This is a genomic window from Ruegeria sp. BC7 (assembly GCF_056539165.1).
This window is the reverse complement of sequence record NZ_JBQFUL010000002.1, coordinates 339,411-393,724: the sequence shown is the minus strand read 5'-3', so window position 1 is coordinate 393,724 and position 54,314 is coordinate 339,411. Positions and strand designations below refer to the sequence as shown.

The 54,314-nt window shown below is 57.9% G+C and carries 59 protein-coding genes, 1 tRNA gene and 1 riboswitch (2 of these 61 cut by a window edge); of the genes, 28 read left to right on the top strand and 32 right to left on the bottom strand.

Annotated features, from left to right (window positions below; translation table 11 throughout):
• The 4 genes from ACR0KS_RS06980 to ACR0KS_RS06965 all read right to left on the bottom strand — a co-directional run.
• A protein-coding gene (locus ACR0KS_RS06980) for an alpha/beta fold hydrolase (protein ID WP_170565169.1) crosses the window boundary here: on the bottom strand, positions 1-386 show its 5' portion. Its footprint begins 331 nt before the window's first position; the window shows 386 of its 717 coding nt (coding positions 1-386); the start codon lies at positions 384-386; the stop codon falls past the left edge of the window.
• An 81-nt stretch (positions 387-467) separates the two neighbouring features.
• Positions 468-1,082: a hypothetical protein gene (locus ACR0KS_RS06975; RefSeq protein ID WP_170565949.1), complete on the bottom strand. Its 615-nt coding sequence runs from the start codon at positions 1,080-1,082 to the stop codon at positions 468-470.
• A gap of 33 nt (positions 1,083-1,115) precedes the next feature.
• The gene (locus tag ACR0KS_RS06970; RefSeq protein ID WP_170565171.1) at positions 1,116-2,096 is read right to left on the bottom strand and encodes an alpha/beta fold hydrolase; all 981 of its coding nucleotides are present in this window, start codon (positions 2,094-2,096) and stop codon (positions 1,116-1,118) included.
• Positions 2,096-2,845: an alpha/beta fold hydrolase gene (locus ACR0KS_RS06965; protein WP_170565173.1), complete on the bottom strand. Its 750-nt coding sequence runs from the start codon at positions 2,843-2,845 to the stop codon at positions 2,096-2,098. The genes ACR0KS_RS06970 and ACR0KS_RS06965 overlap by 1 nt, the downstream gene beginning before the upstream one ends.
• 218 nt (positions 2,846-3,063) lie before the next feature.
• Between ACR0KS_RS06965 and thrS the strand changes: the two genes are divergently transcribed.
• From thrS to ACR0KS_RS06940, 5 genes are all read left to right on the top strand, one after another.
• On the top strand, positions 3,064-5,022 hold the full coding sequence (gene thrS / locus ACR0KS_RS06960) for a threonine--tRNA ligase (RefSeq protein WP_170565175.1): 1,959 nt from the start codon (positions 3,064-3,066) through the stop codon (positions 5,020-5,022).
• Positions 5,023-5,243: 221 nt separating this feature from the next.
• Entirely contained in the window at positions 5,244-5,546 is a 303-nt protein-coding gene (locus ACR0KS_RS06955; protein WP_170382535.1) for a BufA1 family periplasmic bufferin-type metallophore, read from the top strand.
• A gap of 70 nt (positions 5,547-5,616) precedes the next feature.
• Entirely contained in the window at positions 5,617-6,474 is an 858-nt protein-coding gene (gene bufB / locus ACR0KS_RS06950) for an MNIO family bufferin maturase (RefSeq protein ID WP_170565178.1), read from the top strand.
• Complete coding sequence (locus ACR0KS_RS06945; RefSeq protein WP_170565181.1) at positions 6,471-7,232, top strand: HvfC/BufC N-terminal domain-containing protein; 762 nt, start codon at positions 6,471-6,473, stop codon at positions 7,230-7,232. The genes bufB and ACR0KS_RS06945 overlap by 4 nt, the downstream gene beginning before the upstream one ends.
• Positions 7,229-7,747 carry a DoxX family membrane protein gene (locus ACR0KS_RS06940; protein ID WP_170480926.1) on the top strand — a complete coding sequence of 173 codons (519 nt, stop codon included), beginning with the start codon at positions 7,229-7,231 and terminating at the stop codon, positions 7,745-7,747. Before ACR0KS_RS06945 ends, ACR0KS_RS06940 begins: the two co-directional genes overlap by 4 nt.
• Before the next feature lies 1 nt (position 7,748).
• On the opposite strand, the gene ACR0KS_RS06935 is transcribed toward ACR0KS_RS06940, so the two are convergent.
• Together ACR0KS_RS06935 and ACR0KS_RS06930 are read right to left on the bottom strand one after the other, a co-directional pair.
• Positions 7,749-8,117, bottom strand: coding sequence for a hypothetical protein (locus ACR0KS_RS06935; protein WP_170382527.1), 369 nt, complete (start codon positions 8,115-8,117; stop codon positions 7,749-7,751).
• Between the two features lie 41 nt (positions 8,118-8,158).
• Positions 8,159-8,476, bottom strand: a complete 318-nt coding sequence (locus tag ACR0KS_RS06930; protein WP_170415444.1) for an ArsC/Spx/MgsR family protein — start codon at positions 8,474-8,476, stop codon at positions 8,159-8,161.
• 215 nt (positions 8,477-8,691) lie between these two features.
• Here ACR0KS_RS06930 and ACR0KS_RS06925 point away from each other — a divergent pair, with 215 nt between their 5' ends.
• Positions 8,692-8,898, top strand: a complete 207-nt coding sequence (locus ACR0KS_RS06925; protein ID WP_170382500.1) for a cold-shock protein — start codon at positions 8,692-8,694, stop codon at positions 8,896-8,898.
• 80 nt (positions 8,899-8,978) lie between these two features.
• Here ACR0KS_RS06925 and ACR0KS_RS06920 read toward each other — a convergent pair whose 3' ends face one another.
• Both ACR0KS_RS06920 and thyX read right to left on the bottom strand, forming a co-directional pair.
• A complete protein-coding gene (locus tag ACR0KS_RS06920; protein WP_170565184.1) occupies positions 8,979-9,287 on the bottom strand; it encodes a hypothetical protein in 309 nt (102 codons plus the stop codon).
• A 61-nt stretch (positions 9,288-9,348) separates the two neighbouring features.
• Positions 9,349-10,260: an FAD-dependent thymidylate synthase gene (gene thyX / locus ACR0KS_RS06915; RefSeq protein WP_170565187.1), complete on the bottom strand. Its 912-nt coding sequence runs from the start codon at positions 10,258-10,260 to the stop codon at positions 9,349-9,351.
• Between the two features lie 175 nt (positions 10,261-10,435).
• Between thyX and ACR0KS_RS06910 the strand changes: the two genes are divergently transcribed.
• From ACR0KS_RS06910 to ACR0KS_RS06900, 3 genes are read left to right on the top strand one after another with little or no spacing between them, the layout of a single operon-like run.
• Positions 10,436-10,864, top strand: a complete 429-nt coding sequence (locus tag ACR0KS_RS06910) for a VOC family protein (RefSeq protein ID WP_170382494.1) — start codon at positions 10,436-10,438, stop codon at positions 10,862-10,864.
• A complete protein-coding gene (locus tag ACR0KS_RS06905; RefSeq protein WP_480693156.1) occupies positions 10,861-11,565 on the top strand; it encodes a DUF1194 domain-containing protein in 705 nt (234 codons plus the stop codon). Before ACR0KS_RS06910 ends, ACR0KS_RS06905 begins: the two co-directional genes overlap by 4 nt.
• Positions 11,562-12,284, top strand: a complete 723-nt coding sequence (locus ACR0KS_RS06900) for a DUF1194 domain-containing protein (protein WP_170565190.1) — start codon at positions 11,562-11,564, stop codon at positions 12,282-12,284. Before ACR0KS_RS06905 ends, ACR0KS_RS06900 begins: the two co-directional genes overlap by 4 nt.
• On the opposite strand, the gene ACR0KS_RS06895 is transcribed toward ACR0KS_RS06900, so the two are convergent.
• The 3 genes from ACR0KS_RS06895 to ACR0KS_RS06885 form a co-directional block, all read right to left on the bottom strand.
• A complete protein-coding gene (locus ACR0KS_RS06895) occupies positions 12,285-12,779 on the bottom strand; it encodes a winged helix DNA-binding protein (RefSeq protein ID WP_170565193.1) in 495 nt (164 codons plus the stop codon).
• 77 nt (positions 12,780-12,856) lie between these two features.
• Positions 12,857-13,114 (bottom strand): succinate dehydrogenase assembly factor 2, encoded by a 258-nt coding sequence (locus tag ACR0KS_RS06890; protein WP_170480916.1) that lies wholly within the window; start codon positions 13,112-13,114, stop codon positions 12,857-12,859.
• Positions 13,111-13,503, bottom strand: coding sequence for a helix-turn-helix domain-containing protein (locus ACR0KS_RS06885; RefSeq protein ID WP_170415450.1), 393 nt, complete (start codon positions 13,501-13,503; stop codon positions 13,111-13,113). Before ACR0KS_RS06885 ends, ACR0KS_RS06890 begins: the two co-directional genes overlap by 4 nt.
• 91 nt (positions 13,504-13,594) lie before the next feature.
• On the opposite strand from ACR0KS_RS06885, the gene ACR0KS_RS06880 reads away from it, so the two are divergent.
• Positions 13,595-14,797, top strand: a complete 1,203-nt coding sequence (locus ACR0KS_RS06880) for a pyridoxal phosphate-dependent aminotransferase (RefSeq protein ID WP_170565197.1) — start codon at positions 13,595-13,597, stop codon at positions 14,795-14,797.
• Positions 14,798-14,808: 11 nt separating this feature from the next.
• Positions 14,809-15,210, top strand: coding sequence for a hypothetical protein (locus ACR0KS_RS06875; RefSeq protein ID WP_170480910.1), 402 nt, complete (start codon positions 14,809-14,811; stop codon positions 15,208-15,210).
• Here ACR0KS_RS06875 and ACR0KS_RS06870 read toward each other — a convergent pair whose 3' ends face one another.
• Positions 15,211-16,584, bottom strand: a complete 1,374-nt coding sequence (locus ACR0KS_RS06870; RefSeq protein WP_170565200.1) for an MATE family efflux transporter — start codon at positions 16,582-16,584, stop codon at positions 15,211-15,213.
• Between the two features lie 105 nt (positions 16,585-16,689).
• Complete coding sequence (ppk2, locus tag ACR0KS_RS06865; protein ID WP_170565203.1) at positions 16,690-17,613, bottom strand: polyphosphate kinase 2; 924 nt, start codon at positions 17,611-17,613, stop codon at positions 16,690-16,692.
• Between the two features lie 125 nt (positions 17,614-17,738).
• Between ppk2 and ACR0KS_RS06860 the strand changes: the two genes are divergently transcribed.
• Entirely contained in the window at positions 17,739-18,614 is an 876-nt protein-coding gene (locus ACR0KS_RS06860; protein WP_170565954.1) for an alpha/beta fold hydrolase, read from the top strand.
• Between the two features lie 4 nt (positions 18,615-18,618).
• Here ACR0KS_RS06860 and ACR0KS_RS06855 read toward each other — a convergent pair whose 3' ends face one another.
• On the bottom strand, positions 18,619-19,227 hold the full coding sequence (locus tag ACR0KS_RS06855; protein WP_170565205.1) for a peroxidase-related enzyme: 609 nt from the start codon (positions 19,225-19,227) through the stop codon (positions 18,619-18,621).
• A gap of 182 nt (positions 19,228-19,409) precedes the next feature.
• Here ACR0KS_RS06855 and ACR0KS_RS06850 point away from each other — a divergent pair, with 182 nt between their 5' ends.
• From ACR0KS_RS06850 to ACR0KS_RS06840, 3 genes are all read left to right on the top strand, one after another.
• A complete protein-coding gene (locus ACR0KS_RS06850; protein WP_170565208.1) occupies positions 19,410-20,249 on the top strand; it encodes a class I SAM-dependent methyltransferase in 840 nt (279 codons plus the stop codon).
• A 138-nt stretch (positions 20,250-20,387) separates the two neighbouring features.
• A complete protein-coding gene (parE, locus tag ACR0KS_RS06845) occupies positions 20,388-22,346 on the top strand; it encodes a DNA topoisomerase IV subunit B (protein WP_170382471.1) in 1,959 nt (652 codons plus the stop codon).
• 427 nt (positions 22,347-22,773) lie between these two features.
• Complete coding sequence (locus ACR0KS_RS06840; RefSeq protein WP_170486402.1) at positions 22,774-23,055, top strand: hypothetical protein; 282 nt, start codon at positions 22,774-22,776, stop codon at positions 23,053-23,055.
• Here ACR0KS_RS06840 and ACR0KS_RS06835 read toward each other — a convergent pair.
• From ACR0KS_RS06835 to ACR0KS_RS06800, 8 genes are all read right to left on the bottom strand, one after another.
• Positions 23,045-23,824, bottom strand: coding sequence for an alpha/beta fold hydrolase (locus ACR0KS_RS06835; protein WP_170565211.1), 780 nt, complete (start codon positions 23,822-23,824; stop codon positions 23,045-23,047). The two genes, ACR0KS_RS06840 and ACR0KS_RS06835, sit on opposite strands and share 11 nt — an antisense overlap.
• Positions 23,825-23,882: 58 nt before the next feature.
• Positions 23,883-25,028, bottom strand: coding sequence for an iron-containing alcohol dehydrogenase (locus ACR0KS_RS06830; RefSeq protein WP_170565214.1), 1,146 nt, complete (start codon positions 25,026-25,028; stop codon positions 23,883-23,885).
• A complete protein-coding gene (locus tag ACR0KS_RS06825) occupies positions 25,025-26,407 on the bottom strand; it encodes an aldehyde dehydrogenase family protein (RefSeq protein ID WP_170565217.1) in 1,383 nt (460 codons plus the stop codon). The genes ACR0KS_RS06830 and ACR0KS_RS06825 overlap by 4 nt, the downstream gene beginning before the upstream one ends.
• Positions 26,408-26,502: 95 nt before the next feature.
• On the bottom strand, positions 26,503-27,852 hold the full coding sequence (locus ACR0KS_RS06820; protein WP_170565221.1) for a glutamine synthetase family protein: 1,350 nt from the start codon (positions 27,850-27,852) through the stop codon (positions 26,503-26,505).
• A 54-nt stretch (positions 27,853-27,906) separates the two neighbouring features.
• Complete coding sequence (locus ACR0KS_RS06815; RefSeq protein WP_170382457.1) at positions 27,907-28,941, bottom strand: TRAP transporter substrate-binding protein; 1,035 nt, start codon at positions 28,939-28,941, stop codon at positions 27,907-27,909.
• A 51-nt stretch (positions 28,942-28,992) separates the two neighbouring features.
• Positions 28,993-30,312 (bottom strand): TRAP transporter large permease subunit, encoded by a 1,320-nt coding sequence (locus ACR0KS_RS06810; protein WP_170382455.1) that lies wholly within the window; start codon positions 30,310-30,312, stop codon positions 28,993-28,995.
• Positions 30,309-30,881: a TRAP transporter small permease subunit gene (locus ACR0KS_RS06805; protein WP_170415477.1), complete on the bottom strand. Its 573-nt coding sequence runs from the start codon at positions 30,879-30,881 to the stop codon at positions 30,309-30,311. The genes ACR0KS_RS06810 and ACR0KS_RS06805 overlap by 4 nt, the downstream gene beginning before the upstream one ends.
• Positions 30,882-30,889: 8 nt before the next feature.
• Complete coding sequence (locus ACR0KS_RS06800) at positions 30,890-31,645, bottom strand: N-formylglutamate amidohydrolase (RefSeq protein WP_480693155.1); 756 nt, start codon at positions 31,643-31,645, stop codon at positions 30,890-30,892.
• 155 nt (positions 31,646-31,800) lie between these two features.
• On the opposite strand from ACR0KS_RS06800, the gene ACR0KS_RS06795 reads away from it, so the two are divergent.
• Positions 31,801-32,670 (top strand): MurR/RpiR family transcriptional regulator, encoded by an 870-nt coding sequence (locus tag ACR0KS_RS06795; RefSeq protein ID WP_480693154.1) that lies wholly within the window; start codon positions 31,801-31,803, stop codon positions 32,668-32,670.
• An 838-nt stretch (positions 32,671-33,508) separates the two neighbouring features.
• On the opposite strand, the gene ACR0KS_RS06790 is transcribed toward ACR0KS_RS06795, so the two are convergent.
• Positions 33,509-34,183 carry a TIGR04283 family arsenosugar biosynthesis glycosyltransferase gene (locus ACR0KS_RS06790; RefSeq protein ID WP_170565230.1) on the bottom strand — a complete coding sequence of 225 codons (675 nt, stop codon included), beginning with the start codon at positions 34,181-34,183 and terminating at the stop codon, positions 33,509-33,511.
• A gap of 72 nt (positions 34,184-34,255) precedes the next feature.
• Between ACR0KS_RS06790 and ygfZ the strand changes: the two genes are divergently transcribed.
• Both ygfZ and ACR0KS_RS06780 read left to right on the top strand, forming a co-directional pair.
• Positions 34,256-34,993: a CAF17-like 4Fe-4S cluster assembly/insertion protein YgfZ gene (gene ygfZ, locus ACR0KS_RS06785; protein ID WP_170565233.1), complete on the top strand. Its 738-nt coding sequence runs from the start codon at positions 34,256-34,258 to the stop codon at positions 34,991-34,993.
• Between the two features lie 104 nt (positions 34,994-35,097).
• Positions 35,098-36,042: an ABC transporter transmembrane domain-containing protein gene (locus tag ACR0KS_RS06780; RefSeq protein ID WP_170486393.1), complete on the top strand. Its 945-nt coding sequence runs from the start codon at positions 35,098-35,100 to the stop codon at positions 36,040-36,042.
• A 56-nt stretch (positions 36,043-36,098) separates the two neighbouring features.
• Here ACR0KS_RS06780 and efp read toward each other — a convergent pair whose 3' ends face one another.
• Positions 36,099-36,662 carry an elongation factor P gene (gene efp / locus ACR0KS_RS06775; protein WP_170325421.1) on the bottom strand — a complete coding sequence of 188 codons (564 nt, stop codon included), beginning with the start codon at positions 36,660-36,662 and terminating at the stop codon, positions 36,099-36,101.
• A 218-nt stretch (positions 36,663-36,880) separates the two neighbouring features.
• Between efp and ACR0KS_RS06770 the strand changes: the two genes are divergently transcribed.
• A complete protein-coding gene (locus ACR0KS_RS06770; RefSeq protein ID WP_037310273.1) occupies positions 36,881-37,201 on the top strand; it encodes a DUF6280 family protein in 321 nt (106 codons plus the stop codon).
• A gap of 182 nt (positions 37,202-37,383) precedes the next feature.
• Positions 37,384-38,841 (top strand): cobyric acid synthase, encoded by a 1,458-nt coding sequence (locus ACR0KS_RS06765; RefSeq protein ID WP_170565236.1) that lies wholly within the window; start codon positions 37,384-37,386, stop codon positions 38,839-38,841.
• A gap of 3 nt (positions 38,842-38,844) precedes the next feature.
• On the opposite strand, the gene ACR0KS_RS06760 is transcribed toward ACR0KS_RS06765, so the two are convergent.
• The 3 genes from ACR0KS_RS06760 to ACR0KS_RS06750 form a co-directional block, all read right to left on the bottom strand.
• Entirely contained in the window at positions 38,845-39,573 is a 729-nt protein-coding gene (locus ACR0KS_RS06760; protein ID WP_170565239.1) for a hypothetical protein, read from the bottom strand.
• 74 nt (positions 39,574-39,647) lie between these two features.
• Positions 39,648-41,066 carry a TolC family outer membrane protein gene (locus tag ACR0KS_RS06755; protein WP_170382435.1) on the bottom strand — a complete coding sequence of 473 codons (1,419 nt, stop codon included), beginning with the start codon at positions 41,064-41,066 and terminating at the stop codon, positions 39,648-39,650.
• A gap of 95 nt (positions 41,067-41,161) precedes the next feature.
• Positions 41,162-41,815, bottom strand: a complete 654-nt coding sequence (locus ACR0KS_RS06750) for a protein-L-isoaspartate O-methyltransferase family protein (protein WP_170486390.1) — start codon at positions 41,813-41,815, stop codon at positions 41,162-41,164.
• A gap of 227 nt (positions 41,816-42,042) precedes the next feature.
• Here ACR0KS_RS06750 and ACR0KS_RS06745 point away from each other — a divergent pair.
• Positions 42,043-42,116, top strand: a tRNA-Cys gene (locus ACR0KS_RS06745).
• Between the two features lie 426 nt (positions 42,117-42,542).
• Here the strand turns inward: ACR0KS_RS06745 and ACR0KS_RS06740 are convergent.
• Together ACR0KS_RS06740 and ACR0KS_RS06735 are read right to left on the bottom strand one after the other, a co-directional pair.
• Complete coding sequence (locus ACR0KS_RS06740) at positions 42,543-43,085, bottom strand: P-loop NTPase fold protein (protein WP_170565242.1); 543 nt, start codon at positions 43,083-43,085, stop codon at positions 42,543-42,545.
• A 151-nt stretch (positions 43,086-43,236) separates the two neighbouring features.
• On the bottom strand, positions 43,237-43,629 hold the full coding sequence (locus ACR0KS_RS06735) for a hypothetical protein (protein WP_170565245.1): 393 nt from the start codon (positions 43,627-43,629) through the stop codon (positions 43,237-43,239).
• 121 nt (positions 43,630-43,750) lie between these two features.
• Here ACR0KS_RS06735 and ACR0KS_RS06730 point away from each other — a divergent pair, with 121 nt between their 5' ends.
• Positions 43,751-44,416 carry a YrbL family protein gene (locus tag ACR0KS_RS06730; RefSeq protein WP_170565247.1) on the top strand — a complete coding sequence of 222 codons (666 nt, stop codon included), beginning with the start codon at positions 43,751-43,753 and terminating at the stop codon, positions 44,414-44,416.
• A gap of 842 nt (positions 44,417-45,258) precedes the next feature.
• Here ACR0KS_RS06730 and ACR0KS_RS06725 read toward each other — a convergent pair.
• Both ACR0KS_RS06725 and ACR0KS_RS06720 read right to left on the bottom strand, forming a co-directional pair.
• A complete protein-coding gene (locus tag ACR0KS_RS06725; RefSeq protein ID WP_170565250.1) occupies positions 45,259-46,185 on the bottom strand; it encodes a hypothetical protein in 927 nt (308 codons plus the stop codon).
• A gap of 301 nt (positions 46,186-46,486) precedes the next feature.
• Entirely contained in the window at positions 46,487-46,966 is a 480-nt protein-coding gene (locus tag ACR0KS_RS06720) for a hypothetical protein (protein WP_170565253.1), read from the bottom strand.
• Positions 46,967-47,117: 151 nt separating this feature from the next.
• Between ACR0KS_RS06720 and ACR0KS_RS06715 the strand changes: the two genes are divergently transcribed.
• Both ACR0KS_RS06715 and ACR0KS_RS06710 read left to right on the top strand, forming a co-directional pair.
• Positions 47,118-47,309 carry a hypothetical protein gene (locus ACR0KS_RS06715; RefSeq protein WP_170565255.1) on the top strand — a complete coding sequence of 64 codons (192 nt, stop codon included), beginning with the start codon at positions 47,118-47,120 and terminating at the stop codon, positions 47,307-47,309.
• The gene (locus tag ACR0KS_RS06710; RefSeq protein WP_170565258.1) at positions 47,297-47,842 is read left to right on the top strand and encodes a hypothetical protein; all 546 of its coding nucleotides are present in this window, start codon (positions 47,297-47,299) and stop codon (positions 47,840-47,842) included. The genes ACR0KS_RS06715 and ACR0KS_RS06710 overlap by 13 nt, the downstream gene beginning before the upstream one ends.
• A gap of 31 nt (positions 47,843-47,873) precedes the next feature.
• Here the strand turns inward: ACR0KS_RS06710 and ACR0KS_RS06705 are convergent, their stop codons facing one another.
• On the bottom strand, positions 47,874-48,830 hold the full coding sequence (locus ACR0KS_RS06705; RefSeq protein ID WP_170565261.1) for an NAD(P)-dependent oxidoreductase: 957 nt from the start codon (positions 48,828-48,830) through the stop codon (positions 47,874-47,876).
• Positions 48,831-48,930: 100 nt separating this feature from the next.
• Here ACR0KS_RS06705 and ACR0KS_RS06700 point away from each other — a divergent pair, with 100 nt between their 5' ends.
• From ACR0KS_RS06700 to cobN, 4 genes are all read left to right on the top strand, one after another.
• Positions 48,931-49,815, top strand: a complete 885-nt coding sequence (locus tag ACR0KS_RS06700; RefSeq protein ID WP_170565263.1) for a LysR substrate-binding domain-containing protein — start codon at positions 48,931-48,933, stop codon at positions 49,813-49,815.
• 72 nt (positions 49,816-49,887) lie between these two features.
• Positions 49,888-50,094, top strand: a riboswitch (cobalamin riboswitch).
• Between the two features lie 94 nt (positions 50,095-50,188).
• Positions 50,189-50,569 carry a DUF1636 domain-containing protein gene (locus ACR0KS_RS06695; protein WP_170382407.1) on the top strand — a complete coding sequence of 127 codons (381 nt, stop codon included), beginning with the start codon at positions 50,189-50,191 and terminating at the stop codon, positions 50,567-50,569.
• Complete coding sequence (gene cobW, locus ACR0KS_RS06690) at positions 50,566-51,621, top strand: cobalamin biosynthesis protein CobW (protein ID WP_170565266.1); 1,056 nt, start codon at positions 50,566-50,568, stop codon at positions 51,619-51,621. The genes ACR0KS_RS06695 and cobW overlap by 4 nt, the downstream gene beginning before the upstream one ends.
• A 14-nt stretch (positions 51,622-51,635) precedes the next feature.
• Positions 51,636-54,314 carry the 5' portion of a cobaltochelatase subunit CobN gene (cobN, locus tag ACR0KS_RS06685; protein WP_170565270.1) on the top strand. The gene runs 615 nt beyond the window's last position, so only the first 2,679 of its 3,294 coding nucleotides appear in the window; the start codon lies at positions 51,636-51,638; its stop codon lies off the right edge, out of view.

Genomic DNA, 54,314 nt, shown 5'->3' with positions numbered 1-54,314 from the left:
CCAGGGGCCAGTGTTTCTGAACCGATTAGCCTGCTCATCACATCCTCAAGACGGCCCGATTTCGCACCTACGATCAGCTCCTCTCGGTCCGCGGCAATCTGAGGGGTGTCAGCCTGGGCATCTGTCGACATCAGACACAGACGCGACACACGCTGCGGCGCACGACGAATGATCTCAAGCGCGACCACCCCTCCCATGCTAAGCCCGCCCAGCGCAAACCGATGCGGCAACTGATCCAGCAAGCCCGAAGCGATTTCTTCTATACGGTCACCCGCTGACACCGGGGCAACTGTCACTGCGCGGCGGTTCGACAAATACAATATTTGCGCCCCGAACAACCGTGCATCGCACATGAACCCGGGTAACAATACCAACGGTTCGACCACGCTGGGCCTCCTTGAGTTCGTCCACCTCGGCGTTTCTTCTCCGCAGGATGAGCGGTTTTTCTGATGCCGGCAAGAAAAAGTTCAGGGGTAGTTCAAGCCCCTGAAGCGCGGAAAATCCGCGTACCGCGCCTTTCGAGCCTCGAGGCATTCGGCAGGCTCGGCCCCGGCGCGCACTAAACAACCACGTGGGGAAATATAGCTGTCGATACGGCGATGGGGGATCGGTCTCCAGACCAGATTGAAGGCACATAGTTTGGGGAAAAACCAAATCTCGGAATAGTCCAGATGATCGTGCATCCACCACGCCAGATCGCGCCAGTCGCGGCCGTCTTGATAACGGTCCGCGAACCATGGAATCACGATCGAAGCGCCGGCGATCCGGTCATCCCCCTCCGCGCGGTCCCAGATATGGCACTCAAGAGGATTGTCGTTGCGGGCGCAATTCAGACGGTTTTCATTTCCAAACCGGTTCAACGAAGGTGAGCGGTATCCGGACCGAACCCCGATCCGACCAAAAGTTTCTTCCAGCGGGTCCAGAAGGGTCTCGCACAGCGCGCGCCCGGTTTGGATTGCCAAATCGGGATTCTCGGGAATGTTCTGTTTTTCGTGAAAATTCCCGATTTCCGAATACAGAAAATCACGCATGAAAAAATGCCGGGACAGGCGCACTCGGCCAAGCGTTTCAAGGCTCCACATGCTTCCCGGTCTACGCATATCCCTATCCTTGCGCTACTTGATCCCCAAAGTTTCAAGCCAAGCCAAAATGCCCTCAACGGTCGCTTCGGTTTGCCCCGGCGACATCAAACGACCCGCCACAACATGCGAAGAAGGGTCGTCGTCTGGCCCCATGGTCACCAGTTCTACAACGGCTGGCGCGCCCCAGGCCTCGGCAACCTTGTGCGTCCGGTCCGGCCGAACCACCTGATCGTCGTCTGAAAACCAGAACAGCGCTGGCACCTTCGCGCCAGAAAAATCAAGCGCAAACACCACGTCCACCAATACTGTCATCGGCACGACCGCTTCCCAAGGGTATATCGCCGACCAATACCTGTTCTTCTCCGGGTCCGGGCCAGAGACGTCTCGGTTCTCTCCCATCAGCACAGGCAGCCAGTCCCGCGCCCAAGGTAACCCGGGTATCCAGGCACCGGGCGTGTTCACACCGAAATTGGGTGAGATAAAGACGATGCCTGCCAGATCCCGGCTCAGGTCATCGTCCATCGCAGCCGCAGCCGCCAGCGTCCCGCCAGTCGACGTTGAAATCACTACGACCTGATCACCAACCGCACGCGCCGCAGCCAGCCCCTCGGCCATGTCCTGCATCCACCCCGAAGCTGTTCCTTCGGCCATGGCCTCGCCGCTGCGCCCGTGCCCTTGCAACCGCGTATAGACCAGATTGGCCCCCAGCGCGTCCGCGACCCTATCGGGGACCGGGCGAATTTCCTCGGACGTCGCAGAAAACCCGTGAAGATAGAGGATGGAAACCGGCGTCCTACGCTCTTTGAAACCGTCCTGCCAGATCACACGCTTCTCGACACCGGGAACGATATCGTCAAAGGCTGACTCGACGCTTTCAAAATAGACCTGCACACCCTCCCCGAACTTTCGGGGCTCGAACCGAGGGTGAAGGTCCACTTCTTCGCGCGGACCAAACCAGTAAATCAGCGCCCCAACCGCAACAAGAGCCAGACACAGGCGACCAATCAGTCGCATTATGACACGTTCATAACATCTAGAACGGCTTGCTCGATCAAACCAAGGCAAGGACCGTCCGAGAACCGATGATCGGCGTCTTTGACAAGCAACAGACTCATGTCGGGTCCGGACGCATGTTCAAGCAGCCTGACCGCAGTAGCCGTCGAAACAGCTGTGTCCTCGGTGCCCTGCAAAAAGCGCACCGGAAACGGCAGCTCCAACGGGTCACGCAGGACAAGCCGGGTACGGCCATCTTCTATCATCCGCTTTGTAATGATGTACGGCTCCATATAATCCGACGGCAGTTCTACATGCCCGACTTCCTCCAGTGCCTTCTTCTGAGCGTCCGTGAACGAGGCCCAGTACCCGTCTGCGGTAAAATCCGGCGCCGCCGCGATTGTGACCATCCCCGCAATCCGCTCCGGCATAGCCTTGGCCAGCAACAGGGCCTGCCACCCGCCCATCGAAGACCCCACGACAATCAACGGCCCCTCAGTTAACTCGGAAACCGCGGCCACAGTATCCTCATGCCAATCGCCAATGCACCCATCTTCAAAAGCGCCGTCGCTTTCACCGTGACCCGAATAATCGAACCGCAAAAACGCCTGCCCGCGCGCCCGCGCCCAGGCCTCTAGATGCACCGCCTTGGTGCCCTCCATATCCGACTTGAGGCCGCCCAGAAATACTAGGGTCGGCCCAGACCCCTCGCTTTTGTGATACGCCAACCGCCGCCCCTGCGCGGTGTCCAGAAAATCCGTCGCTGCCATAAAACCCTCTCTGCTTTCCCTGCATCATGCACGTCCCGCCCCCAACCGCAATTCCCCGATCCGCCCTTCATCTGGCTAAAAATATCCCGGGGAGCGCGAGGGGCAGCGCCCCTCGCTCCAGCACTTGACACAATCCCCCCCACCTGCCAAAGCAGCCAAACGCAAATAACCCGCAACCGGGCGTTCAGTGGGCGCCAAACCGACGAGGAGAGCCAACCATGGCCCTGGATTCAAAATCCGTCTCTCTCACCTTTCCCGATGGCAATGCACGCAGCTATGACGCTGGCGTCACACCCGCGCAGGTGGCAGCCGATATTTCAACTTCGCTGGCGAAAAAAGCGATCTCGGCCACGGTAAACGGCCAGCACTGGGACCTTCAGTGGCCCATCGAAGCCGACGCGCAAATCGCCATCCACACCATGAAGGATGAAGCGCAGGCCAATGAGCTGATCCGCCACGATCTGGCCCATGTCATGGCCCGCGCCGTGCAGGAAATCTGGCCCGCCACCAAAGTCACCATCGGCCCAGTCATCGACAACGGCTGGTATTACGACTTCGACCGCGAGGAACCCTTCACCCCCGAAGATCTCGGCCTCATCGAGAAAAAGATGAAAGAGATCATCAACAAGCGCGACCCCGTCACCACCGAGGTCTGGGACCGTGACCGCGCGATCGAGTTCTACAAGGCCAATAATGAGCCCTACAAGGTCGAACTGATCGAAGCCATTCCGGGGGATGAGCCGCTGCGCATGTATTGGCACGGCCACTGGCAGGACCTGTGCCGCGGTCCACACCTGCAGCACACCGGCCAACTGCCCGGCGACGCGTTCAAACTGATGTCCATCGCCGGTGCCTATTGGCGCGGCGACAGCGACCGCGCCATGCTTCAACGCATCTACGGTGTGGCCTTCACCGGCAAGGAAAAGCTGAAAGCCCACCTGCACATGCTGGAAGAAGCAGCCAAGCGCGACCACCGCAAGCTGGGCCGCGAGATGGACCTGTTCCACATGCAGGAAGAAGCTCCGGGGCAGATCTTCTGGCACCCCAACGGCTGGACCATCTACACGACGCTTCAGGACTATATGCGCCGCGCTCAGCATCGCGGGGGGTATGTCGAAGTCAACACGCCGCAGGTCGTTGACCGCAAGCTGTGGGAGCGTTCGGGACACTGGGACAAGTATCAGGAAAACATGTTCATCGTCGAAGTTGATGAGGAACATGCCCGTGAAAAGGCGGTCAATGCGCTAAAGCCGATGAACTGTCCCTGCCATGTCGAGATTTTCAAGCAGGGCTTGAAATCCTATCGCGACCTGCCTCTGCGTATGGCCGAGTTCGGCTCTTGCGCGCGATACGAACCGTCGGGAGCCCTGCACGGAATCATGCGTGTTCGCGGGTTTGCCCAAGACGACGCGCATATCTTCTCAACCGAGGATCAGATCGGTGACGAATGTGCGCGTTTCATCGGGTTTCTGACGGATGTCTACAAAGACCTCGGGTTTGAAGGCTTCAAGGTGAAGTTCTCGGACCGGCCCGAACAGCGTTCCGGCTCGGATGAGGTGTGGGACAAGGCAGAAGAGGCCCTGCTCACCGCGACCCGCGCAGCAGGTGTCGAGCCTGAACTGAATCCCGGCGAAGGCGCGTTTTATGGGCCTAAGCTGGAATTCGTGCTGACCGACGCAATCGGGCGCGACTGGCAATGCGGAACCTTCCAGGTGGACTTCGTCCTGCCCGAGCGGTTGGACGCCACCTATATCGGGGCCGATGGCGCGAAACACCGCCCCGTCATGCTGCACCGCGCCTGCCTTGGCTCGTTTGAACGCTTCATCGGCATCCTGATCGAAGAACACGCCGGTAAGCTTCCGTTCTGGCTGGCTCCGCGTCAGGTCGTTGTTGCGTCGATTACATCCGAAGCCGATGAGTATGTCCTGGAGGTTGTCGAAACCCTCAAGGCGGCTGGCGTTCGGGCCGAAGCCGATATTCGCAACGAAAAGATCAACTACAAGGTCCGCGAACACTCGGTCGGAAAAGTGCCCGTCATTCTGGCCGTCGGTCACCGCGAAGTTGATGAGCGCACGGTCAGCGTCCGTCGTCTTGGCGAGAAACAAACGCAGGTACAGTCACTTGAAACTGTAACAAATGAACTGTCCAAAGCTGCGACACCACCAGATCTGCTGTAACAAAACACGGCAAATCGACTGAAATCCGGCCCTCTCATCAGGGCCGGATTGAAACAATTTACATTTTCGATTTCAAAAACAATATGTTAACCTGCAAGGACGCATGACGATCTTTGACGGGGTTGTGAGACACGGGCTCGTGAATTCAACTAGGGCACCCAAGCGATTACCTTTGTCATTGTCAAAAGCAGACATACGCAGTCATCAAAAGGATTACCGAGATGTCGAACACCGCAAAATCCCTTGTAATCGCAAGCGCCGTTGCAGCCGCTGTATCGGGCATGGCCACCACAGCAAGCGCGCAAGCAAAAGAAAAGTGCTATGGCATTTCCAAAGCTGGCGAGAACGATTGCGCCGCAGGTCCGGGCACCACATGCGCGGGGACCTCGACCGTTGACTATCAGGGCAACGCCTGGACGTTGGTTGACGCCGGAAAATGCACCGAGATCGAACTGCCCAAGGCGGCTGACGGCTCGGATCGCAAAGGTTCACTGAAACCGCTAGAGCGTGACCTGCCCGCATAAGCCTGAGCCAAGATGAATTCGAGGGGCGGGCCAAAACGCCCGCCTCTTTTTCGTGACCGGGGGAATTCACATGCTGGACAACGCAATCCGATCCAACAGGCTGCCTGCTGCGCCCGGCGTCGGCTACAAGCCCCAGCATTTTCCCCAGATTCTGGAAGACGCAAGCCCCGTCGCATGGCTTGAGATTCACGCCGAAAATTACATGGGCGACGGCGGTCGTCCCCTTGCGCAGCTCCGCCACCTTTCGGAAAAATTCCCCATTTCAGTTCATGGTGTCGGTCTGTCGATCGGCGGCGAAGGGGCGTTGGACCCCGACCATCTCGCCCGGTTGAAGCATCTCGTAGGATGGCTCAACCCCGCAAGTTTTTCCGAGCATTTGGCGTGGTCTACTCATGACAGCCATTTTCTGAACGACCTTCTGCCCCTGCCATATACCGACGCGACGTTGACCCGCGTGTGCGAACATATCGATCAGGTGCAGCATGTTGTCGGGCGGCAAATGTTGCTGGAAAACCCGTCAAGCTATCTGGCTTTCGGGGAAAGCACTTGGTCCGAGCCTGAATTTCTACGCGAAATTGCCCGCCGCACCGGGTGTGGTCTGTTGTTGGACGTGAACAACGTTTTCGTCTCAGCGACCAATCTGGATTTTTCTCCGCAAGGTTATATCGACGCCTACCCTCTGGACAAAGTAGGAGAGGTTCACCTTGGCGGACATGATGAGGACGAAGATGATTTTGGCCACCCTCTGCTGATCGACAGTCACGGGCGCGAAGTTGTCGATCCGGTGTGGGCGTTGCTCGACTACGTGCTAGAGCGATCCGGCCACAAACCCGTTTTGATCGAATGGGACACAGACGTACCTGACTGGCCCGTTCTCCGGGCCGAGGCAGTGCGGGCACAAGCGGCATTGGACCGCATACCGGCATGAGCGTCTCGCAGACAGCATTTCGCGCGGCCCTTCTGGATCCGTCCGCGCCGGTCCCTGACGGGCTGACAGACGCGGCAGAACGCGCGGCGGGTCGCCGGTTCAGTGTCTATCGCAACAATGTCGCCGTTTCACTGACCGAAGCCATGCATCAGGCGTTTCCGGTGATCACCAGCCTGCTGGGTACTCAGAACATGGACGGTTTGTCGGGGCTGTTCCTGCGCAAGCACCCTCCTTCGACACCGATGATGATGTTCTACGGCGAGGCGTTTCCTCAGTTCCTAGCCGAAATGGAGCAGTTGTCTCATCTTGGCTACCTTGCGGATGTCGCCCGGTTAGAGTTGGCGCTGCGCAGCTCATACCACGCGGCCGACAGCAATGCAGTCGACGCCGAGGCGCTGTCTGTTTCGCCTGAAGAAGTCATGCGGGCGAAACTGGGTTTTGCGCCGTCGATGAAAGTTATCCGATCCGATTGGCCGATTTTCTCGATCTGGCGCTTCAACACGCAAGACAACGCCCCGAAACCTCAGGCCGTTGGCGAAGACGTTTTGGTCACACGGCCGGAATTCGATCCCGCGCCACATTTATTACCTGTCGGCGGCGCGGATTGGATTGCGGGTATGATGGCCGGTTTGACGATTGGCCAGGCGTTTGAAAACACCTCTGCAACCACCCCCGAGTTTGACCTCGGGACCACTCTGGCGCTGCTGCTGCAAGGTGGCGCTGTTACTTCTGTGACTATCGAAAGGCTGGCACAATGACTGCCCTGATCTCTTTTCACAACAACGTTCTGGGACGGCTGGACAGTTCAGCCAACTGGCTGACCCCGACGCTTGCCCGGTTGGTTTTTGTTGCTGTCTTGTTTGTCTACTACTGGAATTCGGCAACCCTGAAAATCGACGGGTCGATCTTTACACCATCGGCCGGAGCCTTCGGCCAAATATTCCCCAAGGCGGCCGAAGCGGTGCTGTATGACGTCACCCAGATGACCTTTTTCCAGCGCATTGTGATCTTCCTGGGAACGGTTGCCGAGTTTGTTCTGCCCGTTCTGCTGCTGATAGGTCTGCTGACGCGGGTCGCCGCACTCGCCATGATCGGGTTTGTGTGGGTTCAAACCATTGTCGATGTGACCGGCCACGGCGTGAAACTGGGCGGATTGTTCGACAATGCCGTTACCCTTCTGGACCAGCGCGTCATGTGGACGTTTCTGTTTCTGGTGATCGTCATCAACGGCGCGGGGCCGATATCGCTGGATCGTCTCCTGCGCCTGAAGTGATCTAGAAATGCGCCTTGGGCTCGTCCGGTTTACCCGCGGCCAGCCCAAGGAGGCCCGCAACTGCGGCAAACGCCACCGGGAACATGGTGAACGCATTGAACCCGAAGGCATAGTACATCCCAGCCGCTGAGATCAGCAGCAAAACCCCACCGAACAAGGCCCGCGCATGCGCCATGGCCCCGCCCGCGATTGCCAACAGGGGCGCAATAATGGACATGGCTTGGATTAGCTGAGCGTTGTCTACCTGCTCTGCCAGCCCCTCGACTTCGCCGAACCGGTCTATCAGCTCAACATACCCATAGCCAAAAAAGCCGACAATCATACCGATCAGTCCGGCAATCACACCCAAAATCATCGCTGCATTACGCATCTTTTGTCCTCATTCTTGCGTCAAAGCAGATAGGTACGCATTCAGGATACGCCAAGCCCCGACCTCGTTTCCGGCGTCCAGCCCAGAAATAGCGCGCCCTCGCTCTCGATCAGGGGGCGTTTCATAAGGGTCGGATGATCCTGTAACAGCTCTAACACGGGCCGCGCACGCTGTTCTTGGTCCAGACCACGCCAGGTTGTAGAGCGTGTATTGAGCAAAGCCTCGCCGAACTGATCCAGTGCCTTTTTTAGCACTGGCTCGGGCACACCCTCGGCGCGAACGTCAACAAAATCGGCAGAAGGTAGCGATTTCAATGCCTTACGGCATGTATCGCACGTCTTTAGGCCAAATAGGCGCATTTATTGGCAACTCCTGTAATTGTGCTAATTTTTAGCATTTTTGCCTGCTTCTATCGGTATTTCTTGATTTTTTACTTCACCGTGCAATGTTGAAAAAGACGAAATGCGCAATTCGGGCCGTGGCGTGTGGGCGATACGGTGATGAGTTGCGGTCGCGTCAATCACTACCCCCACCGATTTGTGGGACAACGTGTAAGTAGAAGGAGACACGGGAAATGCCAACTGGCACCGTGAAATGGTTTAATACCACTAAAGGCTACGGGTTTATTGCCCCTGATGAAGGTGGCAAGGACGTATTTGTTCATATCTCGGCCGTAGAACGGTCCGGTCTGACCGGGCTCGCTGACAATCAGAAAATCTCGTACGAGCTGCAAGACGGACGTGACGGCCGCCAAATGGCCGCTGATTTGAAGCCGCTTTGATTTCCCCGGTTATTGCGGGAACTAAAAAACAGGCCAACGGCTAATTTCCGGCCGTTGACCGCCCCTTAAGGTGTGTCACCTTACCCTCGCGCCGGTTTCTCGTCGGCACGAGCATGCCAGTTTTGACCCATTGCCACGATGCATGACGTTCCGGTTGAATACGTGACAACCATCGTCCAATCGCCGGATTTGCTGGTCCAGACCTCCATCAACTGCTCTGGCCCGCGTAGGCCCGTCGCCTCGCGCGTTGCCCCGAATTGACCAGTCAACTTGTCGTACATTCTTTGTGTCGGTTCACAGATCACCTCAGCGATTGGTGATTTGGACTGAGCCGGAGTCGCCAGCAGAAACGCAGCGCACGCATATCTAAAGCCGGTGGAAAACGTCATGACCCAAGTGTAGCAGGGTCACGACAAAATGTATAGACAAACGATATGCCTTAATGGGGTATCACCCTTTCCGAATGACGCCTTCAAACTCGCGCCATTCCCGCGCAGTCATGCCTGAGTTTTCCTGCGTCACAGCCTCGCCCGACAGCATTCTGCGCAGGCAGTCAACCATCTGTGCGGACAGGTTTACAGCACCCAGACGGTAGTCTTCAAACGCACGATAGGCAAATGGCACCCAGTCGGCGACGATCTTGCACATGGTGTCGGCATAGACACGGATTTCATACTGCGCATGCGGATCAGCACGCAGACGCAGAAAGTGGAACAGGTTGTGAAGATCAACCTTCCAGTACCACTGGGTGTAGATATTTGCAGGCAAGTTCATTCGCGCGAGTTCACGCGCCAACCCTTGCTGACCGTCTTGGTTGATCATCGCCTCGTAGTTGTCATAACAGCGCGCGCTATCCGCCTTTAGAATCTCCAGCACACGCGCGGCCTCTTCACCCTGAAGCGCATCACCCCGGCCCTGGTTGTTCACCTCGGATTGCGCGGCCACATGGTCCGGTGCCGGGATATAGAACTCTCGGTCGAGGATCGAGTAACGCGCCGAGTATTCGTTCACGTTGGCCGTACGATGACGAATCCACTGTCGCGCTACGAATACTGGCAATTTGACGTGCAGCTTGATCTCGCACATCTCAAACGGGGTCGAATGCCAATGGCGCATAAGATAGCGGATCAAACCCTCGTCGTTTTGAACCGACTTGGTGCCCTTGCCATAAGATACGCGAGCGGCCTGACAGATTGCCGCGTCGTCTCCCATATAGTCGATAACGCGCACGAAACCGTGGTCCAGCACTTGATGCGCGGTGTATAGATGATCCTCCATTCCCGCTGCCACAACGCGGCGTGTTGGATGCGATTGCGCCCGTTGCGCTTCGATCTCGGCCAGTTGGTCAGAGGACAGCGGCATGAATTTTCCTTTCCAGCAATGAGTCGCGGACAACTATATCTCGACAATCCAATGACCGGAACCGCGATATGTGCGCCTTGGCCCGCAAACTTAAAAATGTGCTCGTGCGACCTCTCGACACTCTTGGTCTGCGCGCTAAGCTGCTGACTATCACCGAAATAGAAAGGAAGCCGCAATGGGGCTTACATACCTCCACACCATGGTGCGTGTTAAAGACCTGGAAAAATCCATGGCATTCTATGAGTTGCTGGGGCTGAAGGAAACACGGCGCTACGACAGCGAGGCCGGACGTTTTTCCCTGATATTCATGGCTCCTCCCGGGCAGGAGGACCGACCGATTGAACTGACGCACAACTGGGATGGTGATGATGAACTGCCCAGCGACAGCCGCCACTTTGGGCACCTCGCCTATGGCGTCGACAATATCTACGAGGTGTGTCAGCACCTGCAGGACAACGGAGTCGTCATCAACCGACCTCCGCGCGACGGAAGAATGGCGTTCATACGCTCGCCCGATAATATTTCGGTCGAGCTGCTTCAGAACGGCGAGGCTCTGGAACCTGCGGAACCTTGGGCCAGCATGGATAGCACTGGCCACTGGTGATCCGCTGGCTGACAACTCTGGGCCTGGCCATCATGGCCAGCCCCCTGCGGGCCGAGACGTGTCGCCTCGCCCTGGCATTGGCAATGGACATTTCCACTTCGGTTGACGCCGACGAGGACGCATTGCAGCGCCAAGGCTTGGCTGCGGCATTGATCGCGCCAGAGGTGACCCAAGCGTTTTTCTCATCACCAATGCCCGTCGCTTTAACCGTCTACGAATGGAGCGGACGCAGCACGCAGCATGTCATTCTCGATTGGACAATGATCCGCACGCGCGCCGATCTGTTGTCTGCCGCGACGACGGTGCAACGGTCGGTGCGAACAGACAGCGGCTCTGCCACCGCAATGGGCTATGCGCTGGCGTTCGGGGCAACATTGATGCAGCAAGCTCCGGCTTGTCTGTTTCAAACGATCGACCTGTCAGGCGACGGCTCGAACAACGACGGGTACGGGCCGGACTCGGCATACAGGCACTTTCCGTTTGAAAATATCGTGGTCAACGGACTGGTCATCAATGCCGCTGACTTCGAGGGCGAGCTGTTCCTCATCCCGTTTTTCGAGAACAACGTCCTGCACGGACCGGGCGCGTTTCTTGAAATCGCCCAAGGCTTTGAGGACTTTGAACGTGCAATGCGCCGGAAACTGGAGCGCGAGTTGGCTGGACTGCAAATCGGGGCGCTGCAAGGTGGAGGCCATGAATGATACGATTGCTGGCGGCCATTCTCATGCTGCTGGGCAATTCAGCCGCATCCGAGTGCAGGCAGGCATTGGCGTTGGGGCTGGACGTATCCGGGTCGGTGGACAGCGGGGAATACCGGTTGCAGCTCGGAGGGTTGGCGGCTGCGTTGCAACGGCCCGAAGTCAAGCAACTGATCCTGTCTGAAATATCAGCGCCAGTGCGTCTGGCGATATTTGAATGGAGCGAATCTCATCACCAACGCATCCTATTGCAGTGGACCGAGGTTCGCTCCGAACAGGATCTGCAACGAATTGGTTCCCTTTTGAACAACGTGAAACGCAGCAATGCGCCGCAAGGCACGGCGCTTGGCTCGGCAATGCAGTTTGGGGCCGAACTTCTGACCGAGCAGACCGAATGCTGGAAACGAACACTGGACCTATCCGGAGACGGAAAGCAAAATCTCGGCCCTCACCCCCGCGAGGTAAAGGGCGCTCTGGCCAATTCCGGCATTACGATCAACGGGTTGGTGATCGGGGTCGATGACCAGAGCCCTTCCGACAAGCGGTACGTGCAAGTCGGTGAATTGTCTGCCTACTACACCGCATGGGTAATTCTTGGCCCCGGCGCATTTGTCGAAGTCGCTTTGGGATTTGAAGACTACGAGGATGCCATGACCCGAAAGCTGATCCGCGAGCTTGAAGGACTGACCCTGTCAGAGGCCGTCGGCATCAAGCTGCCCTGATCAATAGATAAAACGGATTTGGTCGGTCCAATAACGTTCGACCCGACGCAACGAGCCGGTAATATCCTCGATTCCCTGAAATTCCAGAACGCCGCGCGATTGCAGACCTTGCGCGTGGCGCGAGAACAGTTCGGACACAATATCACGAATTTCCCGCCCCTGCGGGGTCAACCGCACCCGGACAGAGCGGCGGTCGATCTCACACCTTTGGTGGTGCATATACCCCATTTCCACAAGTTTCTTCAGGTTATAGCTGACATTGCTGCCTTGGTAATATCCACGGCTTTTCAACTCACCAGCGGTGACTTCGTGATCCCCGATGTTGAACAACAACGCCTGGACCGCATTGATCTCAAGCACACCGACGCGTTCAAACTCATCCTTGATGACATCCAAAAGCAGTCGGTGCAGCCGTTCTACCAAGGCGAGCGCCTCAAGGTAGCTGGTCATGAAACCCTTGGCCCCGGCCGCAGAGACCTGCATTTCGATACTCATCCGATCCTCCGATTCAATCGCGCTGTTTCACGCAGCATGAATCGAAAAACCGAAAAATCAGTTAAGCTGCTTTTCCGTCATTTTTGAAAGGTTTGCGCGATATCGGATACCAGATCGGAAAATTGTGGGGGCGGGGCGACCTGCCCCGTGACCCATTGATACAGGTCCTGATCGTTTTCGTGCAGCAGCGCGTCATATGTATCAAGGCCAGAGGAATCCATGTCCGCCAGATTTCGGTCTGCATAGGCGGCAAGGATCAAGTCCATCTCCTTGATCCCGCGCCGCATGGAGCGCATCTTTAGCCGCTTGATCCTGACATCTCGCGTTTCGGTCACTTGCCTTGCTCCAACATCAAACGGACACGTTTTTCCAGCCGCGCAGCGCGCTCGGCGCTGGCACGCATTTCACCTCGGATCGAGCGCAGCTCAGCCACGACCTCGGCGAGTTCCGGTGCGCCTTCGTCGGGATCAACGGGTGCATCCATCCCCTCGCCTTCGCCAGTCAACAGCCACATGATCGAGACATTGACCATCCCGGCTATCATCGAAAGGCGGTTGGCCCTGGGTTCGGACAGGTCATTTTCCCAACCGGTGATCGTGGCCTTTTTCACCCCCAACCGGCGGGCCATTTGGGACTGGGTCATCCCAGCCGCCTCACGAGCGCCTGCCAGACGATCCCCGAATGTCGCGGCGTCCGGCCCGTACCAGTCGTTTTCGTCAGTCATCGGGTTCTCCAATTCCACAATTCATATCGCTTGATCGTCATTCGGGCGCACCCTATGACAGTCAGGTTGAACATACAAACCGAGGCCCCCCATGAGTTTCCTGTCTGCGACACTGTCACGCGTAAAACCATCACCTACCATCGCGATGACGGCCAAGGCAGCCGAACTCAAGGCGGCAGGGCGTGATGTAATTGGCCTGAGCGCGGGTGAGCCGGACTTCGACACCCCTCAGAACATCAAGGACGCGGCGGTTGCGGCCATCGCTGCAGGCAAGACCAAATACACAGCGCCCGACGGTATCCCCGAGCTCAAACAAGCCGCCTGCGCCAAGATGAAGCGCGACCACGGGCTGGACTATACGCCCGCTCAGATTTCCGTGGGCACTGGCGGCAAGCAGACGCTCTATAACGCGCTGATGGCCACGATGAATGAGGGCGATGAGGTGGTCATCCCCGCCCCCTATTGGGTCAGCTACCCCGATATGGTGTTGCTGGCGGGTGGCACTCCGGTGGTCGTGGAAACGACGCTTGAGAACAACTTCAAGCTGACCGCAGAACAGCTTGAAGCCGCGATCACACCCAAGACCAAGTGGTTCATCTTCAACTCTCCGTCCAACCCGACCGGCGCAGGATATAGCCGCGCGGAACTGAAGGCGCTGACCGATGTGCTGATGCGCCACCCGCATGTATGGATCATGTCGGACGATATGTATGAACACCTCGCCTATGACGGGTTCGAGTTCTGCACCCCGGCAGAGGTTGAACCGGGCCTGTACGAACGCACATTGACCTGCAATGGCGTGTCAAAAGCCTATGCCATGACCGGCTGGCGGATCGGTTATGCGGCCGGGCCGGTGGAATTGATCGCGGCAATGCGCAAGATTCAGTCTCAATCGACATCGAACCCCTGCTCGGTCAGCCAATGGGCGGCGGTCGAGGCGCTGAACGGCACTCAGGCGTTTCTGGCCCCGAACAATGAGACGTTCAAGCGCCGCCGCGATCTGGTGGTGCGGATGCTGAATGAGATTGACGGCATAACCTGCCCAACGCCCGAGGGTGCATTCTATGTCTACCCATCCATCGCGGGGCTTATCGGCAAGACGTCACCTGCAGGTACCGTGATCGAAAACGACGAGGCGTTTGCAACCGCCCTTCTGCAAGAGGCGGATGTTGCCGTCGTGTTTGGCGCAGCCTTTGGCCTGTCGCCGAATTTCCGCGTCAGCTATGCGACCTCGGACGAGGCGCTGACCGAAGCCTGCACGCGCATTCAACGCTTTTGCGCGTCCCTGACCTGATCGGAGGTTCCATGACTGCTGAGCTTCCTGAATACTATTTCCGAGTGCGCGAGAATGGCGCTGCGGTTTTCAGAATTGACACTGAAAACCGACAGCGCCGGATCGAGATGGATCAGATTGCCGTCATCAACATCCGCAACGGCGAGGTCAAACCGCAAGGCCAACGGACGCTGTCCGAGGCTGATCGGGCTGAAATCGCCCGGTGGATGGACGCGCGCAAAGAGCTGTTGGCCCGCCGGGATATTGACGACATTCACCGTGCGGTCGATTACCTGAACCTGACCACGCAATGGGCGCAATCCAAGGCAACCGACGAACAGCTTGAAGACGTCACCGATCGGTTGCTGCTGGCGATGCACGATCTGCGGTCGGTACTGGTGCGCAAAAAGGCGGATCGCTTGGACAAAGGCTGATCAGGCCGAATTGCTGGCGGCCATCGGAACCTCGCGAACGGACCTAAGCCAGAACCGGGCCATCAGAAGAACGGCTGCGCAGGCCAGCCCCAGAACGAGGCCGAGCCAAACACCGATGCCGTCCATCCCACGGACAAAGCCAAAGTAATAAGACGCCGGAATCCCGATGACCCAATAGCTGAGCCCGGCCATCACCATCGGTATCTTGGCGTCCTGAAGCCCTCGCAACAGGCCCAGCGCGATAACCTGCGCTCCGTCCACCAGTTGGAACAGTGCCGCCATCGCCAGAAGCCCAGTTCCGATCAGCAGGATTTGCGAGCGCTGCGGGTCATCGGGTTCCATGAACAGCGAAATCAACGGCTCGGCGCAGGTCACGAACAGGATCACCGTCAGGATCGACATCACCAAGGACATCCCCGTCACCGCAATCGCACCCTTTTCAAGATGCGCGCGATCTTTGCGTCCCAATGCGTTGCCCGCGCGGATCGTGGCCGCATTGGACAGCCCCAGATGCACCATGAACGTGGCAGAGGCGAGGTTCAGCGCGATCCCGTGGGCCGCCAGCGGCACCTGCCCCAGCCAGCCCATCATGATCGCGGACATTGCAAACAGGCTGACCTCGGCCAAGGTGGTCAGACCGATGGGCACGCCCAACCGCAGGACGCTGAAAAAGAACTCCCAATCCGGGCGCCAGAAGCGTTGAAACAGGCTGTGTTCCGGCAAAACGCGCACGGCATAGATTACAACGAACACCAATGACACGATCTGCGTCACGACCGAGGCGACAGCCGCACCGATAACGCCAAGCTCTGGCGCGCCCCAGTTGCCGAAGATCAGCGCATAGTTGGTGAACCCGTTGACGACAGCAGCCGTGACGGTGATCCACAATACGATCTGAGTGCGCTCGAGCGCCGCCAGATAGGACTTCAGCACCATCACGATAAGCGCCGGGAACAGCCCCCAACCCGCAACCCGCAGGTATTCGGACGCGGTCTTGGCCACCTCTGGTTCCTGATCCAAGGCAATCAGGATCGGGTAGGACCACCACATAAGCGGCATCATCAACGCGGCGTAAATCAACGACAGCCACAGCCCCATACGGGTCGAGCGGCGAATACTCGTTTCGTCCTCCTCTGCCGCAGCCGTGGCAACCATCGGCATAACCGCCCAGCCGAATCCGGCGCCAAACAGGAACAGCACAAAGTAATAGCTGCTGGCCAGCGTGACTGCGGCCAGCGCCTCGACCCCATACCAGCCCAGCATGATTGTATCGGTCAGACCGATAGCAAACTGCGCCAGATGCCCGCCGATCAACGGCAGGCCCAGCACCGCAATGGCCCGGAAGTGGCCACGATATGTCATCACCTTGTTCATTGCCCCAGCCTTATGCCCGGCCAGAGGCCGGGACAAGACTAGAACAGCGATATTTCACAATGAGACATCATTTCCGGGGCCGGACTTAAGCCCCGGACGCGCCCCCTACCGTGCGTCGGGGTGCAGCGAGTTGCCCAGAATATGCTCGGACCGATGGATCACGTGATGGGCCTGTCCGACGATCAGCGGATCGGGCTCACCCACGATGTCATGATCCTTGTCCGGGTAATCCACCGTCGACAGGAAATGACGCATGCAATTCAGCCTCGCGCGTTTTTTGTCGTTTGATTTGACGATGGTCCACGGCGCGTCGGCGGTGTCGGTGTAGAAAAACATCGCCTCTTTAGCCTCGGTATAGTCATCCCATTTGTCGAGACTGGCCTTATCGATAGGAGACAGCTTCCACTGCTTCAGAGGATCAGTCTCACGGCTTTTGAAACGGCGCTGTTGTTCGGATTGCGTGACCGAAAACCAGTATTTGTAGAGCTGAATACCGGAACGAACCAACATACGCTCCAGTTCCGGCGTCTGGCGCATGAACTCAAGGTATTCGTTCGGCGAGCAGAAACCCATGACCCGCTCGACACCCGCGCGGTTGTACCAAGAGCGGTCGTAGAACACCATTTCTCCGACCGTTGGCAGTTCCTGAACATAGCGCTGGTAATACCACTGGCCTTTTTCTTCCCAAGTGGGCTTGTTCAACGCCACGACGCGGGCTTGCCGAGGGTTCAGGTGCTCCATGAACCGTTTGATCGTGCCGCCCTTTCCCGCTGCGTCGCGGCCTTCAAACAGCAGGACAAAGCGCTGGCCTGTCTCCTGCGCCCATAGCTGGACTTTCAGCAGCTCTGCCTGCAACTGTGCCTTTTGCTCCTCATACGTCTTGCGCGCCAGTTTGCGGTCGTAGGGATATTTGCCGGTCTCAAAGGCGTGGCGAATCTTGTCCGGTGCGGGCTGGCTTTCGGCATCGTTGGAAGCTGGCACAACTTTGATGTGGGAATTTTCTTGTTCGATCTGAGCCGCTGTTTCCATTCAGTCTCTCCTTGCTACACTGTCCAAAGAGACGCCTAGCAGACGATCGAAAAATGCGCTTTGATTGGCGTCAAATCGCAGCACCTTTTGCTGTAATTCCGACTAACCAACAAAGGGTTCCAATGATGGAAACCAGATACACGAAACTAAACGACCAGCGCTTTTTTCTACGATGCTGGGGCAACCCCGAGCACCCCGCGATGTTGATGCTGCACGGGTTCCCCGAATACGGCGGCGCATGGTGTGATCTGGCCCCGCATCTGGCCGAGCATTTCTATTGCATCGCCCCCGATCAACGGGGTTACGGCCAGAGTTGGAGCCCGGAAGGAACCGGAAAATATGCTCTGTCGCAACTAGTGTCCGACATGGCCGCACTTGTTGAAAGCCTTGGCGGGCCAATCAATGTACTGGGTCACGACTGGGGCGCGTCGGTGGCTTATGGGCTGGCCATGTTTCGCCCGGAACTGGTTGAAAGGTTGATTATCGCCAACGGTGTCCACCCGGTCCCGTTTCAGCGTGCTCTGGCAACAGGCGGTGCGCAATCTGAAGCGTCGCAATATATCAACGACTTGCGTGCACCGGATGCGGCACAGCGTTTCGCTGCGGACAATTTCGCGCTGCTTGAACGCTTTTTCCGCCACGGCATGGGCCTGAACTGGCTGACGGATGAGCGCATGCAGGATTACCGTAATGAATGGGCGCGCCCTGGCAGGCTAGAGGCAATGTTGAACTGGTATCGGGCGTCTCCCCTGGTCGTAGCCGAACCGGGAGTACCCCGTACCGATCTGCCGCCGTTGCCATTGGATCGGCTGATGGTCCGATGCCCCCACCTGTTGCTATGGGGACCCGAGGACAAAGCTCTGCTGCCCGAGTCCACCTCTGGGCTGGAAGACTTTGCCCCTGATCTGACGCGGATCGATATTCCCGGCACTGATCACTGGCTGCACCACCAGCGCCCCGAAGAAATGGCGCAGGCCATTCTGGACTGGATGCAGAGCTAACGCATCACCGATGCCCCCAATCCGCAGGATCGTCCGAGTTGTTGGGCGACAGTCCAAGAATATCTCCGTCCGTGGAACAACCGAGGCCCAAAACCGTTCGGTTGGCGTATGAGAAATAAGCACAGACCTGATTGATCTCGAGTATCTCACCATCATCCCAACCTGCGCGGCGCAGACTCTCGATATCAGCTTCGATCATTTCCGAGGGCGCTTCGGTCAGTTTGCGTGCATAGGTCATCGCCGCAATCTGAGCCGCATCCAGTGGGGCGGTCGCCGGTGTACCGGCCTCAATCGCAACCCGGATCGCGTTGCCGCGATCAACATCGCCCAGCAAACGCTGCAAACCGCTGAAATGATGCTCGACACAATAGGCGCAGTGGTTCAGGGAGCTGACCCACACACCGAGGACTTCAAGAAACCACTTGGGAATCGAGTTGGCCGAATGGTGCAGGACGTTCTTGTACAGAGCCATGTGGCCTTCCATCGAATGGGGCCGCAAGGAATGTACCATCATGATGTTGTCGACGTTGTTTCCGGGTCCGGTGACCCGATCATAGAGTTTCTTTAACCTACCCGCCGCCTGCTCGAACGGAATGACCTTTATCCAGCTCATGTTGCCCCGCGCAATTTCTGATTGTTTCAGGTTCACCGTAGAGGCGTTCCCTGCAATCTGCGAGGTGAAATACGAACCTTTCAGGCCCGTTTTCGCTTGCCATCCCTTACTGCAATCGTCCCCTCTATGCCGATACGCCACTCCAGAGTAAGGTTGCTGAACCCAACGGAGGACCAGAGCCGATGGACGACACAGAGAAAAAAGTCGCGCAGTGGTACGCAGACCACCCGATTTCTGCGCCGCATATCCTCACGAAGCTCAAAAGCGCCGGAGGAACGCTGGACGACGTCGAACCGCAAGACCTCTATCCCTATGATCAGGACCACTACGACGGCTTGAAAGCCAACGCGCGGCTGGCGGACAATACCCTTATGCAATCCGGGGACCGGGTTCTGGATATTTGCGCTGGGTTGTGCGGCCCCGCGCGCTGGTACGCGAATGAGCGCGGCGTTGACGTAACCGGAGTGGATATCAGTCCAAACCGGGTAGACGGTGCCAAACAGTTGAACGCCCTTGTCGGTCTTGCAAATCAGGTCCACCCCGTTCTGGCAAGTGCGATGGACATCCCTTTTGAAGACGGGAGGTTTGACGCAGCAGTCAGTCAGGAATCGTTTCTGCACGTTCCCGACAAGTCCAAAACTTTGCACGAAGCCTTTCGCGTTCTGCGCCCTGGTGCCCGTTTCTCCTTTACCGACTGGGTGATGCACACGCCCATGCCGCAAGAGGAGTTTGAAGAATACCGGCGGCGTTTTGCCTGCCAATCACTGCTAAGCATTCCGGAATACGAAGAGCTGCTTAAGGACGCCGGTTTTATCATAGTGTCCGCCAAAGACGTGACCGAGGCTTGGGGTGATATTCTGGCCAGGCGGCTGAGAATGTATCAAGACCTCGATGCCGAGGCAGAGCGTGCAGGCAATCCCTCGAAAGGGGATGACTTTCTGATAATGTACGCAAAATTCGTGAGCGATGTTCAACAGCACCGGATCGGCGGAGGATGCCTGACCGCTGAAAAGCCGCGCTAGACTTGTTCAAAAAGGCGGCCCGATTGGCCTAAGCAGCGTATCTTTCCTGAGTTCGTCGCCACAACACCTCGCGGCCCTCTTCCCCCGGACCACATCACCTGCCATAATGGGCAAAACCCAAAAACAAGAGCAGCACCGATGCCCGACGATCTGTTGACGCCCAGCGCAACCGCCACCTATGACGCCTCATCGATTGAGGTGCTTGAAGGTCTGGAACCCGTTCGCAAACGCCCCGGCATGTATATCGGCGGCACCGATGAGCGCGCGCTGCACCACATGGTGGCGGAAATCCTCGACAACTCGATGGACGAGGCGGTGGCCGGTCACGCCAACCGGATCGAGGTCGAGCTGCACGCAGACTACGCCCTGACCGTGCGCGACAATGGGCGCGGGATTCCGATCGACCCCCACCCCAAGTTCCCGGACAAATCGGCGCTGGAAGTCATCCTCTGCACCCTGCACGCGGGCGGTAAATTCTCGGGCAAGGCGTATCAGACCTCGGGCGGTCTGCACGGCGTGGGTGCATCCGTGGTCAACGCGCTGTCGGATTCGATGGTCGTGCAGGTGGCGCGTGACAAGACGCTGTTTGAACAACGCTTCTCGCGCGGCATCCCGTTGGGCCCGGTGGAAAAGGTCGGCGCGGCCCCCAATCGGCGCGGCACCACCGTGACCTTCCACGCGGACGCCGACATCTTTGGCCATCACAAGTTCAAACCGGCGCGTCTGTTTAAATCCATCAGGTCCAAAGCCTACCTGTTCTCGGGCGTTGAAATCCGCTGGAAATCGGCCATCGACGACGGCGAGACCCCGACCGAGGCGACGTTCCACTTCCCCGGCGGCCTGTCCGACTATCTGAAGGAAACGATGAACGGCTCGTCCACCTATGCCGAGCAGCCCTTTGCAGGCACCGTGGACTTCACCGAGAAATTCGGCACCCCCGGCAAGGTCGAATGGGCGATCAACTGGACGCCCTCGCGCGACGGGTTCATCCAATCCTATTGTAACACCGTCCCCACCCCCGAGGGCGGCACCCACGTGGCGGGCTTCTGGGCCGCGATCCTCAAGGGGATCAAGGCGTATGGAGAACTGATCAACAACAAGAAAGCCGCGCAGATCACCCGCGATGACCTGATCACCGGCGGCTGCGCGCTGGTGTCGTGTTTCATCCGCGAGCCTGAGTTTGTCGGCCAGACCAAGGACCGCCTTGCAACGGTCGAGGCGCAGCGACTGGTCGAGAATTCGGTCCGCGACCATTTCGACAACTGGCTGGCCGCGGACACGAAATCCGCCGGTGCTATTCTGGACTTCCTCGTATTGCGGGCCGAAGAACGCCTGCGCCGACGGGCCGAGAAGGAAACTCAGCGCAAGTCCGCCACTAAAAAGCTTCGTCTTCCCGGCAAGCTGGTGGACTGTTCCAGCTCAACTCGCGACGGCACGGAACTGTTCATCGTCGAGGGCGACTCGGCGGGTGGCTCTGCGAAGATGGGGCGCGATCGCAAAACGCAGGCTCTTTTGCCCCTGCGCGGTAAGATCCTGAATGTGCTGGGCGCGGCCAGTTCCAAGCTGGGCACGAACGCCGAGATCAACGACCTGACGCAGGCGCTGGGTGTGGGGCTTGGCACCAAGTTCAACGTGGACGACCTGCGCTATGACAAGATCATCATCATGACCGACGCGGATGTGGACGGGGCGCATATCGCCTCGCTGCTGATGACGTTCTTCTTTACCCAGATGCGGCCCATGATCGACGCGGGCCACCTGTATCTGGCCTGCCCGCCACTGTACCGCCTGACCCAAGGCGCCAAGCGCGTCTACTGTCTGGACGAGGCCGAGCGGGACGAGTGGCTTGAGAAAGGTCTGGGCGGCAAGGGCAAGATCGACGTCTCGCGCTTTAAGGGTCTGGGTGAAATGGACGCCAAAGACCTGAAAGAGACCACGATGGACCCGGCATCCCGCAAACTGATCCGCGTCACGATCGATGAGGACGAACCCGGCGAAACCGGCGACTTGGTCGAGCGTCTGATGGGTAAGAAGCCCGAACTGCGGTTCCAATACATTCAGGAGAACGCGCGGTTTGTGGAGGAGTTGGATGTTTGAGGGGAAGCGATGTTCTCTTCGCTAATTGTCCGTCTTTTTGGAGAAAAAAGGACAGTCGGCTGGTATCAATTTTTTTCCCGAAAGTCTCGAATGCACTTAGGTGCGTATAACTCCGCTAGGCTAGCACAAAACTTAAACAAACTGCGTCGTGTTCCTAGAATTGCGGTAGATACTCAACTCCTTCAACTCGCAAATTTTGAGAGGCCCACACCCGCTCATGGGGGCAGAGTCGAGCGCGTGCATGATATCTTGTATCATGCATTGGGTTGATAGGGCAGATACCCCCAGCCCGGCAAACCGCAAACCCCTTGCCTAACCCGTTGATCTCGTTCACACTTACCCTCAAACCGTCATTCAAGAACGACATTTGAGGTTCTCGAGCGTCCAAGACCCAATAAGACCAATGGATTTTGAACGGGAGGACGACATGAAAACACTAACCCTCGGGCTGGCGCTGGCATTGCTGGCCAGCCAAGCAACCGCACAGCAGACGCTCAGCACCGCATCGCCAATTCCGGATGGGGCCGAGACCCGGTTCTGCTATTACGGCGGCATGGCCTATTCGATGGACGCGTTCGTGGTGATTTTCGGCGACAACACCGTGACCGACACGATCAGCACGCGCGAAGAGCACCTGCTGCGCTGCGTCAAGAACGACGATGGCTCGCTCAGTTGGAAACCCCAGAGCAGCTTCCAAATCAGCCGGTGACACCCGGCGCCTGATCCAGCCAGTCCGCGATCTGTCCGGCCGGGCCTTTCCAGCCGGGCTCCATGAACAGGAAATGCGCGTGGTTTTCCACGGGCAGAAAGGTCGCGCGCTCTCCGTACAGCTTCGCCAACGCGCGACAGGTGTTGGGGTTCACAGCCCGGTCCTCGGTGCCCGAGACGATCAGAACAGGGCAGTTAACCTTGTCCCTGTCCACCTTCATCGCGTGGTGGTCGTCGAACATCCAAAAGAACATCTCGAACATCACGCGCCCGCTTTCGGGGCCGAGCTGGTCGAATACCGCGTGCTGCTGCGCCTCGGGCATCTTGTTGAGCGCAAAGGGGGCCATCAGGTCGAAATCGACGCGCATCGGCTGTTTCCAGAACGCCCCACCCTCCATCAACGCGCGCGGCACGGCGCGTTCGTCATCGGTTTCGGGCAACGTCCCCCAGGCCGCATTCGGGTTGATCAGGACTATCGCGCTGGCCAGCCCGCGAGAGGCGACCTGCTGCGCCACCACCCCCGCGATGGCGTGACCCAGCAGCACCGGCTTGCAGTCCAACCCCTGCACAAACGCGGCGATGTCATCGGCGTAGTCCATGACGCTGGTGTCGGACAGGCCGGGATCGGGCTCGGCCTTTGGGTCTCCGCCATGATAACGCAACGCGGGGGTGTGTACCGTCCAGCCGCGCGCGCGGAAGAAGCCCGCGTAATCTTCCATACACCACGGCCCGGCAAAGGCCCCGTGGATCAAAACAATCTCTTTGGTCATGAAAATCTCCCTCACCTCTGCGAAGTATGCGAGGTGAGGGAGCGGGTCTGCAAGTCTGTTACAGCGCGGCGTTGAACAGCGCGGTCAGGTTGTCCTCGGTCAGCTCGATCGGGTTGCCGCCGCAGGACGGGTCGATGATCGCGCCTTTGACCAGCTCGGGGACCCGTGCCTCGGACACACCAAGTTCGGACAAGGTGCGGGGAATGCCCAGCATGTCGTTGAAGGATTGGACAAAGGACCGGAAACCGTCAAAGCCGCCGTCGATGCCCAGATAAGCCGCGGCCTGCTGGAACCGGTCGGCGATGGCGGGTGCGTTTAAGTCCAGTACAGCAGGCATACAGACTGCGTTGGTGGTGCCGTGATGGGTGTTGTAGACCGCGCCAATCGGGTGGCTCATCGCGTGGATCGCACCGAGGCCCTTTTGGAACGCCGTTGCGCCCATCGCCGCCGCACTCATCATCTGGGCGCGGGCCTCGATATCGGTGCCGTCAGCATAGGCGCGCGGCAGATAGTCCTTGACCAGCCGCATCCCCTCCAGCGCGATGCCTTGGGACATGGGGTGGTAATGCGGGCTGGAAAACGCCTCGACACAATGGGCAAACGCATCCAAACCAGTGCCGGCGGTGATGAATTGGGGCATCCCGACGGTCAGTTCCGGGTCGCAGATCACCACCGTGGGCAGAACCTTGGGGTGAAAGATGATCTTCTTGGCATGAGTTTCCGAGTTGGTGATAACGCTGGCCCGCCCCACCTCGGACCCCGTCCCGGCGGTGGTCGGCACAGCAATAATCGGAGCGATGGCATCGGCGTCGGCGCGGGTCCACCAGTCGCCGATATCCTCGAAATCCCACACGGGGCGCGTCTGGCCACACATGAAGGCAACCATCTTGCCCAGATCCAGCCCCGAGCCACCGCCAAACGCGATCACCCCGTCATGGCCGCCCGCGTTATAGGCGGCCACTCCAGCCTCGAGGTTCTTTTCATTGGGGTTCGGGTCAACTTCGCTGAACAGGCCGCGGCCCAGCCCTGCGGCCTCCATGATATCCAGCGTAGCCGTGGTAATCGGCAGATCGGCCAACCCCTTGTCTGTCACCAGCAGAGGACGTTTCATCCCAGCAGCCGCGCAAGCTTCGGGCAGTTCCTTGATCCGGCCAGGGCCGAACTTGATCGCGGTCGGGTAGGACCAGTTTCCAACAAGGCTCATGATGTCACCTTTTTCAGATGGTAGGATTTGGGGCGCGTGAGGTTGTGATAGCCGATGACCGACAACCCGCCCCCGCGCCCGGTATTTTTGCAGCCAGTCCAGCACAGGCCGGGGTCCAGATAATCCGCCCGGTTCATGAACACAGTGCCGGTTTCGATCTGGTCGCCCACACGCGCCGCACGATCCACATCGCGGGTCCAGAGGCTGGCGGTCAGGCCAAATTCGCTGTCATTCATCAGCGCGATGGCTTCCGCGTCCGAGGACACTTTCATGATGCCCACCACCGGGCCAAAGCTCTCATCCCGCATCACACGCATGTCATGGGTGACATTGGTCAGGATTTGCGGGGTCAGATAGGCACCACCATCATCCTCGGGGAATGTCTCGATATGGGCAACAGCCCCCGCCGCGACCGCTTCGGCAATCTGCGCGCGCACCTCATCGGCAAAGCGCACATTCGCCATCGGACCAATCGTCGTCTCTGCATCCAGCGGATTGCCCAACTTATAGCCCTTCACCACCTCAACCGCCTTGGCAACGAACGCATCATAGAGGCTCTCATGCACATAAATCCGCTCGATCCCACAGCAGCACTGGCCCGAGTTGAACATGGCCCCGTCGATCAGCGTATCAACCGCCGCATCCAGATCGGCGTCGTCCATGACATAGCCCGGATCCTTGCCACCCAACTCGGTGCCAACGCCGGTAAAGGTGCCCGCCGCCGCGCGCTCCATCGCTTGCCCACCACCGACCGAGCCGGTGAAGTTCACGAAATCAAACGCATTACCCGCGATCAGCTCATTGGTCACGTCATGGCTGAGAAACACATTCTGGAACACATCCTGCGGCACACCGGCCGAATGAAACGCCTGCGCCATCCGCTCACCCACCAGCAAGGTTTGCGTGGCGTGTTTCAACACCACCGCATTGCCCGCAATCAGCGCAGGGGCCACCGTGTTGATCGCGGTCATGTAAGGGTAGTTCCACGGCGCCACCACAAACACGACCCCATGCGGGATGCGCTTGATATAGCGTTTAAAGGTCTCATCCTCACCCACAGCGATATCGGCCAAAGACGCCTCGGCGATCTCAGCCATATGGCTGGCGCGTTCGTTAAACCCTCCGAACTCACCGCCATAACGCACCGGACGCCCCATCATATGCGCAAGCTCGGGCACGATCTCATCATTCATCGCCCCCACGGCGGCCACGCCCGCCATCACAAGGCGGGTCCGCTCCTGTAACGGCCGCGCCGCCCACTCCACCTGCGCTGCCCGCGCCCGCGCAGCAGCCTCAAATGCCGCCTCCGCCGACAGCACCTCTCGCTCTGCATAGACCGAACCATCAATCGGTGAGACACATTTCAACATCTGCCCCATAGTCACTCCATTTCCGAAAGAAACAGGATCCCTGCTTCATCTGGCCAAAAATATCCCGGGGAGCGCGAGGGGCTGGCCCCTCGCTCCGACCCGTCTCAAGCCCGCTCAAACCCGCGGGCAATTTCCCAATCGGTCACCACACGCTCAAACTCTTCAATCTCGACCTCTGCCGCACGCGCATAGTGATCGACCACCTCATCCCCCATAGCCGCACGCAACATGGCCGACCCGTGCAATGCATCCCGCGCCGCACGCAAATTGCCGGGGATCATCCCCGTTTCGCCCTGATACACATCACCCTGCGTCGGAGGCTGCAACTCCAGCCCCTCGTCAATCCCGGCAATCCCGGCGGCCAGCATTCCGGCCATCGCCAGATAGGGGTTCATGTCCGAGCCAGGAATACGGCACTCAACCCGCACCGCCTTGGTGCCATCGCCGCACAGCCGGAACCCTGCCGTGCGATTGTCTACCGACCAGATGATCCGCGTAGGTGCAAAGGTTCCCTTCATGAACCGCTTGTAGCTGTTGATATAAGGGGCCATGAAATAGGTGTAGTCGGCCGCGTATTTCAGCAGTCCGGCCATGTAGCTTTTCATCAAGCCCGACATGCCCAGCGCATCCGACTTGTCAAAAAACGCCGGTTGTCCATCCTCCCACAATGACTGGTGCACGTGGGACGAACTGCCCACCTTCTCATGATGCCATTTCGGAAGAAACGTCGCCGCGTGCCCGTGCTGCCAGGCGATTTCTTTCACCGCATTCTTGGCGATCGAGTGATATTCGGCCGTGTCCATCGCAGGCGCGTATTTGATGTTCAGCTCCTCCTGCCCGGTCTCGGCCTCGCCCTTCGAGTTCTCGACCGGAATCCCCGCATTCCACAGATGGTTGCGGATCGGGCGCATCACATGCTCTTCCTTGGTGGTCTGCAGGATATGATAGTCTTCGTTATAGCCCGAGATCGGCTCAAGATCGCGGAAGCCTTCCTTGCGGATCTCGTCAAAGCTCTTTTCAAACAGAAAGAACTCCAGCTCGGTGGCGCACATGGCGTCATAGCCCATCGCCTTCAGCCGGTTCACCTGCTTTTTCAGAATGGACCGAGGCGCGTGGGGCACTTCTTCATGTGTGTGGTGATCCAACACGTCACACATCACCATGGCAGTCCCCTCCAGCCACGGTACCGGGCGCAGAGTGCTGAGGTCGGGTTTCATGACATAGTCGCCATAGCCCCTCTCCCAACTGGTGGCGGCGTAACCATCCGGCGTGCCCATCTCAAGATCCGTGGCCAGCAGATAGTTACAGCAATGGGTTTCTTCCCACGCACCTGCTACAAAGTGACCGGCGTGGAACCGTTTGCCCATCAAGCGCCCCTGCATGTCGACCATGCAGACCAGCACGGTATCGATGTTTCCGGCAGAAACCTGCGCCTTCAGATCGTCGAGTTTCATATCAGCCTCATTCCCCGTTGGTCAGGGCAGGCGCTGCCGCCTGCCCTTTTGATTTTAGCCGTAGCGATAAGGCCGTCCGGCCTTGAGCATGTCGGCATTGTACTGCTTGAAGATTTCGACAACCTTCGCCTTGGTTTCGGACTCGGCTGCGATCTCATCCCAGAAGGCAACTGCCGCTTCTTCAACCGTCGCCCATTCTGCATCCGGGATCGAGGTCAGCTGCATCTTGTCGCCATTGACGCGCAGGCTGGCTTCACCACCCCAATACCACCACTGACGATAGTAATGCGACTGATCACAGCAGACGCGGAACAGAGTCTGCAGGTCTTCAGGCAGCTCGTTCCAGCGGTCCATATTGGCAAAGAACGACCCGGCCCATGCGCCCGAAATGTTGTTGGTCAGGAAATAGTTGGTCACATCGGCCCAACCGACAGTGTAGTCTTCGGTGATGCCCGACCATGCGATGCCGTCCAGCTCACCGGTCTGCACTGCAACTTCGATGTCTTCCCAGGGCAGAGTAACCGGCACAACACCAAACTGGCTCAGGAAGCGGCCCGCTGTCGGGAAGGTGAAGACGCGCTTGCCTTGCAAATCGGCCAAGCTGTTGATCGGGTCTTTGGTGGCAAAGTGGCACGGATCCCAAGCACCAGCGCTGATGTGCTTAACGCCGACCTTGGAATATTCCTCGTCCCAAATCTCGTTCAGGCCGTACTGGTTGAACAGCACCGGCACGTCCAGCGAATAACGGGACGCAAACGGGAAATAGCCACCGAAAACGGTGACTTCGGTGGGCGACGCCATCGAGTCATCGTCGGACTGCACCGCATCAATCGTGCCCTTCTGCATGGCGCGGAACAGCTCTCCGGTGGGGACAAGCTGATCGGCGTAGAACAGCTCAATCTGCATCCGGTCACCGGCGATCTTGTTGAACATCTCGATCGCGGGGTCGATCACGTGGGCAGCCAGCGCAGGACCGGCATAGGTCTGCATCCGCCAGGTGATCGTGCTTTGCGCCAATGCGGGCGCGGCCAAAGGCGCAGCGGCAACACCGACCCCGGCGGTTTTCAGAAACTTACGTCTTGTTGTCATGTCATTTCCTCTCTGTTGCAGGTTCTCGTGCCGCTTCAACGGGCATTCTTGTTAATTTCCATAGACATATCCGGGCAGCCACAGGGCGATCTCCGGGAAAATCATGATGATCGTCAGCGCCAGCACCATCACCGCGACAAACGGAAAGATCGAGCTGTAGATGTCGCGCAACGTGATCTCGGGCGGGGCCATGGCGCGCATCAGGAACAGGTTATAGCCGAAAGGCGGCGTCATATAAGCGATCTGGGTGGTGATCGTGTACAGCACCCCGTACCAGATCAGATCAAAACCCAACGCACCCACCAGTGGCACATAGAGCGGCGCCACGATGACCAGCATCGCCGTGTCGTCCAGAAACGTGCCCATAACGATAAAGCTGAGCTGCATCAGGATCAGGATCATCCACGGTGACAAGCCCAGTTGATCGGTGAACAGATTGTCGATGGCTTTCACCGCGCCAAGCCCATCGAACACCGCGCCAAAGCCAAGGGCGGCCAGAATGATCCACATGAACATGCACGAGATTGCCAGCGTCTGCTTGGTGCAATCCTCGAAAATCTTCCACGTCATGCGACGTTTGACGACTGAAACGACCAGAGCCGTCAGCGCTCCGATGGCCGAGCTTTCAACCAGCGAAGTCCAACCATTCACAAACGGCACCATCATCGCCGCAAAGATGATCAGCGGCAGTGCGCCCGCACCCAAAAGCCGGATTTTCTCGGCCCGTGGCACCTCGTGCGCGTCTTCCATTGCGGGGCCAAGCTCGGGCTGAATGCGGCAGCGAATCCAGATATAAAGGATGAACAGGCTTGCCATCAGCAGGCCCGGCACGATCCCCGCCAACCACAACTGCCCCACCGGTTGCCGCGCGATCATCGCATAGAGCACCAACACGACCGAGGGCGGCACCAGAATGCCCAGACTGGACCCGGCCTGAATAACACCTGTGACCATCGTCTTGTCATAGCCCCGCCGCAACAACTCCGGCAGTGCAATGGTTGCGCCAATGGCCATCCCCGCAACGCTGAGCCCGTTCATCGCCGACACCAGCACCATCAGGCCAATCGTGCCAATCGCCAGCCCGCCATTTACCGGCCCCATCCAGACATGGAACATCCGGTATAGGTCATCCGCCAGACGGCTTTCCGACAGCACATAGCCCATAAAGATGAACATCGGCAGAGTCAGCAGCGGATACCATTTCATCAGTTTCATCGCGGCCGAGAATGTGATGTCCTGCCCGCCCGTCCCCCACAGGGCCAGCGCAGCGACAGTAGCGACCGCGCCGATCGCGCCAAAGACGCGCTGTCCGGTGAACAGCATCAGCATCATCGACGCGAACATGAAAATGGCGATGTATTCCTGGCTCATGCCCGACGAACCCCGATTTCCTGCCCGTTGATCCGGGCGATGTCTTTGAAAAATTCCGATATCGCCTGTAGCAGCATCAGGAAGAAGCCGAACACCATGATCGCCTTGACGGGCCAGATATAAGGTCGCCACGCGGTGGACGAGCGTTCGAGCCGCCCGATCTCTTCACTGCCGGTCAAAAGGCCGGTGAAATACGACACCGGCGCGTCGCCCCAATAGCCCAAACTATAGGCTGTTGATCCCAGCCCGCCGTAAAACAGCACGCCCAGATACAAGATCAGCAACAGCACGGTGAAGGCGTCGAACCACGCTTTCTTTTTGTGGCTCCAGTTGTGATAGAACAGGTCCATCCGCACGTTCGACCCCAGTTGGATCGAATATGGCCCACCCATGATGTAGTAGGTGACCATCGCAAACTGCGCCATTTCCAACGTCCACAGCGACGGCAGAAAGAAGGTTTTCGAGATCGAGGACCAGAGAAGAATGCCCATCATCACGAAAAGGCCCCACATCATGACCCGCCCGATCCGGTAGTTGATCGCATCGACAACGCGGACATATGAGCTCATGACCCGGATCACATCGCCACCTTCTTTTTGATGCCCGACAAGACACCTGCAATCCACGGCACCAGAGTGTCAGCCACAGCCGATTGCTGTTCAGGCGTTTCAATCAGGTCGTTGCGGATTTCGATCATCACGTTCAGCAACCCGCGCGGCAAAGCCTGCGCGTCGAGAGTATGCGCCACACCATCAGCGGCCGAGTAAGGCTCGTTCAGGCGGGTGACATAGGGGTTCTGGGCTGGCTGTTGAGCCATCATTGCGGCGGCAAACCTGTCATCCTCTCCGTGCAGAATGCCCAGTTCGACCTTGCGTTTTTCGCCAAGATAAACGGGTGTGAAACTGTGAACCGTGACCATCACCTCCAGCGAACCCCGGTACTGGTCCAACACATCCGACAATGTTTTACGGAAAGGCTCGTAGACACCTTCAATGCGCGCAGTACGCTCTTTGGGCGTCAGGTCCGCATTGGCCGGAATGTCCCAGTCTTCACTGAGCACCGGCATGGCCCCGGCTGCCTCGGGCGGGCGGTTGCAGTCGTAAACCAGACGCGAAACGCCACCATAGACCAAGGGGGCTGACATGCGCGCAGCCATCAGTTTGGCCACGGCCAATGCGCCGGGATCCCACGCGATATGGCTTTGCAACGCGTCCTGCCCCAACCCCATATCCCCAAGAAATGCTGGGATTCGATTGGACGCGTGCTCACAGACCAGCACCACCGAAGGCGTGTCGTCTGCCAAATCCGTGTGAACGACTGTTCCGAAGTCCAATTTACCGCCCTGCGATTCCATGTGTGATCGTTGCGGAAAAATTTCCACACTCAGCAAACACCTGTCAATAATTTTCCTGTATAATTTTTCCCACGCTTGATCTTGATGAAAAATTATTCACATTATACCCCTAGCACATGCAGGAGGAACTATTAGTGCGGGTGACAGACAGGCTGCTGGCTCATCGGGACAAGATGACCCCATCGGAACGGCAACTGGTCAGTGTTCTGCTGGACGACTACCCCATGGCCGGGCTTGGCAGTATCACCGAACTGGCCAGCGCAGCCTCGGTTTCGACCACGACGGTCGCGCGGATGCTGCAGAAAACCGGGTTCGACGGCTATCCACAGTTTCAGGCCGCCCTGCGCGGCGAGGTGAAAGAGATGATCTCGGGGCCCGTCGCCAAGCGCGACGTCTGGCAGAATGACCTGCCCGAAGAACACATCCTGAATCGCTATTCTCAGCAATCCCTCGCCAACCAGAAGCGCACGATAGACGAAGTTGACCCCGAGGAATTCGATAGCTTTTGCAACCTGTTATCGGACCCGAACCGGCGGATTTTCATCACCGGCGGGCGCATCACGGGCACGTTGGCGCAATACCTTTATCTGCACTTGCAAATGATCCGACCCGACGTCCGGCTACTGCCGGTCGCGGCCTCTTGGACGCATGATCTGCTGGATGTGCGCAAAAATGACGTTCTGGTTGCGCTGGATGTGCGCAGGTATGAGAACTCGACCATGCTGATCGGACAGTTGTGTCAGGAACGCGAGGCCGAGATCGTGCTGTTTACCGACCAGTGGCGCTCGCCCATTCACCGGTTCGCCAGACACACTTTTGCGGCCCGGATCGCGGTGCCCTCGGCCTGGGACTCGATGGCTTCGATCCTTGCGTTGATGGAATGCGCCATCGCTGAGGTGCAGGAACGGCTCTGGGACTCGGTCAAGGAACGCACCGACGAATTGGAGCAAGCCTTTGACCGCACCAAGCTGTTTCGGAAATTCGGCCAAAGCTCCGGCTCGTGACGTCTGATCCGACAAAGAGAACAACAGCCCGTGAGGAGTGTTGCCACGTCGTGAACGCACCGTCACTTTGTATGCATGACGTTTATTGCCGACAATCAACTGCCCCTGTTGATCCTGTTTTTTCTTATTGGATCGGTTGGAACCGGATTTCTGTTCCGTAAACCGGCAGGTCACCGCGCGTGGAAACTGGCTGATCTCGTTTGGGTCGTACTTGGCGGGATCGGTGCCTTGGTCGCGGTTCTTGCGGGTTTGTACACGTCCGACAGTTCACGACTGGACCGGCAGATTGACGTGGCTTATGCCGCAACTCTGGCGTTTGACCGGGATGCCGCTCGGTTCCGGCTGCGCTTTTGCGACCCGGCCTATGATAAGGATATCGGGGTTCTATGCGAAAAGGTCGAGTTCCTGTCCGCGTCCACGGCCAGCAACGCAGAACTTCCTCTGTTCATCGCCGTTACCAACGAAGTTGCGCCGCTACAGGGTCTTCACTTCTTGTTTGGGCAAAGCGCTCGGGACGAGCAGGACGACATGCGTGCGATGGCCTCCAAGGTCGAATCCTTCGACATAGATCAGTTTCTGGTCTTCACATCGCTGGACGACAAAACTCAGGCCGCTATCGACAATATGCGCCGCAAAGTTCCGGCAATCGCCGGGGACTATGTTATTCTCGCCCAAAGCTATGATGATCTTGTTGCGCAAGTCGGAAAGCTAAAGGACGAATGGGAATACCTTCAGGCCAACGCGCATATTCTGGTTTTGCAGATCATCGCATTATGTCTGGTAAGTTTTGCTGCCCCGTTTCGGCTGGGTAAATCCATTGTTGAGCTGCGCACGACCCTCATCGCCGATACGACCGCGCCAGCCTCTCGGGGTCGGCCCCCAAAAAGTACCGAGTCAGAGTCCACAGATTCCGCGCACCCCGACGCAACCAACCCGACCTCTGATAGCGATCCGCACTCGTGAATGCATAGACAGGCAAGACTGTGACGCCGCTCAGACGCAAGGTAAGGGCCACATCCTCCATCAAGGATTGGTCCGGGTAGCCGCCTGCCGCTGCATAAGCTCGTCTTGGGACCAAAAGCCCCTGATCGCCATACGGCAGTCGAAACAGACGACCGCGCATATTGGCCCAGCCCGCCACCCATGCAGGCGCAAACCCGGAAGCGCGGAAGGCTAATCGAAAGGTCGCCGGGTCGCCCGTGCGCAGATGATCGCAAACAGCTTTGCTCCAGCCTTCTTGCAGGATGGTATCCGCGTGCAGAACCAGTAGCCATTCGCCTGCGGCCACCTCGCACCCCCGCCGCAACTGCCCCCCGCGTGACGCTGCCCCGGTCACGATCTCGGCCCCGGCTTCGTCAGCGATTTCAAGGGTATTGTCGGTCGAACCGCCATCTGAAACGATCAATTCCCGGATTAGACCGGTGTGCAACCCTTCCATCAGTGCCTGCAGCGTTTCAGGCAGAGTGTCCGCCGCGTTCAGCGTGGGAATGACGATGCTGATCGGCGCAGGCATGATTGAAACCCTCTGGTCTTGGCGGCGTGAACTCCTATATCACGAGGCCAAAGGAAAAGACGAGGACGTAACATGCCCAATCGCCGCATCCTGCGCTTTGGCGGCGCCGACACTGACAGCTTCCTGCAAGGGCTAGTGACAAATGACATAGCCGGGCTTGAGGCTGGGATCGTCTATGCCGCTTTGTTGACGCCGCAGGGCAAATATCTGGCGGACTTCTTTCTTGTGCGGGACGGCGACTCTGTGTTGCTGGACGTGGCCGAAGAACTGGCGGAGGGACTGGCCAAACGGTTGGGTATGTACAAGCTGAGGGCCGACGTCACGATTGAGGATAGCGGCCTGAACCTTCAACGCGGCACGGGTCCGGCCCCGCAAGGTGCCCTGCCCGACCCCCGTCATCCTGATATGGGTTGGAGGGCGTATTCCGCCGACCCCGAAGGTGACGACGGAACGGATTGGGACGCGATCCGCGTGCGGCATTGCATTCCCGAAACCGCGATCGAATTGACGCCCGACAGCTATATCCTTGAATCCGGCTTCGAGGCGTTAAACGGCGTCGACTTTAAAAAAGGCTGCTATGTCGGGCAGGAAGTCACCGCGCGGATGAAGCACAAGACCGAGTTGCGCAAGGGTCTGCGCAGAGTTCGGGTCGACGGCACCGCACCGGTCGGCGCGGAAATTCTGGCCGACGGGAAACCGGCAGGCACCCTGTTTACGCAGTCCAACGGAAAGGCGATCGCCTATCTGCGGCTGGACCGAGCCAAAAGCAATCTGCAAGCCCAAGGTGCCACGGTCACTCTGGACCCCTAGTTGTTGCCAATCCAGCACGTCCGCCGTATCAGTTGCCTCGCCACGGTTTGATCAGCTTCAAGGCGCTGTCACACTGACTGCGGGCCTAAGAACCGGATGTGCAAATGTTTCAACTGTATAGAGCGATCTGGCGTGCCAGTGCCGGACGCCAGATTATCCTCATTGTCCTGTCCATTGCGATCGCAGGGCTGGCCGCCGTGCCGTTGGAATTTCAGCGCGACATCATCAATCATCTGACCGAAGACAACGTCGATACAGAACGCCTGATCTATCTTGGCAGCGGCATGATGTCCGTGATCCTTCTCAGCCTGGTGCTGAAGTGGGTGCTGGGCTATCGCGCCGGAACCCTGGGTGAGGACATGATCCGCATGATCCGCCAAAGACTGCTATTGCGGTCCTCTGATCTGGGCGAAAATGGCGAAACTGTACGCAAAGGCACCATGACGACCGCCATTTCAGCCGAGGCCGAGGAACTTGGCAAGTTCGCGGGCGGTGCGTTTTCGGATCCCGTGGTTCAAATCGGCACCCTGATCAGCGTGATCGGCTATATTTCATCAACGCAACCGGGCTTGGGTCTGATTGCCTTTTCGATGATCGTGCCGCAGATCGTCATCGTTTTGATATCACAGCGCAAAGTGAATGTTTTTGTGGCCGAGCGCGTCCGCATCCTGCGCAGCGCAACAGACAGGCTCACGACCGACGACATTGACGCGGTGGCCCGTGACGTCGAAGCGCAGTTCGATGAAATCTATAACACGCGTCGCCGGATGTTCATCTGGAAGCTCTCGGCCAAATTCCTACTTAGCGTCATCAACGGTGCCGGCACCGTAGGTATTCTCATGCTGGGCGGGTACCTTGTATTACAGGGCAAGACTGATGTCGGCACGGTGGTTGCCGCGACCAGCGGGCTGGGCCGCATACAGGGGCCAACGGCCTTTCTGATTGCCTTCTACAGACAAGTCAGCGCCAACCGCATCAAGTATGAGCTGATGCTAGAGTTGTTCGGCCCCAATCCCGAGAAATACCGGTATATAAAGGATCGCAAATAAAAAGACCGCACAGCGCATGCCGTTGCGGTCTTCATTGTGTCCGGGTGCGCAGTCAGTTACGCGCGTTCGGAATATTCCATGGTTTCGGTGTTGACCACGATCATCTCGTCCTGGCCGATGAACGGCGGAACCATGACCTTGACGCCATTGTCCAGAATGGCCGGTTTGAACGAATTCGCCGCGGTTTGGCCTTTGACGACCGGCTCTGTCTCGACGATTTTGCAGGTCACTTTCTGGGGCAGAGTCGCGTTCAGCGCCTCGGATTCATAGAATTCGACCACAATTGTCATGCCGTCCTGCAGAAACGGGCGGCGTTCGCCCAGCAGTTCTGCGGGCAATTCGATCTGTTCGTAAGTCTCTGAGTCCATGAACACCAGCATGCCGTCGGATTCGTACAGGAACTGCTGATCTTTCTGCTCAAGACGCACGCGCTCAACTTTATCCGCCGAGCGGAACCGTTCGTTCAGCTTCGAGCCGTTGCGCAGATTTCGCAGCTCGACCTGAGCAAAAGCTCCGCCTTTACCGGGCTTTACGTGATCGACTTTTACGGCAGCCCACAGCCCGTCATTATGCTCAAGCACATTGCCGGGGCGAATTTCGTTCCCATTTATCTTGGGCATAACATAAATCCTTCACAAAAGGTTGATGCGTCAGTTGTGGTCCCTATATCTGGCGTGGCTGCACCTGGCAAGACAACGAAACCTTGTGCTGCAGCTGCAGCAAGCCATGCGAATGACGCAACGCAACTATGCATATTAGGTGTATCCGAATCGCACTTAATCGGTCATAAGGACCGTCACGCCGAAAATGCAAGAGCAAGAACAACAAGGAAGACGAGATGAGAGATTTCGTTGACGGCACAGCCTTTAACAATGAGCAAGGCAACCGTGCTCGTAAACTATTCGCGGCCGTTGTGTTGGCTGCACTTGATGATGCCATCGCCGACGACAAAAAGTACGGCAATGGCCCCGAACAGATCGCTCGTTGGGCACGCTCACGCGATGGCCGCGAGGTATTGTCGTGCGCGGGCATTGACCCCAATGAACGCGTTGTCAGCGGACTGATGGAGTTCGTCGGACGCGGGGTACGCACCTCGGTCGCGCTGTCGCGCGAAGAGAGTGAGCGCCGCAACGCTGCGCAGCAGGCCGAAGCAGCCTGATCCAGACCTCTGTTCCAATGAAAAAGCGCGCTTCTTAAACAGGAGCGCGCTTTTCATTTGGCTGATCGGCTAGTGCGAACAGACCGCGTCTTGGATCAAAAGATGCGCTTGACCGTTCATCCGGGGCTTTTCCTCTGGTCACAAATCGGGTCATGTGCCCGACAGGTTGAAGGAGACTCGGCATGGTTCGCGCCATTATGATTCAGGGCACCGGCAGCAATGTCGGCAAGTCAGTTTTGGTGGCAGGGCTGGCGCGCGCCTATACGCGGCGCGGGCTGCGGGTGGCTCCTTTCAAACCGCAGAACATGTCGAACAACGCGGCTGTGACCGAAAACGGTGGTGAGATCGGACGGGCGCAGGCGCTACAGGCTCGGGCCGCCAAGCGCGCCCCGCATACAGACATGAACCCGATCCTGCTAAAACCTGAAACGGATACTGGCGCGCAGATAATCGTGCATGGAAAACGTGCGGGAACGATGAAGGCGGGGGACTACCGCAAAGATAAGTCCAAACTGCTGGGCGCGACGCTAGAGAGTTTTGACAGGTTGTGCGCGGAGTCCGATCTTGTGTTGATCGAAGGCGCTGGCAGCCCGGCCGAGACCAACCTGCGAAACGGTGACATCGCCAATATGGGCTTTGCTTGCGCCGCAGGCGTTCCGGTCGTTCTGGTCGGGGATATACACCGTGGCGGAGTGATCGCTCAGATCGTTGGCACCCAAGCTGTGCTGGACGAAGGCGACCTGGCGATGATCCGGGGGTTTGCTGTTAATCGGTTCAAGGGGGATGTTTCCCTGTTCGACGACGGTCGCGATGATATCGCCGCGCGAACGGGGTGGCCGTGCCTGGGCGTCGTTCCGTGGTTCCACTATGCCTGGAAGTTACCCGCCGAGGACATGATGGACATCAGGTCGCACAGCGGAGGCACCTGCAAGGTCGTGGTGCCGCAACTGGAACGCATGGCCAATTTCGACGATCTTGACCCGCTATCGGCCGAGCCTGGCCTGACCGTGGAAATCGTGCCTGCCGGTCGCCCCCTGCCAGGAGACGCCGATCTCGTGCTGCTGCCCGGCAGCAAATCTACGATCGGGGATTTGACCTTTTTCCGAGCGCAGGGATGGGACATCGATCTCTATGCTCATGTCCGGCGCGGAGGGCATGTGCTGGGCTTGTGCGGTGGCTATCAAATGCTAGGAAATACGATCGCTGATCCCAACGGCGTGGATGGTCGTCCCGGCACGGTTCCGGGCTTGGGCCTACTGGATGTGGACACGGTCATGTCCGACGAAAAGCAGGTGACACTGCGCCAAGCGCAGGCGCTTCCGGGCCACGAGCCGGTCTCGGGCTATGAAATTCACATGGGAAAAACCCAAGGCGCCGATTGTACCCGCGCTTGGCTTGAGATCGAAGGCCGCCCCGAAGGTGCCGCAGACAAAACTGGACGCATTCGAGGCAGCTATTTGCACGGGATATTTTCGTCGGACTCCTTCAGGGCCAGCTACCTGTCACAACTGGGAGCGGTATCGAACCTGAGCTATGAAGACGGGGTAGAAGAAACGCTGGACGCGCTTGCGGACCATTTGGAACAACACATGGATCTGGATTGCCTGCTGGAACTGGCACGGACACCCACGCGCGCGTAAAGGTCAGTCCGGCTTATATTCCGCCAGCGCCCTGTAAATCTCACGGCGCACCATCTTGCGAACGTTGCGGGTAATACGCTCACCCAACACGCCCTGCAATTCCTCACGTACGACCTGAGCAATCAGTTGGCGCAGCGCAGCCTCGTCTTGCGCCGGAATTTCCGCAGGTGCTGCGGCTGAGACTGCGGCGGCGGCAGCCGTCACTTCGGGATCGCGAATAAAGGTTGCCTTGGACTCTAGGTCTTCGGGTTCTGGAGCGGTTGTGGCTTCGCTTTCGTCGGCAGAGGGTTCATCTTCAGCGTTCCACTCCAACGAGATTGTCCGCGTTCCCGAATAGTCGTCTTCGCTGTCACCATCGGGCTCCCACTGATCTTCGGTCCGCGCGATTGCAGCCTCAAGCGCCTCAATCTTTGCGCTCAAACTATCAGCGGGATCTTTGCTGGAGGATTCCTCAGATGCTTGGTCTTTTTGATCGACAATGTCCGAGGCCCGCAGAAGCATGGGTTTAGCCGAAGCGTTGGCCGACCCCTTCGCCTCAGTCCCAGATTGTGATTGTTCAGAATCCTCAGGCGGTTCACTGACGCGCAAGGCGTCCGTCAGCACCAGTCGGCCGGGGCGTCGCGCTAACGAAGTCGGAACCAGATCAGGGATTTTCCGACCTTCTTCCCCGACCAGACGTTTGATAGAGGACAAAACGTCCTCTACGCTCCCGTTTGCGACTTTATCCGTCATTCCGCACTACCACTCTGTCCTCAGAATCGAGTGTAGCCAAACACTTCGGACCTCACAACAGTCAGAGTCGCCCCTTAGTCGCGACGCAACGCCTTGAGAACGCGATCCAAGTCCTTGCTCTGCTTGCTGACCTGCGCCGGTGCGCGCTTGACCAGATTGTAGTACAGCGTCGGGTCATAGATTTGCACAGCCAGGCCCAGACGCTCGGCCGTTAGCAGACCCTGCGCCTGCAGCAAATCATAGGCCGCACGTGACCGCTCTGTGCGCGATCCAACCTCAGTCAACTGCGCGTTCAGCAAGTCCTGCTGAGCGTTCAGGACGTCCAGGGTGGTCCGAGCGCCCAATGTCGCTTCTTCCCGGATACCGTCAAACGCAACCTGCGAGGCGCGGACCTGCTCGGTCGATGCTCTCAGGCTAGCGGTCGCTGCTTGGAAACGCGCATAGGCGTCGGCAACGCCCTGCGTGATGTCTTTCTGCACGTTCAACAGGTTCGCGCGCGAGGCATCACGGGTTGCCATGGACCGCCGTACGTTCGCCGCCAGACGGCCGCCAGCATAGATCGGCTGGTTGAAGTTCAACGAGATTGACGCATCTTCAAGGTTATCGTCGTTGTCATAGCTTTCACGGATACCCGCGTCTGCGTTCAGGCTCACGTTCGGGCCAAGGTTTGCACGCTGCTGCTGAACCGCCAGGTCAAAAGCCCGGACTTCGTGCTGAGCGGACAGGATTGCGGGGTGGTTGCGCTGTGCCAGCGCAATCGCTTCCGACTCAGAAGCCGGCAGGTTGGGCAAGCTCGGCTGACCCGCCGTCGCCCCCGGCGATTTGCCGACAGCGTTCACATATTCCGCCTGAGCCCTGCTCAGGTTACCGCGGGCAATCGCGAGTTCCGCCTGAGCACTGGCAAGCTGCGCTTCGGACAGCGCCACGTCAGTGCGTGTCACTTCACCCACGTCGAACCGGTCCTGAGACGCCCGAAGTTCTTCGGCGGACACATCGACATCATTAAGCTGGATCTGCACTGTCTCTTCCTGAAGAACGACTTCCAAATAGGCGTTCACAGCGCGGAAAAGCACAAGTTGTTCAATATCAATCAGGTTCTGCCGGGTGGACAGAACGATTTCCTGTGCCGCCTGCTTGCCCAGAATTGCGAAGCCGCCATCGTAGATCAACTGACTCAGCGTAAGGCCGGTGAAAAAGGTCGACGGCTCGTCCCTCACGACCACGTCATTTACATTCGAGCGCGTGTAATCCTGACTAACCTGCACGGTCCAGTTGATGATTGGCCGCAGCGCAGACAGGGCAATTGCCACATCTTCGTCCGCTGCACGCAACAGCGCCCGGTTCTGCTCAAGCAGCCCGCTTGTGTTGTACGCGCCAATGAAAGCATCGGTCAGGTTGTCGGCCCAAGCCGCCCGTCCCGGAACAACGCTGAGTGCGATACCAGCCGTCAACGCCAAAGCCTTGACCAGCTTACCTCCCGACTTAGAACTCATTACGAAATCCTCTCAAATCAAAATTACGCAGCCCTACGCGCAGTTTGCGCCTTTGTTTTCAACTAATCAAGGCGGCAGAATAATCTGTCTGCAAATTATAGCGAAAATGCACGTTCCGCGGAAAATGCCTGCAGTATCGGCGCGTTGGCGTTGAACGCATGGCGCCAAGTCACGCGACCACCGGATTTATGACCGATCCGCACAGTCCCCAACTCACCCTCCATGAAAAGGCAAGCGATGCGCCCATGCTCTTTAAGCTGGTCAATCAGTGCATCTGGCACTTGCTCTACACCGCCTTGGACCATGATCACGTCATAAGGGCCATGTTCGGTCGCGCCTTGCTCAAGAGGACCGACATGCACGATTGCATTGTCCGCGTCCGCTTCCATAAGAAGGGTTTGGGATTCTGCCGCCAGATCCTCATCCTCCTCGACGGCAACGACCAACTGAGCCATTCGCGCCGCTACGGCGGTCGAGTAGCCGATCGCCGAACCCACGTCGAGAACCACTTCTTCGTTTGAAATATTAAGCGCGTCCAATATCTTAGCCAGAGTGCGAGGCTCCAGCATGCTACGCCCGCCACCCAGGTCGATCAATCCCTCGACATATGCGGCCTCTCGCTGGGAGTCCGGCACAAAGTTTTCCCTTTTCACGTTCAACATCGCGTCGATGATGGGGAACTTCGTTACATCGGAAGGCCGGATTTGCGTATCAACCATCGTGCGGCGCCGGGCTGCGAAATCTGTCATTGGATCGCTCTTACTATTCCCTTGGATTACCGGCTTTTGCCATATCGCGGCTGAACCGGCAACGGCCAGACGACGAAACTTTTGCCGCAGAACAGGAAATCTTTGCAATGAACCTAGGATGCTGCCGCTCAAGGCGTGGAATTTTGAGCGCAACCCTCTGGACGCCCCAGACGAAAGCTGTTAAAACGCCTGTCACACCACGGCAAGTATTTGATTTTACTTGAAAAGGCGAGTTGGCGGAGTGGTGACGCAGCGGATTGCAAATCCGTGTACACCGGTTCGATTCCGGTACTCGCCTCCATCCTACAAGCCCGACGACACCGTATTCTGCGCCATATCAAATGGTTCGGCCATATCGTCGCGGGGTGTAATTGGGGTGTACTGGCGGTTCTGAAAACCCCCGGAGTGCCGAGGATGGCCTGTCGCGTGTCAGGCCGGACCCCGAGGGTTTTCACGCAAACCGCGCCAGTGGAGTTGGCATTCCAGACGCGACCACACCCCCATTCCAACACGGCGATGTATCGTCCGTCCATTTATCCCAAAAATGCGTTGTCCCGCAGGCGACCAAACCTCCGGGACAGCGACTTACCAGCGAGAAACGCCCGGGAACCAACCGGACCCTGAGAATTTATCACACCCGGGCATATGGGGTGAAGAATGTCGTTGTCATATCGTTGTCTGACAACGCTAATAGACTGTTTGTAAACGAAATAATTGACGCGAGGCATCAGCATAATTTTATTCGTGGGGTAGACCTAACCCGCGAGACGACCGACATGACCGCATAACCGTCGTGCTTTTCTTGGAGTCTGTCTTCATCAGCAATTAGAATTACTCGGAACCCCAAGTGTTCGACGTATGTGGAAACCACGCCCATTAGCTGCTCTAAGCTCATACCGCATCTTTCGATGTCATCGAATACAAGCGTGCGGTCAGGTTGAACATTACGCCTCATCGTAGCGTTCAGCCATTCAGCCGCGGCACCTCCGAGTGAAGCTAGTCCACCGACGTTCTTAGCTGCATCGCCAGCTGCACCAACAATAACCTCAAGTTTCTTTAGGTTAGGAGCGTAAGCTGCATAAACTGCCGCATGCGCCTCGTTAGGTTCTTGCAACCCAAAAAGACTAACGTAGTAGCAATCGTCCTCTTTGACATATTGGCGTACTTGATGCGTCTTCCCAACGCCCCAAGCTCCGGTCACCAAAACAGCATATCCGGGTTCTTGGAGTTCTTGATAGTAGGCCAAATACTCTTTGAGATGTTGTGTCATAAAAGGACCCTAGATGCTGAAATGAAATTAAATTAGACGAGAACGTCCGGCTCTGTGAGGGCACCATAAGCATTAACTCGGAGTGACTTCTAGGGCGTCGGAAATCTTTAGTCGCCCACCCTTGACGGTGGAGCGGGGTGCAGGGGTCGGGTCACGAAAGGGGTTTTGCATACTTGGCGTCCTTTTTGGCTTGTCGCGCCCAACCGGTGTAGGCGCGGCGAAGTCGCTCAGTTTCCCCAAGACGGGGGTTGAACCCGGCCTCGGGTAGTGCGTCCACCAGTTCGGCTAGCGACAGGCTGCACTGGATGGATGAATTGATGTCCCCCGACAGTCGGTCGAACCGAACGCATGCGTCTTGGCAGTCGCGGGCCAAGGCATCCATTTTGACAGCCAGCAAATCCAACCGTTCTGAACCAGTCACGAAACGAACGGCCAGAAGCGCAAAGGCTGTTAAACTGTCGGGGGAAACGCCCAAGACCGACGCGGTGGACTTGGTGCGTATACGCAAAACGCTGGCCGCGAACGGGCAAGTCCGCCACTTCATTGGCTAGCAGCCATCTCTCCGCTGGAAACAAAAGCGCAGTTTTTTACTTCGAGGACGGTTCTTTACTTCTGTCACAAAACTGTCATACGCACTTGCAAACCACTAAGCTATGAGGTGCAGCATGCTGACGCTGAGCAATAAGCCTGTGATTGCCAAGGGCAAGCGTCAGCATATCTATGAACACCCGAACGAACCGTCTCTTCTGGTGAAGTTGCCGCAGCCGGGCACGTACGACGCACATGGACAACTTCCGGACGTCAGTTGGATCGAACGCCGCCTTCGCCGTGCGACCATGTACAATGGTTTTCTGCGCGAGTTTCGCGAGTATTTGGAACTAAAAGCTCGCAAACAAGAACCCGGTGCGCTACTGCCAATTTGTGAAGTGCATGGAACGATGCCAACTGATTTAGGTCTAGGACTGGTGTACGAGCGCATTTCAGATCCTGATGGCAATTTGTCACCGACCCTCAGGGACATGATCCGAGCAGGTCGCCTGAATACCCTGCACTTGAAATTGCTTAACGATTTTTTTGATGCGTTGATGGAAAACCACGTCGTGATCAGCAACAAGAACCTAAAGAACATTGTATTCCAAACGCAAGTAGATGGCTTGGGCAGGTTTGTCTGGATAGACAGTTTTGGCTGCAAACAGCTTGTTCCACTGCGAAAGTGGTTGAAATGGTTAAACACTCGCGGTTTGAACAAGGTGCGTGATCGTGTTGTCGGTCAAGCAGAAGCAGCTCTGGCGCATAGCAACGAAGCAAGTGGACTTTCACACTCTGTGTGACCGTAGATTGCATATGACCCCGACGCGTGAGGTAGCCTCAGTGCGAGAACCCAGACAACTCCGCGTATCGCCTTCCAGCACTAAAACGGGCCGCAATCTTCTTAGGGAGAAGATTTTGTTGCGAACTAAGCCGACATCGAAATCATACTCGAAATTCTGAATGTCGAGGATGAATATCTCGCCAACTGCTTTGCTTCTTTGGGCGGAATATTATTCACGGTAACTCGGTACTAGTGTCTGTTATGTCCGAGTTGCGGACAACCTGCGCGACTGTTTGCAGTGGATGCCGCAGTACAGGAGTGAACTCGGTTTAGGGCCTGTCCCCGCCGTCCCAATAATCATGATCAGGCCTTTGATATCCAGCCCCTTGATAGCTGTCATAGCTGCATACCCTCACAACAACAATTACAAAGAGTGCTATGAGGATTGCCCTGGCAGTGGGGGTTTGGAGTAAGTACTTCATTATTCTTTTTTAATTTTGCGAGAGTGAAATGGCAAAGAAGTCCTGCGCCTCTTCACTCAGACCGCCAGTAGAACCGAACTAGACGAACGCGAACTTACACTGCTGGACGACGCGCTGAAGGTTTGGGGAGTGGCTTGGATATCGCTTGTTAGGCATCACATGCTGATGACTGTGTTAACGGCGGCTTCGTCCGCTCCTTGGCCATTAATCCAACGCGCAGCGAATGGCTGCTTCGAGCCCTAAGTCAAAATCTCTGCACTGTGCATCAATGCCCGAGGTGCAGACCAAGCAGGCTTTCGCAACATAGTTGCAGTATATTCCACTTAGTACGCGCGACAAAGCGCCGTGACATCGGGGGATCTTGTTAGCTTCCTATACGTCAAGCATTCCCAGAGCGGTCAAGAAGCGCCTGATGTACGTCTTTGAAGCCCGCCAACTGGAAACTATTTTCGCCATTTATTTCCGTTGCTGCTTTCAGCCACGTACCCTTATCCATAGCATTCATCAGGTCGTAAAACTCTTCATCCAGTTGATTGAGTTTGCCCAATTCGAAAATCAAACTGGTGCCCTGACCAGATGCGTCGAAACTCCAATACCTCTGAACGTCATCAACAGTAAGGACGAGTTCGTGGATCTCATACCCGAAAAAGGCCTTCACGTCATAAAACTGCAAAAACACGAGCATGTCGTTGGAGAACACAAGAGCGAGACTCTGACCCCATCGTGAGTTGTGCAGTCGTATGTGCTGTTCCGCGCTGCCCGCCGCCATAAGGTCAAGCGACCAATGCTCCCGGTTAAACAAGTTGATGTTCTCCGGTTCATTGTTGTTTTGCGATCCGGTTGACCCAAACACGTTGCGGAGTGTTTGAAAGAGTCTCTTATCTTGTGTGCCGCTTTGTTCACCCGTTTCAGCGGAAGCAAGAGCATCTCTGGGCGTTCTAACTTCGGCAGGTTTGTCCACTATATAGTCTCTCAAAGTGGGGCTCATGCCTCCGTATTTTACCAATGTGCCTGCGTTTCCCCAGCCCTTGGTAAATCCATCCTCCCAGTTCGGACTGAGGTGCATATCTCCGTCAATAATCTGCTTTGCGGTTTCTTTATCAAATACCTCTGAAAGAATATCTGAGTACGGTTCCCCAACTTTGGTAATAAAAATTCGAAAGCTTTCGTCTCGGAGGTCGTAGGCGTCATCTTCCCCAACTATGAAGACCGCCGTAAATCCAGCGATGTAACCTGCGACCCAAGGATCCTCAAAAAATTCGGCCAAGATAGAAAGGTTTTCGTTACATTGGAGTTTCAAACCCATCGACGCCTTTGCTATTCTTCGTTTGTTACGATTTCTCCAAAACATTCCGATAAACCTTTTCGCAGACTTCCTTGAACAATTAAGTATCTTGCCCAAGCAGACAATCCCGACTTTGCAGGGACACAACTATGAAACGATGTCTGCGTCGGGCTGAGAACAGACAGTAAACGGTTGATCGCTAATGGCAGCAAAGTTCGCAACTCGGTTGTTGGCCGGGTTTTGTCGAGCGTCCGCTGTTGAAAATCGCGGTCTTTGAGGTTTGGTTCAATTAAAATGCCTCAACCCTGATCTGGACCGCAAATCAAGCGAGCAGGTCGTGTTTCCCAGCATTCTCGTTTATCTTTTTGGTTGCCGCCTCAGCTGATGCTCGTTCATCGTCCGCTGTTTTATTGTTTCCGGGTCGCGCCACGATGCCCAATTGTTTGGCTTGGGCGATCAGAAGCGATTGCAGGTTGATGTGAAGGCTCAGCCATGGAGACCGAACCCAATCGCCTTTGCTGTTTTGGGTTAGGTGACCTTCCTTTTGCACCATTAGATGCGTGTACTCATGTTCGACAAGCGTACGAGCGTAGATCGCGGCTAGATGGACATCCGTTCCCGTCCACCGAGATCTTGGACGACCCAACAACACCTCTTGGAATACGCGCTCGGCCTTCGCTTGGTCTTGCTGCCACGGCTCCACATCTGCAGGCCATTCGATGGGGTCGTCACCCAGATGCTTCCAAAGTTCTGACGATGTCGCGACACTCTTCCGGGGTGTCAGACCGCTTCCTTTTGGCATTCGAATATCCTCGCTTCGTAGCTTGATAGGGAGACGCTAGCGGGGTTTGGCTGGGGTATGCGTCCCTGCGGGCCGCGTCCTATTGCTCCGCGTCGTGCAAAGGTCAGGCGGCAACATACCGTCAAAGAGAAGCGGCGAAGGAGGCCGAGAAATGAAAGCACCATACGACATAAAAACACAGGAACTGCTGCGCGAACTCTCAACACGTTTGTACCATACCGAAACCCTGTTGTTTGGTATGGATAAAGAAGCGGACGCAGACGTTTTGGATGACGCGCGGACGGCTCTGGCCAAGGCCTACGTAGTAATTGAGACTATGGAGACTAGACCGTGGCTTCGATAGTTAAGTACAAGGACCGACGAGGTCCAAAGTGGAAGGTTTTCCATCAATACACAGACCGGACCGGTGCCAGAGTGCGCCGGTCCCGTACATTTAGGGACCACAAAACCGCGCTAGCGTTCAAAGCGGAGGTCGAAACGCAGGTCCACCAAGGCGTCAGAACCGCGCGGGTCACGCTGTCGGCGTATCTGGACGACTGGATTGAAAACAAGGTCGCAATGGGCGAATTGCGGGGCAACACCCGGGATGGATACCGGGCCAAACTGGATTCCGCCAAACAAACCATCGGACACGTGGAAATCGCCAAACTGGTCCCGGGCGACATCGAATTCTGGTTGCGGGGGCTTCTCTCGGGCGAGTTCAGCAAATCGGGTCGGCCCCTGTCCCCGACAACGGTGCGCCAGTGTCGGACCATCATGGTGTCGGCCCTTGGGGATGCGGTGCGCAAGCGGCTGTTGCCCTACAACGTGGCAGTGCGTTGCAAATCCGTGTACACCGGTTCGATTCCGGTACTCGCCTCCATCCCCCAAATATGACCACGAAATTCCCGCGCCGCGCCGAATTGCGTCATTCGGCCCCACGGCCCGTCGGGACTACCTCATAGCCGGGTTCTTCCGGCTCATCGTCTTCCATTTCAACGGGAAACCCTGGGGCAGTGATGTCCAGACCTGTCGCGTCCTCAAGACGGCGAATAATGTTAGGAGAGAGCTCTCGGTCGCCGTAACGCGCTATTCCATCGTCAAAAATGCGCATCATCAGCGGGTTCATTTCCAGCGGGACACCCGCGCGGTCTGCGACCTCTTGAAACAGGCCAATGTCCTTTTTCACAAGATCCATGGTGAACGAAATATCCCTTGAACCGTTCAGGATGACCTGGCTTTCGGTCTCGTGAACGAATGAAGTCCCCGAGGAGATCTTGATGGCTTCGTATGTCGTATTCAGATCCATCCCCGCAGCCTTGGCCGTCACCAACGCTTCGGCGCAGGTAATCAGATTCGCCGTTGCAAGGTAGTTTGTCAGGACTTTCAACACGGAAGCGGATCCCAGATCCCCGGTATGTAGAATACGCCTGCCCATTGTTGTCAGGAACGGCAATATGCGCTCGAAAGTCTGTCGGTCACATCCCGCGAAGATCGAGATATTGCCCGTTGCCGCGCGATGACACCCACCTGAGACCGGGCAATCAACGGCAGCCCCTCCGCGGTCCATGACCAGTGCGCCCAAACGCTTTACCTCGGCTTCGTCTGTCGTGGACATCTCCATCCATATCTTTCCCGGCCTTACCTCGGGCAACATGTCTTGCATCACAGCGTCCGAAGCGGCAGGAGACGGCAGACACGTGATCACGGCATCGCAATCGCGCATCATTTGCGCCGGGTTTTCGGCGGCCTGCGCGCCTTTGGCGACAAATTCGGAAACCAATTCCGAGCTTAGGTCATGGACGACCAGATCAACGCCGTTTCGCAAAAGCGAGCCTGTTAGCTTCGCGCCGACATTGCCCAATCCGATAAAGCCCACTTTCATAGCGATTCCTCCCGATAGATTCACCCCGACTATCCTTGTTGCGAAACACGAACTGAAACGAATAATAATCGGCTTTATGACATGAATTTTTTGGTGATAAATGGATCGTGTTCCCAACCTCGTATGGCTGCGCAGCTTTGAATCCGCGGCGCGGCACTTGAATTTCACGACAACGGCGCGTGAACTTGGGCTGACCCAGACCGCCGTATCGCTGCATATCCGGTCTCTGGAAGCTGAGCTGGGCCAGCAACTGTTCACCAGAAAAGCGCGGCGGCTGGACCTGACCGAGCTGGGCCAGTCCTATTCTCTGACGGTCAGACGTGCGCTAGCCGATATCTCGCTGTCCACCAACAGCCTGTTCGGTCCAACATCGCGTCAGACATTGACGGTAAGGGCTGCGATCTCAACGGCGACATATTGGATCGCCGCCGAGTTGCCAGATTTCTGCGCCCGGCATCCAGATACTCCAGTCCGCCTTGTATCACATATCTGGAATGACAACCTCGCCCCGGATGACGTGGATGTCGAAATCAGGTTGGGATACGGGGACTGGCCGGGTGTGACATCGGAAAAGCTGACCGAGGAAAGGCTGGTTCCCGTAAAGCGCGCAGGCGGGGCGCTGTCAAAGCTGAAAGACCTGCAATCCGGCCCCCTGATCCACATCCTTGGATACGAGGACAACTGGGCACGTTATTTTGAAGCGACCGGGCTGGCGCATTCCAGCATGCCGCCGCTTTATTCTGCCGACACCTCTGTCGCTGCGCTGCAACTGGTGATGGCCGGAGCGGGTTTTGCGACGATATTGGAGCGTTTTGCCAGAAACGCCATTGCCCAGGGCGCGCCCATTGAACTGGCCGGACCCGCGATTCCCTTTGCGCAATCGCACTACCTGATCTGCGGGCCAGAAGAACCTCATCCCTCGGCGGCGGTCGGGCTGTTTCGTGCCTGGCTGCGTGAAAGGGTGGCAGAACATGCCGCTGACTGACATTGGCTGGTCGCTTTTCCAACCTTGAGGATTTCATACCGTCCGCCACGCTTGACAAGCCCCCCGCCCGTGCCGCATGTCCGATCCGTTGGTGTCCTCGATAGAGGATGAAAAGGGAATGTGTCAGCGGATCTTCCGTAAAACACAGCCGCCCCCGCGACCGTGACCGGAGAGGGTGCCCAAAGCCACTGGCCGAAAGGCCGGGAAGGCGGGACATCCGACAGAGGCCCGCCTCTGACATCCGCAAGCCGGGAGACCTGCCAGCACCCGAAGATGTAACCGGACGGGGTGTTCCGGTGTCGGGCCCATGTCGCAATACGTGGCCCGCATGAGACCCCGTCCCCCACAAAGAGGATTTGGGGGGATGAGAGACATGACCGAGACCGCTCCGGTCGAACTGCTGGTCTGCACCACCTGCCGCCGGGGTCTGCCTGTCGAGGATGACGCGCAGCGGCCTGGCGCTTTGCTGCACAAAGCTCTTGAGCAAGCCGAACTGCCAGAGGGCGTGACCCTGAAAGCGGTGGAGTGCCTGTCGAATTGCGATCAGGGATGCTCGATCGTTTTGCGCGGCGGGCCGGATCGCTGGACGTTCGTGTATGAGCACCTCAATGAAAGCGACCATGTCGAAACCATCGTCGAAGGCGCGACCAAGTACCTTGCGACCGAAGACGGCCTGGTCAAATGGCGCGAGCGCCCCGAACATTTCCGCAAAAACTGCGCAGCCCGCATTCCCCCGATTGGAGCCCTGAAATGAGCAATCTTGAGAAACTTCCTGTCACCGTGATCACCGGCTTTCTGGGCTCGGGCAAGACCACGTTGGTGCGTCATCTGATGCAGAACCCACAGGGCAAGCGTCTGGCCATCGTGGTCAACGAATTCGGCGATGTGGGTGTGGATGGAGACATCCTGAAGTCCTGCGCTATTCCTGATTGTCCGGCGGAAAACATCATGGAACTGGCGAACGGCTGCATTTGCTGCACCGTGGCCGATGATTTCATCCCCACGATCGAGGCGCTGATGGCGCTTGAGCCGCGTCCAGATCACATCCTGATCGAAACATCCGGTTTGGCGCTGCCGAAGCCGCTGCTGAAGGCGTTCGACTGGCCCGATATCCGGTCCAAAATCACTGTCGATGGCGTAATCGCTCTGGCCGATGCCGAGGCCGTCGCCGCCGGTCGCTTTGCCCCCAATGTCGAGGCGGTGGATGCCCAGCGCAAGGCCGACGATTCCATCGACCACGAAACGCCTCTGTCTGAGGTGTTCGAGGATCAGATTTCCTGCGCCGATATCATCCTGCTGACCAAGCCCGATCTGGCCGGTCCCGAGGGCGTCGCCAAAGCCAAAGAGATCATCGCAGCCGAAGCCCCGCGCCCTCTGCCCGTGGTTGAGGTCGCCGAAGGCGTGGTAGACGTCCGCGTCGTGTTGGGCCTTGAGGCCGCCGCCGAGGATGACATGGACGCCCGCCCCAGCCATCATGACGGCCACCACGATCACGAGCATGACGATTTTGAAAGCATCATCGTCGAACTGCCCGAGCAAATCGACCCGCTTGATCTGGTTGCCAAGATCGAACGACTGGCCAAGGAACTGAACATCCTGCGCGTCAAAGGCTATGCCGCCGTTCAGGGCAAACCGATGCGCCTGCTGGTTCAGGCCGTGGGTGCGCGTGTGCGTCATCAGTATGACCGCCCGTGGGAACCCGGCGAGGATCGCCGCTCGCGCCTGGTGGTGATCGCCGAGCATGACGATATCAAAGAGGCTGAAATCCGCGATATCCTCGTGGGTATCACCGAGGCCGCCGAGTAAGCACAGGGTAAACCATGCACGTCGTCTTCCGCGAAAGCCACGGGTTAGAGGAAACCGAGACCCCGACCGATCTGGGCCAGAGCCCAGCGGATTTGGTGGTGCTGTCCTTCTCGGACAGCGACCTTGGCGCTTTCGCGGCGGGCTGGCATCGCGGTGGCGGGCCGGAAGGTCGGATGCCGACCCTGCGGCTGGCCAATCTGACGGCGCTGAAACATCCCCTCTCGGTGGATACCTATGTCGAGCAGACGCTTGAGGGTGCAAAGGGCATCCTGATCCGTCTGATCGGCGGGGTGCCTTATTGGGCCTACGGGTTGCAACAGGTTCTGGCGCTGGCGCAGGCCAAGGGGATCGCCGTGGCCGTACTGCCCGCCGATGGGCGCGAGGATACACGGCTGGATGACTATTCCACCCTGCCCGTCTCAACCCTGCGCCGGTTGGCGCATCTGTGCGATACGGGCGGCGAAGTTGCAGCTCAGGCTGCTTTGGCGCAAATGGCGCTGGCTGCGGGGCTTTATGCCGGGCCTGTAATGGGTGCCAAAACCCTGCCCGAATGCGGCGCATGGTGCCCGGATCGGGGCGTGATCCCGGTGGAAAAGGCGTTCACGGGTGATGCAAAACGTATCCCCGTCACGTTCTATCGCGCCTATCTGACCTCGGCCGATACTGCAACGGTGGCCGCGCTGATCCGCAGCCTCCGTGCGCGGGGATTGGACGCCGTGGGCCTTTTCGCGCCCTCGCTGAAAGCCCCGGCCGCCGCTGACTGGCTGCGTGAAAACATCTCAGCGCTGAACCCGTCGGCAATCATCAACGCCACCTCGTTCTCTGGCAAAGGCGCGTCGGGTACGTCCCCCTTGGACGCCGCGAATGTCCCGGTGTTTCAGGTCGCACTGGCCACCTCGCGCCGCAAAGCCTGGGCCGAGGCCGAACGTGGTCTGTCCCCCGCCGACCTCGCCATGCATGTGGTCCTGCCCGAAGTGGACGGGCGGATCAACACGGGCATTGCGTCCTTCAAGGAACCGGGCAAACGCGATCCCGATCTCGAATATTCCCGTTTCGCGCACCGGGCCGAAGGTGAGCGGATCGAGGCGATCATCGACCGTGTCACCGGCTGGCTGAACCTGCAGGACAAGCCCAAGGCCGATCAGGTGCCCGCGCTGGTCTTGTCCACCTATCCCGGCAAGGACTGGCAGATGGCCCATGCGGTTGGTCTGGACGCGCTGGCCTCGGCCGAGGCAATGCTGTCGGACCTGCAGGCCAAGGGCTATGATACCGCCCCCGCCGAACCAATCTCTGAGGCGCTGTTGGACGCGCGTATTTCGTGGCCGCTGACCGAGTATCAAGCCGCGCTGGCGGACCTGCCCGAACAACTGCGCACCGACCTGCAAACGGTTTGGGGCACGCCCGAGGATGATCCCGCATTCGCCGATGGAGCCTTTCAATTCACCGCGCTGCGCCGGGGCAAGGCTTTGGTCGCGCTGCAACCCGAACGCGGCACGCCCGAACTGCGCGATGACGACTACCACGACCCGTCGCGCACCCCGCGGCACAGCTATGTTGCCTTCTACCTGTGGCTGCGCAAAAGCCTGCGCGCCGATGCGCTGATCCATATCGGTGCCCATGGCACGTTGGAATGGCTGCCGGGCAAATCCGTCGCGCTGTCTGCCGATTGCTGGCCCGAGGCGCTGATCCGCGACCTGCCGGTGATCTACCCGTTCATCGTCAATGACCCGGGCGAAGCAGCTCAGGCCAAGCGCCGCATCGGAGCTGTCACGCTGGGCCACATCCCGCCCGCGCTGAAGGAAAGCGGCACGCCGGATCGGATGGTGCGGCTGGAATCGCTGCTGGACGAATTCTCGAACGCCGATGGTCTGGACCCCAAGCGCCGTGACCGGCTGCAAGAGGATATCCGGGACGAAGCGCAGGCCATCGGGCTGGAAAGCGATCTGGGTCTGGATCAGGCCACCTGCACCGCCGAGGCGATCACCCGCATCGACCGCTTTGTCTGTGACATCAAGGAAAGCCAGTTCGGGGACGGCCTGCACATCTTTGGCCGGGTGCCCGAGGTCACCGGCAATTTCGATCCCGCGCCCTCGGCCCAGTCCGAACGCAGCGCTCTGATCGACGCGCTGGCCGGGAAACGGATCGAGGCCGGGCCGTCCGGTTCGCCCTATCGCGGGCGCTCGGACGTGCTGCCGACAGGTCGGAACCTCTATACCACCGACCCGCGTTCGGTCCCGACCCGTGCGGCGTATACGCAAGGCGTGAAACTGGCCGAAGAACTGGTGCGGCGACACCTGCAGGAAGAAGGCGATTATCCCAAGGGTCTGATCGTTGATCTTTGGGGGTCAGCCACCATGCGCACAGCGGGCGAGGAATTCGCCATGGCGCTGCACCTTCTGGGCGTGAAGCCGGTCTGGGACAAGGGATCCGAGCGCGTCTCGGGTATCGAGGTTCTGCCGATCACCGATCTCAGCCGCCCGCGTCTGGATGTGACGCTGCGCGTCTCGGGCCTGTTCCGCGACGTGTTCCCGACGCTTTCGGCGCTCTATGGTCAGGCCGTGCGCGCACTGTCGGCGCGGGATGAAGCCACCGACTGGAACCCCTATGCCGGTCAGGAGCCCGCTGCCCGCGTCTATGGCCCTGCTCCGGGCAGCTATGGTCTGAACATGACTCACCTGTCCGAGACCTACACC

What these genes read in the sequence shown, in the direction of transcription:
- ACR0KS_RS06910 (WP_170382494.1), top strand. Translation starts at nt 10,436, where the DNA reads ATGGGGCTTACATACCTCCACACCATGGTGCGTGTTAAAGACCTGGAA.
- ACR0KS_RS06765 (WP_170565236.1), top strand. Translation starts at nt 37,384, where the DNA reads ATGGTTCGCGCCATTATGATTCAGGGCACCGGCAGCAATGTCGGCAAG.
- thrS (WP_170565175.1), top strand. Translation starts at nt 3,064, where the DNA reads ATGGCCCTGGATTCAAAATCCGTCTCTCTCACCTTTCCCGATGGCAAT.
- ACR0KS_RS06940 (WP_170480926.1), top strand. Translation starts at nt 7,229, where the DNA reads ATGACTGCCCTGATCTCTTTTCACAACAACGTTCTGGGACGGCTGGAC.
- ACR0KS_RS06820 (WP_170565221.1), bottom strand. Translation starts at nt 27,852, where the DNA reads ATGAAACTCGACGATCTGAAGGCGCAGGTTTCTGCCGGAAACATCGAT.
- ACR0KS_RS06925 (WP_170382500.1), top strand. Translation starts at nt 8,692, where the DNA reads ATGCCAACTGGCACCGTGAAATGGTTTAATACCACTAAAGGCTACGGG.
- ACR0KS_RS06715 (WP_170565255.1), top strand. Translation starts at nt 47,118, where the DNA reads ATGAAAGCACCATACGACATAAAAACACAGGAACTGCTGCGCGAACTC.
- ACR0KS_RS06830 (WP_170565214.1), bottom strand. Translation starts at nt 25,028, where the DNA reads ATGAGCCTTGTTGGAAACTGGTCCTACCCGACCGCGATCAAGTTCGGC.
- ACR0KS_RS06930 (WP_170415444.1), bottom strand. Translation starts at nt 8,476, where the DNA reads ATGCGCCTATTTGGCCTAAAGACGTGCGATACATGCCGTAAGGCATTG.
- ACR0KS_RS06740 (WP_170565242.1), bottom strand. Translation starts at nt 43,085, where the DNA reads ATGACACAACATCTCAAAGAGTATTTGGCCTACTATCAAGAACTCCAA.
- ACR0KS_RS06935 (WP_170382527.1), bottom strand. Translation starts at nt 8,117, where the DNA reads ATGCGTAATGCAGCGATGATTTTGGGTGTGATTGCCGGACTGATCGGT.
- ACR0KS_RS06695 (WP_170382407.1), top strand. Translation starts at nt 50,189, where the DNA reads ATGACCGAGACCGCTCCGGTCGAACTGCTGGTCTGCACCACCTGCCGC.
- ACR0KS_RS06735 (WP_170565245.1), bottom strand. Translation starts at nt 43,629, where the DNA reads ATGAAGTGGCGGACTTGCCCGTTCGCGGCCAGCGTTTTGCGTATACGC.
- cobW (WP_170565266.1), top strand. Translation starts at nt 50,566, where the DNA reads ATGAGCAATCTTGAGAAACTTCCTGTCACCGTGATCACCGGCTTTCTG.
- ACR0KS_RS06730 (WP_170565247.1), top strand. Translation starts at nt 43,751, where the DNA reads ATGCTGACGCTGAGCAATAAGCCTGTGATTGCCAAGGGCAAGCGTCAG.
- ACR0KS_RS06970 (WP_170565171.1), bottom strand. Translation starts at nt 2,096, where the DNA reads ATGCGACTGATTGGTCGCCTGTGTCTGGCTCTTGTTGCGGTTGGGGCG.
- parE (WP_170382471.1), top strand. Translation starts at nt 20,388, where the DNA reads ATGCCCGACGATCTGTTGACGCCCAGCGCAACCGCCACCTATGACGCC.
- ACR0KS_RS06880 (WP_170565197.1), top strand. Translation starts at nt 13,595, where the DNA reads ATGAGTTTCCTGTCTGCGACACTGTCACGCGTAAAACCATCACCTACC.
- ACR0KS_RS06790 (WP_170565230.1), bottom strand. Translation starts at nt 34,183, where the DNA reads ATGCCTGCGCCGATCAGCATCGTCATTCCCACGCTGAACGCGGCGGAC.
- ACR0KS_RS06780 (WP_170486393.1), top strand. Translation starts at nt 35,098, where the DNA reads ATGTTTCAACTGTATAGAGCGATCTGGCGTGCCAGTGCCGGACGCCAG.
- thyX (WP_170565187.1), bottom strand. Translation starts at nt 10,260, where the DNA reads ATGCCGCTGTCCTCTGACCAACTGGCCGAGATCGAAGCGCAACGGGCG.
- ACR0KS_RS06825 (WP_170565217.1), bottom strand. Translation starts at nt 26,407, where the DNA reads ATGGGGCAGATGTTGAAATGTGTCTCACCGATTGATGGTTCGGTCTAT.
- ACR0KS_RS06810 (WP_170382455.1), bottom strand. Translation starts at nt 30,312, where the DNA reads ATGAGCCAGGAATACATCGCCATTTTCATGTTCGCGTCGATGATGCTG.
- ygfZ (WP_170565233.1), top strand. Translation starts at nt 34,256, where the DNA reads ATGCCCAATCGCCGCATCCTGCGCTTTGGCGGCGCCGACACTGACAGC.
- ACR0KS_RS06860 (WP_170565954.1), top strand. Translation starts at nt 17,739, where the DNA reads ATGGAAACCAGATACACGAAACTAAACGACCAGCGCTTTTTTCTACGA.
- ACR0KS_RS06840 (WP_170486402.1), top strand. Translation starts at nt 22,774, where the DNA reads ATGAAAACACTAACCCTCGGGCTGGCGCTGGCATTGCTGGCCAGCCAA.
- ACR0KS_RS06855 (WP_170565205.1), bottom strand. Translation starts at nt 19,227, where the DNA reads ATGAGCTGGATAAAGGTCATTCCGTTCGAGCAGGCGGCGGGTAGGTTA.
- bufB (WP_170565178.1), top strand. Translation starts at nt 5,617, where the DNA reads ATGCTGGACAACGCAATCCGATCCAACAGGCTGCCTGCTGCGCCCGGC.
- efp (WP_170325421.1), bottom strand. Translation starts at nt 36,662, where the DNA reads ATGCCCAAGATAAATGGGAACGAAATTCGCCCCGGCAATGTGCTTGAG.
- ACR0KS_RS06885 (WP_170415450.1), bottom strand. Translation starts at nt 13,503, where the DNA reads ATGACTGACGAAAACGACTGGTACGGGCCGGACGCCGCGACATTCGGG.
- ACR0KS_RS06755 (WP_170382435.1), bottom strand. Translation starts at nt 41,066, where the DNA reads ATGAGTTCTAAGTCGGGAGGTAAGCTGGTCAAGGCTTTGGCGTTGACG.
- ACR0KS_RS06770 (WP_037310273.1), top strand. Translation starts at nt 36,881, where the DNA reads ATGAGAGATTTCGTTGACGGCACAGCCTTTAACAATGAGCAAGGCAAC.
- ACR0KS_RS06965 (WP_170565173.1), bottom strand. Translation starts at nt 2,845, where the DNA reads ATGGCAGCGACGGATTTTCTGGACACCGCGCAGGGGCGGCGGTTGGCG.
- ACR0KS_RS06875 (WP_170480910.1), top strand. Translation starts at nt 14,809, where the DNA reads ATGACTGCTGAGCTTCCTGAATACTATTTCCGAGTGCGCGAGAATGGC.
- ACR0KS_RS06760 (WP_170565239.1), bottom strand. Translation starts at nt 39,573, where the DNA reads ATGACGGATAAAGTCGCAAACGGGAGCGTAGAGGACGTTTTGTCCTCT.
- ACR0KS_RS06720 (WP_170565253.1), bottom strand. Translation starts at nt 46,966, where the DNA reads ATGCCAAAAGGAAGCGGTCTGACACCCCGGAAGAGTGTCGCGACATCG.
- ACR0KS_RS06725 (WP_170565250.1), bottom strand. Translation starts at nt 46,185, where the DNA reads ATGGGTTTGAAACTCCAATGTAACGAAAACCTTTCTATCTTGGCCGAA.
- ACR0KS_RS06835 (WP_170565211.1), bottom strand. Translation starts at nt 23,824, where the DNA reads ATGACCAAAGAGATTGTTTTGATCCACGGGGCCTTTGCCGGGCCGTGG.
- ACR0KS_RS06850 (WP_170565208.1), top strand. Translation starts at nt 19,410, where the DNA reads ATGGACGACACAGAGAAAAAAGTCGCGCAGTGGTACGCAGACCACCCG.
- ACR0KS_RS06945 (WP_170565181.1), top strand. Translation starts at nt 6,471, where the DNA reads ATGAGCGTCTCGCAGACAGCATTTCGCGCGGCCCTTCTGGATCCGTCC.
- ACR0KS_RS06870 (WP_170565200.1), bottom strand. Translation starts at nt 16,584, where the DNA reads ATGAACAAGGTGATGACATATCGTGGCCACTTCCGGGCCATTGCGGTG.
- ACR0KS_RS06975 (WP_170565949.1), bottom strand. Translation starts at nt 1,082, where the DNA reads ATGTGGAGCCTTGAAACGCTTGGCCGAGTGCGCCTGTCCCGGCATTTT.
- ACR0KS_RS06920 (WP_170565184.1), bottom strand. Translation starts at nt 9,287, where the DNA reads ATGACGTTTTCCACCGGCTTTAGATATGCGTGCGCTGCGTTTCTGCTG.
- ppk2 (WP_170565203.1), bottom strand. Translation starts at nt 17,613, where the DNA reads ATGGAAACAGCGGCTCAGATCGAACAAGAAAATTCCCACATCAAAGTT.
- ACR0KS_RS06900 (WP_170565190.1), top strand. Translation starts at nt 11,562, where the DNA reads ATGATACGATTGCTGGCGGCCATTCTCATGCTGCTGGGCAATTCAGCC.
- ACR0KS_RS06700 (WP_170565263.1), top strand. Translation starts at nt 48,931, where the DNA reads ATGGATCGTGTTCCCAACCTCGTATGGCTGCGCAGCTTTGAATCCGCG.
- ACR0KS_RS06955 (WP_170382535.1), top strand. Translation starts at nt 5,244, where the DNA reads ATGTCGAACACCGCAAAATCCCTTGTAATCGCAAGCGCCGTTGCAGCC.
- ACR0KS_RS06750 (WP_170486390.1), bottom strand. Translation starts at nt 41,815, where the DNA reads ATGACAGATTTCGCAGCCCGGCGCCGCACGATGGTTGATACGCAAATC.
- ACR0KS_RS06805 (WP_170415477.1), bottom strand. Translation starts at nt 30,881, where the DNA reads ATGAGCTCATATGTCCGCGTTGTCGATGCGATCAACTACCGGATCGGG.
- ACR0KS_RS06815 (WP_170382457.1), bottom strand. Translation starts at nt 28,941, where the DNA reads ATGACAACAAGACGTAAGTTTCTGAAAACCGCCGGGGTCGGTGTTGCC.
- ACR0KS_RS06895 (WP_170565193.1), bottom strand. Translation starts at nt 12,779, where the DNA reads ATGAGTATCGAAATGCAGGTCTCTGCGGCCGGGGCCAAGGGTTTCATG.
- ACR0KS_RS06705 (WP_170565261.1), bottom strand. Translation starts at nt 48,830, where the DNA reads ATGAAAGTGGGCTTTATCGGATTGGGCAATGTCGGCGCGAAGCTAACA.